The sequence below is a fragment of the Luteimonas wenzhouensis genome, assembly GCF_007859305.1.
Classification (GTDB): domain Bacteria; phylum Pseudomonadota; class Gammaproteobacteria; order Xanthomonadales; family Xanthomonadaceae; genus Luteimonas; species Luteimonas wenzhouensis.
The window spans coordinates 55641-111112 of the sequence record NZ_VOHE01000009.1 but is presented as its reverse complement, the minus strand read 5'-3'; the positions used below and the strand labels follow the sequence as shown (position 1 = coordinate 111112).

At 70.9% G+C, this 55472-nt stretch carries 54 protein-coding genes, 4 tRNA genes and 2 pseudogenes (2 of these 60 cut by a window edge); 25 read left to right on the top strand and 35 right to left on the bottom strand.

Going from position 1 to position 55472, the window contains the following annotated elements; genetic code table 11:
• On the bottom strand, positions 1-274 hold the beginning of the coding sequence (gene ppsA / locus FQY79_RS14155) for a phosphoenolpyruvate synthase (RefSeq protein ID WP_146313544.1). 2117 nt of this gene lie to the left of the window's left edge; the window shows 274 of its 2391 coding nt (coding positions 1-274); it begins with the start codon at positions 272-274; the stop codon falls past the left edge of the window.
• Positions 275-396: 122 nt separating this feature from the next.
• Here ppsA and ppsR point away from each other — a divergent pair, with 122 nt between their 5' ends.
• Positions 397-1218, top strand: a complete 822-nt coding sequence (ppsR, locus tag FQY79_RS14150; RefSeq protein ID WP_146313525.1) for a posphoenolpyruvate synthetase regulatory kinase/phosphorylase PpsR — start codon at positions 397-399, stop codon at positions 1216-1218.
• Positions 1219-1352: 134 nt separating this feature from the next.
• The gene (locus tag FQY79_RS14145) at positions 1353-1874 is read left to right on the top strand and encodes a DUF1249 domain-containing protein (protein WP_146313524.1); all 522 of its coding nucleotides are present in this window, start codon (positions 1353-1355) and stop codon (positions 1872-1874) included.
• A 59-nt stretch (positions 1875-1933) separates the two neighbouring features.
• On the opposite strand, the gene FQY79_RS14140 is transcribed toward FQY79_RS14145, so the two are convergent.
• The 15 genes and pseudogenes from FQY79_RS14140 to FQY79_RS14070 all read right to left on the bottom strand — a co-directional run bounded on the left by FQY79_RS14140 (position 1934) and on the right by FQY79_RS14070 (position 14268).
• The gene (locus FQY79_RS14140) at positions 1934-2182 is read right to left on the bottom strand and encodes a hypothetical protein (protein WP_146313523.1); all 249 of its coding nucleotides are present in this window, start codon (positions 2180-2182) and stop codon (positions 1934-1936) included.
• A gap of 159 nt (positions 2183-2341) precedes the next feature.
• Positions 2342-2417, bottom strand: a tRNA-Glu gene (locus tag FQY79_RS14135).
• Between the two features lie 57 nt (positions 2418-2474).
• Positions 2475-2550, bottom strand: a tRNA-Ala gene (locus FQY79_RS14130).
• Positions 2551-3345: 795 nt separating this feature from the next.
• Entirely contained in the window at positions 3346-4371 is a 1026-nt protein-coding gene (locus FQY79_RS14125) for a DNA-binding protein (protein ID WP_146313522.1), read from the bottom strand.
• Positions 4292-5406, bottom strand: a pseudogene (locus FQY79_RS14120) (IS3 family transposase). Before FQY79_RS14120 ends, FQY79_RS14125 begins: the two are co-directional and overlap by 80 nt.
• A 188-nt stretch (positions 5407-5594) precedes the next feature.
• Positions 5595-7277 (bottom strand): thiol reductant ABC exporter subunit CydC, encoded by a 1683-nt coding sequence (gene cydC / locus FQY79_RS14115; RefSeq protein ID WP_146313521.1) that lies wholly within the window; start codon positions 7275-7277, stop codon positions 5595-5597.
• On the bottom strand, positions 7274-8935 hold the full coding sequence (cydD, locus tag FQY79_RS14110; protein WP_222434295.1) for a thiol reductant ABC exporter subunit CydD: 1662 nt from the start codon (positions 8933-8935) through the stop codon (positions 7274-7276). The genes cydC and cydD overlap by 4 nt, the downstream gene beginning before the upstream one ends.
• A 62-nt stretch (positions 8936-8997) precedes the next feature.
• Entirely contained in the window at positions 8998-9105 is a 108-nt protein-coding gene (cydX, locus tag FQY79_RS14105; RefSeq protein WP_146313519.1) for a cytochrome bd-I oxidase subunit CydX, read from the bottom strand.
• Positions 9106-9143: 38 nt separating this feature from the next.
• Positions 9144-10301 (bottom strand): cytochrome d ubiquinol oxidase subunit II, encoded by a 1158-nt coding sequence (gene cydB, locus FQY79_RS14100; RefSeq protein WP_146313518.1) that lies wholly within the window; start codon positions 10299-10301, stop codon positions 9144-9146.
• A 12-nt stretch (positions 10302-10313) separates the two neighbouring features.
• Positions 10314-11909: a cytochrome ubiquinol oxidase subunit I gene (locus FQY79_RS14095; RefSeq protein WP_425463211.1), complete on the bottom strand. Its 1596-nt coding sequence runs from the start codon at positions 11907-11909 to the stop codon at positions 10314-10316.
• Positions 11910-12110: 201 nt separating this feature from the next.
• Positions 12111-12467: a carboxymuconolactone decarboxylase family protein gene (locus FQY79_RS14090; RefSeq protein WP_146313517.1), complete on the bottom strand. Its 357-nt coding sequence runs from the start codon at positions 12465-12467 to the stop codon at positions 12111-12113.
• Positions 12468-12756: 289 nt separating this feature from the next.
• Positions 12757-13008, bottom strand: a pseudogene (locus FQY79_RS15715) (class I SAM-dependent methyltransferase); the annotation flags it as partial.
• A 122-nt stretch (positions 13009-13130) separates the two neighbouring features.
• Positions 13131-13505: a rhodanese-like domain-containing protein gene (locus tag FQY79_RS14080; protein ID WP_222434294.1), complete on the bottom strand. Its 375-nt coding sequence runs from the start codon at positions 13503-13505 to the stop codon at positions 13131-13133.
• The gene (locus tag FQY79_RS14075) at positions 13502-13876 is read right to left on the bottom strand and encodes an ArsR/SmtB family transcription factor (protein WP_246123139.1); all 375 of its coding nucleotides are present in this window, start codon (positions 13874-13876) and stop codon (positions 13502-13504) included. The genes FQY79_RS14080 and FQY79_RS14075 overlap by 4 nt, the downstream gene beginning before the upstream one ends.
• 2 nt (positions 13877-13878) lie before the next feature.
• Complete coding sequence (locus FQY79_RS14070; protein WP_146313516.1) at positions 13879-14268, bottom strand: rhodanese-like domain-containing protein; 390 nt, start codon at positions 14266-14268, stop codon at positions 13879-13881.
• A gap of 109 nt (positions 14269-14377) precedes the next feature.
• On the opposite strand from FQY79_RS14070, the gene FQY79_RS14065 reads away from it, so the two are divergent.
• The 9 genes from FQY79_RS14065 to FQY79_RS14025 are packed head-to-tail and all read left to right on the top strand — an operon-like array spanning position 14378 to position 23992.
• The gene (locus FQY79_RS14065; protein ID WP_342779033.1) at positions 14378-15655 is read left to right on the top strand and encodes an NAD(P)/FAD-dependent oxidoreductase; all 1278 of its coding nucleotides are present in this window, start codon (positions 14378-14380) and stop codon (positions 15653-15655) included.
• A 31-nt stretch (positions 15656-15686) separates the two neighbouring features.
• Positions 15687-15890: a YgaP family membrane protein gene (locus tag FQY79_RS14060; protein ID WP_146313515.1), complete on the top strand. Its 204-nt coding sequence runs from the start codon at positions 15687-15689 to the stop codon at positions 15888-15890.
• Between the two features lie 13 nt (positions 15891-15903).
• Positions 15904-16950, top strand: a complete 1047-nt coding sequence (locus tag FQY79_RS14055) for an efflux RND transporter periplasmic adaptor subunit (protein WP_146313514.1) — start codon at positions 15904-15906, stop codon at positions 16948-16950.
• A gap of 1 nt (position 16951) precedes the next feature.
• Positions 16952-20215 (top strand): efflux RND transporter permease subunit, encoded by a 3264-nt coding sequence (locus tag FQY79_RS14050; protein WP_146313513.1) that lies wholly within the window; start codon positions 16952-16954, stop codon positions 20213-20215.
• The gene (locus tag FQY79_RS14045; RefSeq protein ID WP_146313512.1) at positions 20212-20940 is read left to right on the top strand and encodes a Tll0287-like domain-containing protein; all 729 of its coding nucleotides are present in this window, start codon (positions 20212-20214) and stop codon (positions 20938-20940) included. The genes FQY79_RS14050 and FQY79_RS14045 overlap by 4 nt, the downstream gene beginning before the upstream one ends.
• Entirely contained in the window at positions 20937-21416 is a 480-nt protein-coding gene (locus FQY79_RS14040) for an OsmC family protein (RefSeq protein ID WP_146313511.1), read from the top strand. Before FQY79_RS14045 ends, FQY79_RS14040 begins: the two co-directional genes overlap by 4 nt.
• Complete coding sequence (gene trxC / locus FQY79_RS14035; protein WP_146313510.1) at positions 21413-21859, top strand: thioredoxin TrxC; 447 nt, start codon at positions 21413-21415, stop codon at positions 21857-21859. Before FQY79_RS14040 ends, trxC begins: the two co-directional genes overlap by 4 nt.
• Before the next feature lie 4 nt (positions 21860-21863).
• A complete protein-coding gene (locus FQY79_RS14030) occupies positions 21864-23141 on the top strand; it encodes an NAD(P)/FAD-dependent oxidoreductase (protein WP_222434293.1) in 1278 nt (425 codons plus the stop codon).
• 20 nt (positions 23142-23161) lie between these two features.
• A complete protein-coding gene (locus tag FQY79_RS14025; RefSeq protein WP_246123138.1) occupies positions 23162-23992 on the top strand; it encodes a TlpA disulfide reductase family protein in 831 nt (276 codons plus the stop codon).
• A 101-nt stretch (positions 23993-24093) separates the two neighbouring features.
• Here the strand turns inward: FQY79_RS14025 and FQY79_RS14020 are convergent, their stop codons facing one another.
• Positions 24094-24297 carry an antitoxin Xre/MbcA/ParS toxin-binding domain-containing protein gene (locus FQY79_RS14020; protein ID WP_146313508.1) on the bottom strand — a complete coding sequence of 68 codons (204 nt, stop codon included), beginning with the start codon at positions 24295-24297 and terminating at the stop codon, positions 24094-24096.
• Between the two features lie 159 nt (positions 24298-24456).
• Here FQY79_RS14020 and FQY79_RS14015 point away from each other — a divergent pair, with 159 nt between their 5' ends.
• A complete protein-coding gene (locus FQY79_RS14015; RefSeq protein WP_146313507.1) occupies positions 24457-25425 on the top strand; it encodes an IS5 family transposase in 969 nt (322 codons plus the stop codon).
• 781 nt (positions 25426-26206) lie between these two features.
• On the opposite strand, the gene FQY79_RS14010 is transcribed toward FQY79_RS14015, so the two are convergent.
• A complete protein-coding gene (locus tag FQY79_RS14010; RefSeq protein ID WP_186760090.1) occupies positions 26207-27205 on the bottom strand; it encodes a BON domain-containing protein in 999 nt (332 codons plus the stop codon).
• Positions 27206-27439: 234 nt separating this feature from the next.
• Here FQY79_RS14010 and FQY79_RS14005 point away from each other — a divergent pair, with 234 nt between their 5' ends.
• The 3 genes from FQY79_RS14005 (at position 27440) to FQY79_RS15445 (ending at position 28515) form a co-directional block, all read left to right on the top strand.
• Complete coding sequence (locus FQY79_RS14005; RefSeq protein WP_146313505.1) at positions 27440-27619, top strand: hypothetical protein; 180 nt, start codon at positions 27440-27442, stop codon at positions 27617-27619.
• Complete coding sequence (locus FQY79_RS14000; protein ID WP_146313504.1) at positions 27616-28194, top strand: cysteine hydrolase family protein; 579 nt, start codon at positions 27616-27618, stop codon at positions 28192-28194. The genes FQY79_RS14005 and FQY79_RS14000 overlap by 4 nt, the downstream gene beginning before the upstream one ends.
• Positions 28195-28338: 144 nt before the next feature.
• On the top strand, positions 28339-28515 hold the full coding sequence (locus FQY79_RS15445; RefSeq protein ID WP_186760089.1) for a hypothetical protein: 177 nt from the start codon (positions 28339-28341) through the stop codon (positions 28513-28515).
• A 28-nt stretch (positions 28516-28543) separates the two neighbouring features.
• Here the strand turns inward: FQY79_RS15445 and FQY79_RS13995 are convergent, their stop codons facing one another.
• On the bottom strand, positions 28544-29272 hold the full coding sequence (locus FQY79_RS13995; RefSeq protein WP_246123137.1) for a M15 family metallopeptidase: 729 nt from the start codon (positions 29270-29272) through the stop codon (positions 28544-28546).
• 123 nt (positions 29273-29395) lie between these two features.
• Between FQY79_RS13995 and FQY79_RS13990 the strand changes: the two genes are divergently transcribed.
• Positions 29396-30775 carry a C40 family peptidase gene (locus tag FQY79_RS13990; RefSeq protein ID WP_425463212.1) on the top strand — a complete coding sequence of 460 codons (1380 nt, stop codon included), beginning with the start codon at positions 29396-29398 and terminating at the stop codon, positions 30773-30775.
• A 128-nt stretch (positions 30776-30903) separates the two neighbouring features.
• Positions 30904-32190 carry a dicarboxylate/amino acid:cation symporter gene (locus FQY79_RS13985; protein WP_246123136.1) on the top strand — a complete coding sequence of 429 codons (1287 nt, stop codon included), beginning with the start codon at positions 30904-30906 and terminating at the stop codon, positions 32188-32190.
• Between the two features lie 57 nt (positions 32191-32247).
• On the opposite strand, the gene FQY79_RS13980 is transcribed toward FQY79_RS13985, so the two are convergent.
• The 16 genes from FQY79_RS13980 to FQY79_RS13905 form a co-directional block, all read right to left on the bottom strand.
• Positions 32248-32727, bottom strand: coding sequence for an REP-associated tyrosine transposase (locus tag FQY79_RS13980; RefSeq protein ID WP_146313501.1), 480 nt, complete (start codon positions 32725-32727; stop codon positions 32248-32250).
• 97 nt (positions 32728-32824) lie between these two features.
• Complete coding sequence (locus tag FQY79_RS13975; RefSeq protein ID WP_146313500.1) at positions 32825-34453, bottom strand: FMN-binding glutamate synthase family protein; 1629 nt, start codon at positions 34451-34453, stop codon at positions 32825-32827.
• Between the two features lie 558 nt (positions 34454-35011).
• Positions 35012-35085: transfer RNA gene (locus tag FQY79_RS13970), tRNA-Cys, on the bottom strand.
• Positions 35086-35166: 81 nt separating this feature from the next.
• Positions 35167-35242: transfer RNA gene (locus tag FQY79_RS13965), tRNA-Gly, on the bottom strand.
• Positions 35233-35883 (bottom strand): CDP-diacylglycerol--glycerol-3-phosphate 3-phosphatidyltransferase, encoded by a 651-nt coding sequence (pgsA, locus tag FQY79_RS13960; protein ID WP_146313499.1) that lies wholly within the window; start codon positions 35881-35883, stop codon positions 35233-35235. Before pgsA ends, FQY79_RS13965 begins: the two co-directional genes overlap by 10 nt.
• Positions 35880-37838 carry an excinuclease ABC subunit UvrC gene (uvrC, locus tag FQY79_RS13955; RefSeq protein ID WP_146313498.1) on the bottom strand — a complete coding sequence of 653 codons (1959 nt, stop codon included), beginning with the start codon at positions 37836-37838 and terminating at the stop codon, positions 35880-35882. Before uvrC ends, pgsA begins: the two co-directional genes overlap by 4 nt.
• The gene (locus tag FQY79_RS13950; RefSeq protein WP_146313497.1) at positions 37835-39256 is read right to left on the bottom strand and encodes a thioredoxin-like domain-containing protein; all 1422 of its coding nucleotides are present in this window, start codon (positions 39254-39256) and stop codon (positions 37835-37837) included. Before FQY79_RS13950 ends, uvrC begins: the two co-directional genes overlap by 4 nt.
• Positions 39257-39263: 7 nt before the next feature.
• Entirely contained in the window at positions 39264-39746 is a 483-nt protein-coding gene (locus FQY79_RS13945; RefSeq protein ID WP_146313537.1) for a low molecular weight protein-tyrosine-phosphatase, read from the bottom strand.
• A 4-nt stretch (positions 39747-39750) separates the two neighbouring features.
• Positions 39751-40524 carry a 3-deoxy-manno-octulosonate cytidylyltransferase gene (gene kdsB / locus FQY79_RS13940; RefSeq protein ID WP_146313496.1) on the bottom strand — a complete coding sequence of 258 codons (774 nt, stop codon included), beginning with the start codon at positions 40522-40524 and terminating at the stop codon, positions 39751-39753.
• Between the two features lie 218 nt (positions 40525-40742).
• Positions 40743-41756 (bottom strand): tetraacyldisaccharide 4'-kinase, encoded by a 1014-nt coding sequence (lpxK, locus tag FQY79_RS13935; RefSeq protein WP_146313495.1) that lies wholly within the window; start codon positions 41754-41756, stop codon positions 40743-40745.
• Complete coding sequence (gene msbA / locus FQY79_RS13930) at positions 41753-43531, bottom strand: lipid A export permease/ATP-binding protein MsbA (protein WP_146313494.1); 1779 nt, start codon at positions 43529-43531, stop codon at positions 41753-41755. The genes lpxK and msbA overlap by 4 nt, the downstream gene beginning before the upstream one ends.
• Positions 43528-43959 carry an ExbD/TolR family protein gene (locus FQY79_RS13925; RefSeq protein WP_146313493.1) on the bottom strand — a complete coding sequence of 144 codons (432 nt, stop codon included), beginning with the start codon at positions 43957-43959 and terminating at the stop codon, positions 43528-43530. Before FQY79_RS13925 ends, msbA begins: the two co-directional genes overlap by 4 nt.
• 4 nt (positions 43960-43963) lie before the next feature.
• Entirely contained in the window at positions 43964-44629 is a 666-nt protein-coding gene (locus FQY79_RS13920) for a MotA/TolQ/ExbB proton channel family protein (RefSeq protein WP_146313492.1), read from the bottom strand.
• 75 nt (positions 44630-44704) lie between these two features.
• Positions 44705-47041, bottom strand: a complete 2337-nt coding sequence (locus tag FQY79_RS13915) for a DNA internalization-related competence protein ComEC/Rec2 (protein ID WP_246123134.1) — start codon at positions 47039-47041, stop codon at positions 44705-44707.
• Positions 47042-47194: 153 nt separating this feature from the next.
• On the bottom strand, positions 47195-47995 hold the full coding sequence (locus FQY79_RS13910; protein ID WP_146313490.1) for an amidohydrolase: 801 nt from the start codon (positions 47993-47995) through the stop codon (positions 47195-47197).
• Positions 47996-48084: 89 nt separating this feature from the next.
• A complete protein-coding gene (locus FQY79_RS13905; protein WP_146313489.1) occupies positions 48085-49230 on the bottom strand; it encodes a pyridoxal phosphate-dependent aminotransferase in 1146 nt (381 codons plus the stop codon).
• Positions 49231-49414: 184 nt separating this feature from the next.
• Here FQY79_RS13905 and FQY79_RS13900 point away from each other — a divergent pair, with 184 nt between their 5' ends.
• From FQY79_RS13900 to FQY79_RS13865, 8 genes are all read left to right on the top strand, one after another.
• The gene (locus FQY79_RS13900) at positions 49415-49900 is read left to right on the top strand and encodes a DUF3293 domain-containing protein (protein WP_146313488.1); all 486 of its coding nucleotides are present in this window, start codon (positions 49415-49417) and stop codon (positions 49898-49900) included.
• A gap of 34 nt (positions 49901-49934) precedes the next feature.
• A complete protein-coding gene (gene ccmA, locus FQY79_RS13895; protein ID WP_146313487.1) occupies positions 49935-50588 on the top strand; it encodes a heme ABC exporter ATP-binding protein CcmA in 654 nt (217 codons plus the stop codon).
• Positions 50585-51274, top strand: a complete 690-nt coding sequence (gene ccmB / locus FQY79_RS13890) for a heme exporter protein CcmB (RefSeq protein WP_146313486.1) — start codon at positions 50585-50587, stop codon at positions 51272-51274. Before ccmA ends, ccmB begins: the two co-directional genes overlap by 4 nt.
• Positions 51275-51795: 521 nt before the next feature.
• Positions 51796-52548 carry a heme ABC transporter permease gene (locus tag FQY79_RS13885; RefSeq protein WP_146313536.1) on the top strand — a complete coding sequence of 251 codons (753 nt, stop codon included), beginning with the start codon at positions 51796-51798 and terminating at the stop codon, positions 52546-52548.
• Positions 52545-52715, top strand: coding sequence for a heme exporter protein CcmD (ccmD, locus tag FQY79_RS13880; protein WP_146313485.1), 171 nt, complete (start codon positions 52545-52547; stop codon positions 52713-52715). The genes FQY79_RS13885 and ccmD overlap by 4 nt, the downstream gene beginning before the upstream one ends.
• Complete coding sequence (gene ccmE, locus FQY79_RS13875) at positions 52712-53194, top strand: cytochrome c maturation protein CcmE (protein ID WP_146313484.1); 483 nt, start codon at positions 52712-52714, stop codon at positions 53192-53194. Before ccmD ends, ccmE begins: the two co-directional genes overlap by 4 nt.
• Before the next feature lie 54 nt (positions 53195-53248).
• Positions 53249-55204 (top strand): heme lyase CcmF/NrfE family subunit, encoded by a 1956-nt coding sequence (locus tag FQY79_RS13870; protein ID WP_146313483.1) that lies wholly within the window; start codon positions 53249-53251, stop codon positions 55202-55204.
• On the top strand, positions 55204-55472 hold the 5' portion of the coding sequence (locus FQY79_RS13865) for a DsbE family thiol:disulfide interchange protein (protein WP_146313482.1). 289 nt of this gene lie beyond the right edge of the window; only the first 269 of its 558 coding nucleotides appear in the window; the start codon lies at positions 55204-55206; the stop codon falls past the right edge of the window. Before FQY79_RS13870 ends, FQY79_RS13865 begins: the two co-directional genes overlap by 1 nt.

Genomic DNA, 55472 nt, shown 5'->3' with positions numbered 1-55472 from the left:
CGCGGATCTTGCGCCCGGCCGCGGTCAGCGCGCCCACGTCCTCGACGTCCAGCGACGCGAGCCGGTCGAAGATGCGCTGGTGCAGCTGGTTATGGGCGATGAAGGCCCGGAACGCGTCGGCCGTGGTGGCGAAGCCCCCCGGCACGGACACCCCCAGCCCGGACAGCTCGCCGATCATCTCGCCCAGCGACGAGTTCTTGCCACCAACCTGGGCCAGGTCGGCCAGTCGCAGGTCGTGCAGCCACAGGATGTTGGCCGGCGTGTCCGACGGCAGGGGTGCAGGCTGGTTCAAGGGTCCTCTCCAAAGGTCATGACAAAGCCGGTATGTGTCGGCTGAAAAACGTTATTTTAGCGCCCCCAGGGCCAGCCTTCGCGAACGAGGGCACGGAGACAGCGTTGTCAGCGACCCGACCCGTTTTCTATGTGTCCGACGGCACCGGTATCACCGCCGAGACCGTGGGCCACAGCCTGCTCACCCAGTTCGGCAACACCCGCTTCCACACCAGCCGGATCCCGTTCGTGGACAGCGTGGAGCGCGCGCGCGAGGCGGCGGCGCGGATCCGCGCCGCTGGCGAGCAGCACGGGGTGCGGCCGATCGTCGTCAACTCCTCGGTGAACCCGGACATCGCCGCCGAGATCGCCCGCAGCGGAGCGCTGATCCTGGACGTGTTCGAGCCGTTCCTGGCGCCGCTGGAGGCCGAGCTCGGCGAGAAGCGCCAGGCCAAGGTGGGCCAGGCGCACGGCATGGTCGACTTCGAGACCTACCACCGCCGCATCAACGCGATGAACTTCGCGCTCGCCCACGACGACGGCATGTCGACCAACTACGACGAGGCCCAGGTGATCCTGGTCGCGGTGTCGCGCGCGGGCAAGACGCCCACCTGCATCTACCTGGCGCTGCACCACGGCGTGAGCGCGGCCAACTATCCGCTCACCGACGAGGACCTCGAGCACGACCGGCTGCCGCCGCGGCTGCGTGCGCACCGCTCCAAGCTGTTCGGCCTGACCATCGACCCGGTGCGCCTGCACCAGATCCGCCAGGAACGCCGGCCCGACTCGCGCTACGCGAGCCTGGAGACCTGCAAGCGCGAGGTGGCGGCGGCCGAGAAGCTGTTCCGCGCCGAGCGCATCCCGGTGCTCAGCACCACCCACGTGTCGATCGAGGAGATCTCGAGCAAGGTCATGTCCACCCTGGGCATCCAGGGCGTCATGTTCTGAGACGGGGGAGGGCGGTGGTCCGCGGGCCGCATGCGGCGGGTCTGCACGCGCATCGCGCAGCACTCTTAACGTAGGCGTCAGCCTGCGTTCCGTCAATGCTCCCCGTGCGCGACCCCAGCGTGTAGCATCGAGCCATGCAGGAAGTCGCCGTCCCCCGTCAGGCAAGCATTCCCAGGCTGGGCCGTTTCGCCTGGCTGATGGGGTTGTACGCCGAGAACTTCCGGCGCATGACGCGGCTGTTCGAACCGGTCGACCTGGCGCCGGGCCGTTACGTGTCCTCCACCGGCAACGGCCTGGACGTGCAGCTGGACGTGCTCTACCAGCACGCCTACACCACCGAGCTGCGCCTGACCTACACCATGCGCGACCCGGTGACCGGCGAGCCGGATCCGTCGGCCTACCTGCGCCTGTACCGCGACGCCCGCCAGGCCGAGGCCACCCACTGCTACGTCGGCCGGCGCTGGCAGGACGTGATCGGCATGTACCCGCCGGCGGCCGAAGTGGTCGACCACCGCATGCGCATGAACACCTTCCTCGGCAAGTGGCTCGAATACCTGGCCGAAGGCGGCCACGGCGTCGCCACCCTGCGCCTGGTGGAGGGGGCAGGGCATCCCGTGGCGCCGCCGGCCTTCGTCGGGACAGCGCGGAAGGGCTAGGGGAGGCGCGCGCCGCCGGGACACGCCTGCGGCGAACCCGTGACCACCCGCGGCGGGTTTCAGCCGCAGGCGCCCACCAGCACCCTGTCGCCACAGCGCATCTGCAGCCCGACGCCGGTTGGCACGCCGAACGAGGCGTGGCAGCTGCGCGCCATCTGCTTGGCCTGCTCGAGCGCGGCCGCGCGCGTTGCGTGCCGCGCCACCGGGCACTGGTGGATGCAGACCTGCCAATGGTGCTGCCCGTCCGGCTCCACGGCGATCAAGGTCCGCTCCAGGAACAGGCCTTTCGCGGCGTGCGTCATGTCCATGCAGGGAGGATGGTCCCGCTCAGGCCATGGCGCAGTCGGCGCCCGTCGGCCGCCGCTGTAGGAAAAGACCGATGGTTTGACCGTCGCAGCCCTGCGGAGCGGCCGCTTGCGCGGGGACGGAAACGACCACGCCCGCTTGCGCGGGCGTGGTCTGGAAGGTGGCGTCCCCACGGGGATTCGAACCCCGGTCGCAACCGTGAAAGGGTTGTGTCCTAGGCCTCTAGACGATGGGGACGCGGAAACCGGATTCACGCAGTTTCCGCAGGCCGAGCGGAAACTGGAAGGAAGAAGGTGGTGGAGCCAGGCGGGATCGAACCGCCGACCTCCTGCATGCCATGCAGGCGCTCTCCCAGCTGAGCTATGGCCCCACGGCTGGAAGCGCGAAATTGTAAAGGGGTGGTTCGCGAAGCGTCAACACTTCCGTGCGTCGGGTTCAGTCGTTGCTTGCGCACCGCTTCGCAAGCGGGCTGCCGTGTCCTGTCGCGGCGTTGGTCCGGCAAGCGTTCGGGCGCGGTTCGATCCTCGTCCGGCGACACCAGTCTACCGGACGCGGAAATGCCGTCCGGATAACGCTGTCCGGTGCTGTCCGGTCCAGTGCGCCGGCCAGTCGGACACGGAGACACTGGCGAGGGCGGTGCCCGGGCTCCTGCGTCGTCCGCGGACTGGCGGTCGGTACCGGGCGTCAAGGACGCAGGACGAGTTCGCATCAGGAAACACCGTGTGCACGACTTGCAGGCCTTGGGGCTGCGAAGCCATGCCTCGGCCGCCAGCGCCTTCAGTCGCATCCTTGCCGCCCGGATAGGCCCATTCCCGTTCTTGAGGCCGCTGGTCGGGAAGTGGTGTCCGCCGTGCCGCGTGCCGCGAGAGGCGATGGGACACGGACGGCAGGCCAACCTGGCCCATGCCCGGTCGGGCCCCACCAGGCATCACTTAACATAAGAGACATTATGCGAAATAGCGGGTTCGGGCCATGAATGCCACTGGAGTTCAAGTGTGTGCCCTATCCCATTGAACTTCATGGCTACAAGGACGCTCCGGTGGGCACCGCACTCTTATAGGCGTCGCCACCGCAGTCTTGGGGCACTTTACGTGCATGGTCGAGTGCACGTCGGTGACGGGCCGCACACACGGATGCGCCCACGTGGCGGGCCACTTCACGCAGGTCACCGCTCTGCGGGCACATTGGGGACCTTGGGAGGCTTGCCGGACCCTCGAATCGGTCGTTTGCCCCGCGCAGTCTTCGCCTTTGACGGCCCCTCATTCCGGCGCAAAGCCGCTTCCAGTGCAACGGGTAGATCACGGAGCTTACCCAGTTGGTCGTCCAGAGCATCCGCCCGCGCACGCTGGATGCCGGCTTCACGCTCCGCCGCCATCGCTTTCGAAGTGGCTGCCTCAGCCCGCTGGCCCAGCGACTTCTCGGCTTCCGCATGCGCCTTTTTGACGGCCGCCAGCTGATTCTTGAGCTCCTTGCCTTCTTGGCGGGCGCGATCGACCTCGGCGTGGGCGCGATCCTCCACCGTCCGCACGTGGTTCGCCAGGGATTCCCGCTCGGCCTGAGCGGCCTCCTGATGTTCCTGAAGGCGCTGCTCAACCGCCTGGCGGACTGCCTCGGCCTCCACTGCCCGTGCGAGCGCCGCCTCTCGCTGCTGTGACAGTTCCCCGATCTGCCCTTCGAGCCGACTGACCAGCCGTTGCAGTTCGGCCGCCTGGGTCGACGCCACGCGTTCGGCGTGCGCAGCCGTTTCCGCCTGCTCACGCAGAACCGCAGCCTCGCTGCCGAAAGCCTCGCGGTCCCGGTGGAGGCCGTCGCGCTCGTCTTGAAGGGCCGCACGGTCGGCCGCGAGGTCCTCGTCGGCACTGATTCGGGCGCTCTCCAGGGCTAGTGCCCACCACTCCGCCGCAAGGGCGGCGACCGCGTCCGGCGCGGCCGGGACCGCGAGTCTGGCCTGCTGCGCGTGCAATCGTTGGCCCAGCCCTTGCCACCACGTCTCGAGCCACCGAGTGACGGTGTTTGGCGAGCCGGTGCCTAGGTGCGCGCGGATGCGCTCGACGGTCGGTCGCTCGCCAGCGCCAACGATTTCGTCGGCGGCGGTGTCGTAAGCTCCCCCGTCAAGTAGACACGGTAAAAGTAGAGTTTCCGGCGGCTTGTTGACGGTACTCGGCCGGTGTGAGGTCGCCGAGCGAGTCATGGGGTCTTTCCTCGTTGTACTGGATCATCCATCGCCACGTGGCTTCGCGGACGTCGTCGAGCGTGGCGAACAGATGCTGGTCCAGGACCTCTTCGCGCAAGGTCCGGTTGAAGCGTTCGATGTAGGCGTTCTGGTTGGGCTTGCCCGGCTGGATGTACTGGATCGCCATGCCGTTGGCCTTGGCCCACTGGACGAAAGCTTCGCCCAGGAACTCCGGGCCATTGTCCGTTCGGAGCACCTGCGGTAGCCCGTGATTCTGCTTGAGCTGCTCGAACACCCGCACCAGGCGCAGCGACGAGATCGAGGTGTCGATCTCGATGTGCAGGGCTTCGCGGTTGAAGTCATCGACCACGTTGAACGTGCGGAAGCGCCGGCTGCAGGCCAACGCATCGGCCATGAAGTCGGCCGACCACACGGTTTCGGGCAGCTGGGGCACGTACAGCGGCACGCGCTCCCGCTTGGGCAGGCGGCGCTTGGCCTTGCGACGCAGGTGCAGGTTCATCGCCTTGTACACGCGGTAGATCCTCTTGTGGTTCCACTCCGACCGGCGCCGGCGTAGGAATTTGCATCACTTCCAGAAGCCCCAGCCCGGATGGTCTTCGACCAGCCCGGCCAGTGCGGCAATCAGCTCGGCATCGCGCACCGTCCAGTCCAGAGGCGGCCGGTACCACGCCGCCCGCGACAGTCCCACGCACTCACAGGACCGGCGCAGCGGCCGCGCGTGCACCTCGACCAGGTACCGCACCGCCTCGCGCTTCTGCACCGGCCCTACAGTTTTTTTGCGATCAGATCCTTCATCGCCGCGTTGTCGAGCGCCATCTCTGCGTACATCCGCTTGAGCCTGGCGTTCTCGGCTTCCAGCTCCTTGACCCGCTTCAGGTCCGACGCCTCCATGCCGCCGTACTTCGCCTTCCACTTGTAGTATGTAGGCGCGCTGATGCCGGCTTGCCGGCAGATGTCCTTGACCGGCACACCGGCGTCGGCCTGCTTGAGCACGGCGATGATCTGGGTCTCGGTGAATCGGGACTTCTTCATGGAACCTCCTGGCTGGGAAATGTGCCAGAAAGCTCTACTTCTGTGGTGTCTACCTACTGGGGGAGCTTACGCACCAGGTGGAGGTGCGTATCGGTGTCTCAGCTGCGTCTTCCCGTACGGCAGCACGCATGCATGCGCATCATCATGTTGCCTTGGCTGTGTCCAACGAGCGTCCCCACGGTTCATGCTTACGGGGTGTCACGCACCGGCTTTTTCTTCAGCTTTCCATCCACCAGTTCCCAGGTCGCGTCGGCTATCCCGGACGGCACCAAGGCGTGCGTGACCAGCAGCAGGCTGCGACCGTGCAGGATGCGCGGCAGGTCGCGGAAGAAGGCCTGTTCGGCATCGGGGTCGAGCCCTTCGGTCGGCTCGTCGAGCGCGACCAGTGGCGCGCCGGTCAGCAGCACCCGCGCCAGGCACAGGCGCCGCGCCTGCCCGGCTGACAGCGTGCGCCCGCCCTCGCCCAGCCACTGGTCGAGCCCACCGGGCAAGGCGCGGATTTCCTCGTCCAGTCCGGCCTGGCGAAGCGCCTCCCACAGCCCGGCATCGTCCGCATCGGGGTCGCCGATGCGCAGGTTGTCGCGCACGGTTCCCAGGAAGACCGGCGCGTCCTGCGGCAGCAGCGCCACGCGGCGGTGCAGTTCCGGCAGCGACGCCTCGCGTAGATCTACGCCTTCCCAGCAGATGCCACCGGCCTGCGGATCGCGCAGCCGCAGCAGTAAGGCCAGCAGGGTCGACTTGCCGCTGCCGCTGGCCCCGGTCACCACCACCCGTTCGCCCGGCGCGATCCGCAGATCCACGCCCTCCAGCAGCGGCAGCGACGGGTGGTGGCGGAAGTACACCTGCCTGAACTCCACCGCGCCACGCATGGGCAGCGCCTTCGGCCGCGGCGGATCGAGGATCTCCGGGCCGGCCCGCTCGATCTCGCGCACGCGCTCTGCGGCAGCGGAAGCCGCACCGAGCCGTACCGCGCCCCGCAGCACCGGCGCCACCACCTCGAACAATCCGGCCACCGCGAGCACGCAGCCGACCAGCACCGCACCCCCGACCCGTCCCTCGCGCAGCGCCGCGGCGCCCGCCGTCGCCACCGCCAGCATCGCCAGTCCCGCACAGGCCAGCGCCAGCGCCTGGCCCGAGGCGAATGCCCGCGATTCGGACAGCGCCGCCGCGCGCAGGCGGTCGCTGCTGTCGGCCAGCGCGGCTTCGGCGCGTCCGGCCGCACCCAGTGCGAGCAGATCGGCATGGCCTTCGACGGCCTGCAGCACGTGTTGCCGCAGGGCCGCCGCGTGCGCCTGGCGTTCGGCCCCGCTGCGGCGCACGCGGCGCGCCAGCCAGGCCGGCGCGAGCAGCAGGACGCACAGCCACAGCAATCCGACGGCCGCCGCGGCCGGCGGCACGTAGACCGCCAGCACCGCAATCACCACCGCACCGGCGATCCCGCCGACCAGCAGCGGCAGCAGCGAGAGCAGGAAGGTCGAGTCCAGCGCGTCGATGTCGCCGGTCAGGCGCGCGACCAGGTCGCCGTCGCGCCAGCGCGCCAGCTGCCCGGCATCGAGCCGGAGCAGGTTCGCGAACACCCGCGTGCGCAGGTCGGTCAACAGAAGCAGCGTCGCGGCATGCCCGCTGACGCGCTCGCCGTAGCGCGAGAGGATGCGGACGAACGCCAGCCCGCGCACCATCGCCGAGGGCACGAACAGGTTGAACGTCGCCAGCGCGCCGGACACCAGCGCGGTCGCGGTCAGGAACCATCCCGAGACGCCCAGCAATCCCACCGCCGCAGCCGCCGTCACCAGCGCCAGCGCGCAAGCGGGCAGCAGCGTGCGCCAGCGCTGCCGGAACATCGGCCACATCCAGGCCAGCAGCCGCCTCATGGATGCACCTGTCCGCCGGCATCGATCGTCCACCGCCGACCGGCGATCGCGGCCACGACGGGATCGTGCGTCGCCACGACCAGGGTGCGCCCGCGGGCGAACGCAGTGATTTCGGCGAGCACGCGATCGCGGCTGGCGTCGTCGAGATGCGCGGTCGGCTCGTCGAGCAGCAGCACCGGCGCATCGGACAGGAACATCCGCGCCAGCGCGATGCGCTGCGCTTGCCCGCCGGAGACGCCCTGCCCGCGCTGGGCCAGTGGCGTGTCCAGCCCGCGCGGCAGGCCGGCGATCATCGGCGCGAGCCCGGCGGCAGCGATCGCCCGCGCCAGCGCCGCATCGTCCGCGCCGGCGCGCGCCAGGCGCAGGTTGTCGGCGATGCTGCCCGGCGCCAGCCACGGCCGCTGCGGGATCAGCAGAATGTGCCGACGCAGCGCTGCGGCGGGCCACTCCCGCAGCGGCCGACCGTCGAAACGCAGCTCGCCCTCGTAGGCACGCAGGCCGGCCAGCGTCTCCAGCAGCGTGGATTTGCCGCTGCCGCTGGCGCCGGTCAGCGCGATCCAATCGCCCGGCGCGATGTCCGCATGAGTCGGCAGACCGATCGCGCCGCGTCCGGGCACCGGCATCCGCAACGCGCCGACGGAAAACGCCGTCGACGCCGGCGCGGAAGCAGGCGCCGCCTCTTCCACGGGTGCATCCGTGATCTCCGGCAGACCGTCGAACAGTCCCGCGATCTCCGCGACCGCCGCGCGCGCGTTCGCGCGGTCGTGGTAGTGCGCGGCCAGTTGCCGCATCGGCAGGTAAACCTCCGGCGCCATCAGCAGGCAGAACAGCGCCGCCTCCAGGGTCAGCACGCTGGCACGCAATTCCAGCATGCCCAGGAAGGTCAGCCCGAAGTACACTGCCAGCCCGGCCACGCCCAGCGCGGCGAAGAACTCCAGCACCGCCGAGGACAGGAACGCGATCTTCAGCACCGACATCGTGCGCTCGCGCACTTCGTCGCTGGCGCGCGCCACGCGTTCGGCCTCCGCCTGCGAACGCCCGTGGAGCTTCAGCGTGGTCAGGCCGCGCACACGGTCGGCGAACAGGCCCGACAGCCGCGCCAGCGCGGTGGCGTGGCGGCGGCCGGCCGCCTCCGCGCCCCACCCTATCAGCGCCATGAACAGCGGGATGGCGGGCACCGTCAACGCCAACACCAGCGCGGCGATCCAGTCGAACCCGAGCAGCACGATGCAGAACACCGGCGGCAGCACCGCCGCCGACGCCATTGCCGGCAGGTAGCGCGCGAAGTAGCCGTCGAGCGTCTCGACGCGCGCGCTCAGCGCGTCGGCCAGTTCGCCCGAGGCGCGCGCCCGGCTCCACAGCACGCCGGCCGACAGCAGGCGCCGGAACAACGCGATACGCACCGAACGCTTCACAGATTCGGCCGCATGCTGGCCGGCGTGCTCGGCTACCCAGACCAGCGCCGCCCGCACCAGCAGCAGCGTGCCGGCCAGCCCGATCGACGGCAACGCGGCGGACAGCGGCAGCCGGTCCACCACGATCATCTGCAACGCCCGGGCCAGCGCCCAAGCCTGCGGCAGCAGCAGCAGGCCCGACAGCAGCGGCAGCGCTACCGCGAATGCGAGCGGACGCCGCGCCCGGTCGGCCAGCGTCCGCATCCATGCCGCTTGCTTGGGAGGCAATCGCGCGTCGGCGACGGCCTCCCCGCTGGCCGCAAGCGTCATGTTTTATCGATGCGGTCGTGCTCGCGCAGTTCGAACCACATCGCGTTGAGGATGGCGAAGGCGCAGGCCAGGCCCAGCCCCAGGATCCACGAGAAGTACCACATGCCGCTATCTCCCGATCTGTTGCCGATGCGCGCCGCCGTCAGTACGCATTGGGATTTTCCGAAACCGACTCCGGCGTGACCGTGCCGCGCATCACCCGGTACACGTAACCCGTGTAGGACAGCACGATCGGCAGGAACACCACCGTCGCCAGCAGCATCACCCACAGGGTGAAGTGGCTGGACGACGCGTCCCAGACCGTCAGCCCCATGCCCGGCTGCAGCGACGAGGGCATCAGGAAGGGGAACAGCGCGAAGCCCACGGTCAGGATGATCCCCGTGATCGCGGTCGAGGTGGCCAGGAACGCTAGCACCTTCGCACCACGCCACAGCAGCGGCGCCGCCAGCAGCGATGCGGCCACGCCCAGCGCCGGCGCCGCCCACATCCATGGCCATTGCGCAAAGTTGCGCATCCACGCGCCGTCGACCAGATCGACCGTCTTCAGCGCCGGGTTGCTTGCCGCGGCGGGATCGACGGCGCCGGTCAGCACGTGCCCGTCCAGCCCCAACGCGACCCACACACCGCCCAGCGCGAACAGCACGCCGGTCGCCAGGGCCAGCCAGCCACCGACCTGGCGCGCCCGCATCGCGACGTTGCCGTCCGTGCGCCAGGCCAGCAGCGCAGCGCCGTGCGCAGCCAGCATGGTCACGCTCAGCACGCCGGCCAGCAAGGCGAACGGCATGAACAACTGGAACAGGTTGCCCTCATAGACCGGCCTGAGCGTGCTCGGCTCCACGCCGAACGGCAGCCCGAGCAGCAGGTTGCCCATCGCCACGCCGAACACCAGGCTGGCGACCACGCCGGAGCCGCACAGCAACCAGTCCCAGGTGCTGCGCCAGCGGGGATCGGGCAGCTTGCTGCGGTACTTGAAGCCGACCGGGCGCAGGATCAGCGCCACCAGCAGGAGCAGCATCGCCAGGTAGAGGCCGGAGAACGAAGCCGCATACAGCAGCGGCCACGCCGCGAAGATCGCGCCGCCGCCGGTGATCAGCCAGACCTGGTTGCCTTCCCAGACCGGGCCGACAAGGTTGAGCATCACCCTGCGCTCTTCGTCGCTATGCGCCACCACGGGCAGCAGCGCCGCGACGCCGAGGTCGAAGCCGTCCATGACCGCGAAACCGATCAGCAGCACGCCCAGCAGCAGCCACCAGATCAGCCGCAGCGTGCCGTAGTCAAGGGGAATCCACGAAACGTCCATGACCGCCTCCTGTCAGTGCGCCGCGAGCGCGGCATGGCCGGCATGCGCTTCCGGCGCGTCGGGCGCGACCTGCACGCCGGACGCGTCCGGCTCCTCCGGCCCCTTGCGGATCGCCTTCAGCAGCAGCCGGAAGCCGACGATCGCCAGCGCCGTGTAGAGCACGAAGAACACCAGCAGGCTGATCACCAGGTCGAGCACCGACAGTCCGGACACGGCGTAGAAGGTCGGCAGCACGCCCTCGATCACCCATGGCTGGCGCCCGAACTCGGCCACGAACCAGCCGCACTGGATCGCGACCCAGGGCAGCGCCGCGCTCCAAAGCGCGACTTTAAGAAAGCGGCGGCTGTGCTCGAGCCTGCCGGTCGACACCAGCCAGAACGCGAACGCAAAGAAGCCGATGAAGTAGAAGCCCAGCGCCACCATCGCCCGGAATGTCCAGAACAGCGGCATCACCTGCGGCACGGTGTCGAACGCCGCGGCCTCGATCTCCGCCTGCGTGGCGTTCTGCACGTCATCGCGGTAGCGCTTGAGCAGCAGCCCGTAGCCAAGGTCGGGCCAGGCCTGCGCGAACAGTTCGCGCGCCTCGCGGTCGCCCGCGTCCGCGCGCACCCGCTCCAGCGCGGCATAGGCGCGCATGCCGTTGGCGATCCTGCGCTCGGCCGAGTCCACCAGTGCATTGATGCCCGGCATCTCCTTGGAGATCGAACGCGTGCCGATCAGGCCCATCGCCCACGGCACGTGCACCGCGAATTCGTTGCGGCGCTCGGACTGGTTGGGCCAGGCCACGATGTTGAAGCTGGCCGGCGCCGGCTCGGTCTCCCACATCGACTCCATCGCCGCCAGCTTCATCTTCTGGTGCTCGGTGCTGAGGTAGCCGCTCTCGTCGCCCAGCACCACCACGCTCAACGAAGCCGCGAGGCCGAAGCTGGCCGCCACCGCCATGGAGCGCTTGGCGATGTCGAGGTGGCGCCCGCGCAGCAGGTACCAGGCGCTGATCGCGGCCACGAACATCGCCGCGCTGACGTAGCCGGCCGCCACCGTGTGCACGAACTTGGCCTGCGCCACCGGGTTGAGCACCACCGCGACGAAGTCGGTCATCTCCATGCGCATGGTGTCGGGATTGAACACCGCGCCGACCGGGTTCTGCATCCAGCCGTTGGCCACCAGGATCCATACCGCCGACAGGTTGGTGCCCAGCGCCACCAGCCAGGTCACCATCAGGTGCTTGACCTTGCTCATCCGGTTCCAGCCGAAGAAGAACAGGCCGATGAAGGTCGCTTCGAGGAAGAACGCCATCAGTCCCTCGATGGCGAGCGGAGCGCCGAAGATGTCGCCGACGTAATGGCTGTAGTACGACCAGTTCATGCCGAACTGGAACTCCATGACGATGCCGGTGCCCACCCCGAGCGCGAAGTTGATCCCGAACAGCACGCCCCAGAACATCGTCATCCGCCGCCAGATCTCGCGGCCGGTCATGACGTAGACGCTCTCCATGATCGCCAGCAGGAACGACAGCCCCAGCGTCAGCGGCACGAAGATGAAGTGGTACATCGCGGTCAACGCGAACTGCAGCCGCGACAGGATCACGACATCGAGTTCACCCAGCATGGCACTCTCCGATCATCAGGTGGAACAGCCATCCATCGCGGCGCGTGGAACCGGCCGGACTCCATGTCCGCGAGCGGCCGCCCGATCGCCACGACGCTGCCGGAGAGGCGCGGCGGTCATCCGATTCAACCCCACGGCGTTTCATTATCCTGCGCAACTCCGTCACGAATAAGAGGACAAAACGACGCACCCGCGACGGGCTCAGGCCGCCTGCGCGGAGAACTCCTCGAACGCCGCCAGCGCGTTGGCCGCGTACATCAGCGACGGCCCGCCGCCCATGTAGACGGCGACGCCGAGCATCTCGCGGAACTCCTCCGGCGAGGCGCCCAGGCGCACCAGCGCCTTGGCGTGGAAGCCAAGGCAGGCGTCGCAACGCGCCGCCACGCCGATCGCCATCGCGATCAGTTCCTTGGTCTTCTCGTCCAGCGCGCCCGGCGCCAGCGCCGCCTTGCTGAGCGCGCCGAAGCCCTGCATGACCTCGGCGTTGTGCGTGCGCAGCGGCGTCAGGTTCTTCGAAACGCTGCGCGTCAGATCGGTGTAGGAATCGATGGCGGACATGGCTGTCATCCTTCAGTGGGTGGGAGTGCGGAAGGCGACCCGCGCTTGCGCACGACCAGGTCGACCAACGCCGACATGCCTGCATGGACCAGTGCCCTCGGCCAGCACGCTGTCGTGTTCTTTCAAATGGAGCAGTTGCATGCAGGCGAAGGCATCGCGCAGCAGGCTGGCGGTGTAGAGCTTGTCCGCGTCCGGCGGGCCGCCGGTGCCGTACTCGAGCTGCTCGGGGGCGATAGCCTTGCAGCAACAGCAGTCCGCCGGGCTTCAGTGTGCGCTGCATGCCGTCGAACATGGCCTCGCGCAGCGCCGGATCGGCGAACTGGACGAAGATCGCCACGACCGCGTCGAAACGTTCCGCGCCCCAGTCCCACTCGCCCAAGTCGACCCGTTCGGTGGCGATGCGCACGCCGCGCGCGGCGGCCAGCTTCCTGGCCTTCTCCAGACCCGTTTCGGAAGCGTCCACGGACAACACGTTCATGCCCTGCGCTGCCAGCCAGACGCCGTTGCGGCCCTCGCCGTCGGCCACCGCCAGCACGGACATGCCGGGCATCAGCCGGTGGGCCTGCGAGGCGAGGAAGGCATTGGGCTCTGTCCCGAACACGTAGTCGTCGGTGCCGTAGCGCGCGTCCCAGCGGGCGATGTCGGCCCTGCCGGTTTCCACGTTCATTTCGCGCTTCCGCCGCGAACGACCGGCAGGCCGCTGGCCGCCCACGCGGCCATGCCGCCGTCGACATTGACGTAACGGCGGCGCGCATCCTTGGCCAGCGACGACTGCGCGATGCGCGAGCGCATCCCGCTCTGGCAGACCAGCAGGACTTCAGCGCCTTCCGGCACCGAGCACGCGTCGAGTGCGCCCGCGCCCTGCACGCGGATGCGGCCGAGCGGCAGGTGGACGGCATCGGCGGCGTGGCCGGCGGCGAATTCGCCGGGCTCGCGGACATCGACCAGCACCGCGCCGCAGTTGATGCGCTGCACCGCCTCGCGCGGGCCGACCTGTTCGCCGCCCATCCCCAGCAGCACCTTGAGCAGTCCGATCATGCCACCCTCTTCTTCTTCGCCCGCGCCGGAGCGGTGCTGCAGTAGATGCCGTGCAGGGTCTGCATCACCTGCGCCGCCGGCCCGGGCATGAGCGAGTAGTAAATGACCTGCGCCTCGCGGCGGGTCTGCACCAGGCTTTCCTCGCGCAGCACCGCCAGGTGCTGCGACAGCGCGGACTGGCTGAGGTCGAGCATCGCGTTGATCTCGCCGACCGAACGCTCGCCCTCCGCCAGCAGGCACAGCACCTGCAGGCGCTTCTCGTTGGCCAGCGCCTTCAACAGCCGCGCCGCGTCGCCGGCATGCGCCCGCATCGCCTCCATGTCGAAGGCGATGTTCGCTGCCTTCGCCGTCTTGGTCTTCTTTGGTGCCATCGTCATTCCATGCTCACGGACAGGTCTGCATTGCGCCACGCCTCGAAGCCGCCGGCAAGCGAACACACGTCGGTGAAGCCCAGCTGCCGCAGGCTTTCGGCGGCCAGCGCGGATCGCCCGCCCGTCCGGCAGTACAGCACCATGCGGCGGGAAGGGTCCGCCAGAGCCGCGTCCGCGACGCAGGCCATCGCCGGATGCGCATGGATCTGGAACTCCAGCACGCCCCGCGGCAGGTTGACCGCGCCCGGCAGGTGGCCCTGCGCGTACTCGTCCGGTTCGCGGACGTCGACCAGCACGAGGTCGCCCGCGAGCGTGTCCACCAGATCCTCCAGGGAGATCTCGCGGATTATCGAACGGGCCTCGGCCACGAGGTCTTCGACGGTGCGGGGCATTGCAGCGTTCCGGCAACACGAGTTGACTACAATATAAGGTATTGCTAATGTAGATGCAACTGGATCGAGGCGGCCCGGCTCCCGGGCCGGATCCGGCGCCTGGGAGGGCATGACAATGACGCACATCGTGGTACTGGGCGCGGGCATCGGCGGCATGAGCGCCGCCTACGAACTGCGCGGCACGCTGGGCCCCGACCCGCGGATCACCGTGATCGGCGAAGGCGACCTGTTCTCGTTCACCCCGTCGAATCCGTGGGTGGCGGTGGGCTGGCGCAAGCCGGAGGACGTGCAGATCGCGGTGCCGGGCCATCTCGCGAAGAAGAAGATCGCGTTCGAGGGCGCCGGCGCGGAACTGGTCGAGCCGGCGCACAACCGCGTGCGCCTGCGCGACGGCCGCCACGTGGCCTACGACCACCTGGTCATCGCCACCGGCCCCCGGCTGGCGTTCGACGAGATTCCGGGGCTCGGCCCCGACACGGGATTCACCCAGTCGGTCTGCACCACCGTGCACGCGACCGCCGCATGGGAGGCCTACCAGGCGTTCCTGGAGAACCCCGGCCCGATCGTGGTCGGCGCCGCGCCGGGCGCGAGCTGCTTCGGCCCGGCCTACGAGTTCGCGATGATCCTCGACCGTGACCTGCGCAAACGCAAGCTGCGCGACAAGGTGCCGATGACCTACGTGACGCCGGAGCCGTACATCGGGCACATGGGCCTGGGCGGCGTCGGGGATTCCAAGGGCCTGATGGAAGCCGAGTTCCGCCAGCGCCACATCGGCTGGATCGTCAACGCGAAGATCGCCGAGGTGCGCGAGGGCGAGATGGACGTCGTCGAGGTGGACGAGGACGGCCAGCCGAAGAAGACGCGCACGTTGCCGTTCAAGTATTCGATGGTGCTGCCGGCGTTCACCGGCGTGGATGCGGTGAGGCGGGTCGAAGGGCTGTGCAACCCGCGCGGCTTCGTCCTGATCGACAGGCACCAGCGCAATCCGGCCAACCCGAACATCCATTCGCTGGGCGTGTGCGTGGCGATCCCGCCGGTGGAGGCGACGCCGGTGCCGACCGGCGCGCCGAAGACCGGCTTCATGATCGAGTCGATGGTCACCGCAGTGGCGCAGAACATCCGGGCCGACCTGAAGGAAGAGCCTGCGACCGCCGAGGCGACGTGGAACGCGATCTGCCTGGCCGACATGGGCGACACCGGCGCGGCCTTCGTGGCGCTGCCGCAGTTCCCGCCGCGCAACGTGACCTGGGCCAGGGTCGGCAAGTGGGTGCACCTGTCCAAGGTGGCCTTCGAGAAGTACTTCCTGATGAAGATGAAGTCCGGCAACACCGAACCGGTCTACGAGAAGTACGTGCTCAAGCTGCTCGGCATCCTGCGTACCCGCTGAAACACATCCCCATTCCGAAGGAGAACATGCCATGAACCTCGACCGTGCCGTCCTCGCCTTCGCGGGCCTGATGATCCTGATCAGCCTGGCGCTGGCGCACTTCGTCTCGCCGCTGTGGCTGTGGTTCACCGCCTTCATCGGCGTGAACATGCTGCAGGCCAGCGTCACCGGCTTCTGTCCCGCCGCCATCGTGTTTCGCAAGCTGGGCGTGGCCAGCGGCTGCGCGTTCAAGTGAGGAACCCCCGGTGATGCGCAACACGGCCACGCCCTTCCGCCTTGTCCCGACCCGCGCCGGACTCGCCCTGCTGCTGGCGGGCGCACTGGCCGCCTGCGGCAGCGACGAGCGCCTCCGCGAACCGGCCCCGATCCAGGGGCTCGACACGCTGACCGTGGGCGCCGCCGACGCGGGCCGGGGCCGCGCCTGGGACGGCGTGGTCGAGGCGGTGCGCCAGGCCACGCTGACCGCGCAGACCAGCGGCCGCGTCGCCGAGGTCCTGCGCGACGTCAACGATCGCGTCGCCGCGGGCGAGGTGCTGGTGCGGCTGAGCGCGGTGGAGCAGCAGGCCGGCGTGGACGCCGCCCGTGCGCAGCTGCAGCTGGCCGAAGCCACCTACCGGCGCATGGCCGGCCTCGCCGAAGGGCAGTACGTGTCGAAGATGCAGCTCGACCAGGCGCGCGCGGAACGCGACGCCGCCCGCGCGCAGCTGGCCAACTTCAGCCAGCAGACCGCCTATACCACGATCCGCGCGCCGTACGCCGGCATCGTCGCCTCGCGCGACGTGGAGCCCGGCGAGAGCGTCGGCATCGGCCAGCCGCTGATGACGGTGTTCTCGCCCGGGGCGCTGCGCATCGAAGTCAGCATCCCGCAATCGGACGCGGAACGCGTGCGCGCGAACCCGGTGGCGACGGTGACCTTCGACGACGGTCGCAGCGTGGAGACATCCGGAGTCACCGTGTTCCCCGCCGCCGATCCATCCACCCACGCGGTGAAGGTGCGCCTGGAGTTGCCCGCGCTCGACCCCGCGCCGCAGCCGGGCGCCACCGCCAAGGTGGCGTTCCCGGCAGTGGCTGGCGCGGCGCATCCGCGCATTCCGGGGTCGGCACTCGTGCGCCGGGGCGAGGTGAACGCGGTGTACGTGCTGGCCGACGGCCGCCTGTCGCTACGCCAGCTGCGGCTGGGCGAGCGCGCCGGCGACGACATCGACGTGATCGCCGGCCTCGCGCCGGGCGAGACCATCGCCGCCGATCCGGTGGCCGCGGTGCAGGCGCTGGTTGCCGCGCGCCAGGGCGATTGACGTGACGGCGCGCGACACCACGCCCCGGCTCGGCATCTCCGGGCGCATCGCCGCGACCTTCCAGGCCAACCCGCTGACGCCGATCCTGGCGCTGCTCGGCCTGCTGCTCGGCGTGGTCGCGGTGATGATCACGCCGCGCGAGGAGGAGCCGCAGATCGACGTGACCATGGCCAACGTCGTCGTGCCCTTCCCCGGCGCCGACGCGCGCCAGGTCGAGCAGATGGTCACCTATCCGCTCGAACAGAAGCTGTCGGAGATCGAGCAGGTCAAGCACGTCTATTCGATCAGCCGCCCGGGCATGGCGGTGCTGACGGTGGAGTTCGAGGTCGGGGTGAAGCGCCAGCCGGCGCTGGTACGGCTGTACGACAAGGTGTTCAGCAACCAGGACTGGATGCCGCCCAACCTTGGCGTCGGCCAGCCGATCGTCAAGCCCAAGGGCATCGACGACGTGCCGGTGATGGCGCTGACGCTGTGGACGGACGATCCGGAGCGCGGCGCGCAGGATCTGGCCGAAGTCGCGCATACGCTGGAGACAGAGCTCAAGCGCATTTCCGGCACCCGCGACGTGTTCGCCATCGGCGCGCCGGAGCGCGCGGTGATGGTGGAACTCGACGCCGCGCGCCTGGCCAGCCACGGCCTGACCGTGCACGACCTGGCCGGCGCGCTGCAGGCGGCCAACCTCGCCCGCCAGGCCGGCGAGCGCGTCGGCGGCGATGGCGTGGCGCAGGTGACCTCGGGACAGTTCCTCGCCGACCGCGACGACGTGGCGAACCTGGTGCTCGGCGTGGCGGGCGGGCAGCCGGTGCGGCTGGAGGACGTGGCGATGGTGCGCGACGCCGCCGACACGCCGTCGAGCTACGTCTGGCACGGCGCGCCGGCCGGCCGCGACGGCCCCGCCAGCGGCGTGGCACCCGCGGTCACGCTGGCGATCGCCAAGAAGCCCGGCAGCAACGCCTCCGACATCACCCGCGCCGCGCTGCAGCGCATCGATGCGTTGCGCGGACAGGTGATTCCCGAGGGCGTCCACGTCGAAGTGACGCGCGACTACGGCCTGACCGCCAGCGACAAGGCGAAGACGCTGATCCAGAAGCTGTTCTTCGCAACGGGGTCTGTCGTATTGCTGGTGCTGTTCGCGCTGGGCAGGCGCGAGGCGGTGGTGATCGGCAGCGCGGTGGTGCTGACGCTTGCGGTCACGCTGTTCGCATCCTGGGCGATGGGCTTCACCCTCAACCGCGTGTCGCTGTTCGCGCTGATCTTCGCCATCGGCATCCTCGTCGACGACGCCATCGTGGTGGTGGAGAACATCCACCGGCACATGGCGCGGGGCGGGAAGTCGCTGCGCGAGGCGATCCCGCCCGCCGTCGATGAAGTCGGCGGCCCGACCATCCTGGCCACCTTCACCGTGATCGCGGCGCTGATGCCGATGGCCTTCGTCACCGGCCTGATGGGGCCGTACATGCGGCCGATCCCGATCAACGCCTCGGTCGGCATGCTGCTGTCGCTGCTGATCGCGCTGATCGTCACCCCGTGGCTGTCGCTGAAGCTGCTCAAGCGGCACGCGGGCGGCCATGCCGCGCACGATGACGGAACCGGTGACAGCGGCCACGTCGAAGGCACCATGGCCGCACGCCTGCATCGCGTGTTCGAGCGGGTCATGACGCCCTTCCTCCATCCCGAACGGGGCGCCCGCCGCCGCTACGCGCTGTTCGCATCGATGGCCGGGCTTGTGCTGCTGGCCGCGAGCCTGGCGGTGTTCCAGTTGGTGGTGCTGAAGATGCTGCCGTTCGACAACAAGTCCGAACTGCAGGTCGTGGTCGACCTGCCCGAGGGCCGCACGCTGGAGGACACCAATGCGCTGCTGACCGACCTGGCCGCGGTGCTCGACCGCACGCCGGAGGTGCGCGACTACCAGGGCTACGCCGGCACCGCCGCGCCGATCAACTTCAACGGCCTGGTGCGCCAGTACGACCTGCGCGCCGGCGCCAACGTCGGCGACCTGCAGGTGAACCTGGTCGACCGCCGCGAGCGCAGCCGCAAGAGCCACGACATAGCCGTGGCGCTGCGTCCGCAGATGGCCGACGTCGGCCGCCGCCACGACGCTTCGGTGAAGGTGGTCGAAGTGCCGCCCGGCCCACCGGTGCTCTCGCCCATCGTCGCCGAGATCTACGGGCCGGACTACGAACGCCAGCGCCGGATCGGTCTGGCGCTGGAGCAGCGCTTCCTTGCCACCGAAGGCATCGTCGACGTCGATACCACCGTCGAGGCCGACGCCACGCGGGAGGTACTGGCCATCGACCGCGTGCGCGCCGCGCGGCTCGGCGTGGCCCAGTCGGCCGTCGCCGAGACCATCGCCGCCGGACTGTCGGGCATGGATGCGACCTGGGTGATTGACGGCAGCTCGAAGTACCCGCGCCCGATCCGCCTGCGCCTGCCCGCCGCGGAGCAAGCCACGCTCGACGGACTGCTCGGCCTGCGCGTGCGCGGTGGCGATGGCCAGCTGGTGCCGCTGTCGGAGCTGGTGCAGGCGCAACCGGCGCGCTGGGACGGCGCGATCCACCACAAGGACCTGCTGCCGGTGGTCTACGTCATGGGCGACGAGAGCGGCACGGTGGACAGCCCGCTCTACGGCATGTTCGACCTCGTCGGGCAGGTCGCCGACAACGCCATCGACGGACAGCGCCTGTCGCAGTTCTTCATCCGGCAACCGCCGGACACCGCCGGCTTCGGCATCAAGTGGGACGGCGAATGGCAGATCACCTACGAGACCTTCCGCGACATGGGCATCGCCTACGCCGCGGGCATGGTGCTGATCTACCTGCTGGTGGTCGCCTACTTCCGCAACTACATCGTGCCGCTGGTGATCATGGCGCCGATCCCGCTGACCGTGATCGGGGTGATGCCCGGGCACGCGCTGCTGGGCATGCAGTTCACCGCCACCAGCATGATCGGCATGATCGCGCTGGCCGGGATCATCGTGCGCAACTCGATCCTGCTGGTGGACTTCATCAACCACGAGCTTGCGCGCGGTCGCGCGCCGGCGCAGGCGGTGATCGACGCCTGCGCGGTGCGCGCGCAGCCGATCGCGCTGACCGCGCTGGCGGCGATGGCCGGCGCATTCTTCATCCTCGACGACCCGATCTTCAACGGCCTGGCGATCTCGCTGATCTTCGGCATCCTCGTCTCGACCGTGCTGACCCTGGTCGTCATCCCGCTGCTGTACTACGCGCTGATCGCGCGCCGCCATCCGGAGGAAGCCACACCATGAACCAGCGATACGTCCGCGCCGCCAGCCTGTCCGTCCTCGCCGCCGCGCTGCTCGTCGCTTGCGCGCAGGACGCGCCCCCCGTCGCCGCGCCTGCCGCGCCCGCCGACGAAGCACCGGCGACCGACGCCGACGCTGTCGCGCCTCCGGCCGCCCCGGCTGACGATGCCGACGACGGGGACGGTAGCCCGGCCGCCGCCGATCCCGAGCTCGACCGCGCCCAGGCTGCGGCGGCGGCCTTCGGTAGCCGGCTGCGCGGCCGGCTGCAGGCGGCGATGGCCGAAGGCGGCCCGACCGCGGCGGTCGAGGTCTGCCACGCCGAGGCGCCGCGCATTGCCGAGGCGGTGATGGCCGAACACGGCGTGCGACTGGGTCGTGTCGCGCTGCCCGGCCGCAACCGCAACCCGGCGCAAGCCGCCGACGACTGGCAGCTGTCGACGCTGGAGATCTTCGAACAACGCGTCGCCGGCGGCGAACCCGCCGGCGAGCAGCTCGCGCTCATCCGCGACCACCTGCCTGACGGCGTCGCGCTGCGGATGATGCGCGGCATCGCCACCGAACCGGGCTGCCTGGCCTGCCACGGCAGCGACGTCGCGCCCGACGTTCGCGAAGCGATCCTCGCAAACTACCCGCACGACGGCGCCACCGGCTTCGCGGTCGGGGACCTGCGCGGCGCGCTGTGGGTCGAGGTGCCGGGATCCGATCCGGCCACGGGGGGATCGCCATGAGCATCGACAGCCCGATCCGCATCCGCCTCGAGCAGGATGGCGACTATGCGTTCCGCATCATGTTCGACAACGCCGCGCTTGCGCCGCTGCTGACCGACGAACCCGCACCGCTCGGCCACGACCGGGGGCCGAACCCCTCCCGTCTGCTGCTGGCGGCGGTCGCCAACTGCCTGGCCGCCAGCCTGTTGTTCGCGCTGCGCAAGCATCGCAATGAACCCGGCACGCTGACCGCCGAGATCTGCGCGCTGCCGACGCGAAACGAACACGGCCGCTGGCGGATCGCGTCGGCGAAGGCGACCCTGCATCTGCCCGGCCACAATGCCGACTATCGCAGCCTGGATCGTGTCCTGGCGCAGTTCGAGGACTTCTGCGTGGTCACCCAAAGCGTGCGCCAGGGCATCGAGGTCGACGTGAACGTGGTCGACGGCGACGGCCGGGTGCTGCTGGGTGACAAGAGTTTCGAGGCCGGTTCTTGAGCCCGCCGCTGCAAATCGCCTGCCCGCAATGCCACGCCCTCAACCGCGTGCCGGGGGAACGCCTGGGCGACGCGCCCAACTGCGGGCGGTGCGGCAAGGCGCTGTTCGCCGGGCAACCGGTGAGGCTGGACAGCGGCAGCTTCGACCTGCACGCGGCACGCTCGGACCTGCCGCTGCTGGTCGATTTCTGGGCGCCGTGGTGCGGCCCGTGCCGGGTCATGGCACCGCATTTCGAGGCCGCCGCCACACAACTGGAACCGGCGATGCGGCTGGGCAAGATCGACACCCAGGCCAGTCCCGAACTCGGCGCGCGTTTCAACATTCGCGGCATCCCGACCCTGGTGCTGTACGAGGGCGGACGCGAGGCGGCGCGGATGTCCGGCGCGATGCCGTCGGCCGAGATCGTGCGCTGGGCGCGGGCGCAACTCGGACGGGAGCATTGATGCAATGGCGGTGTCCCGCCGGCGTGCTTTGCTCTGGCTGGCCGCCAGCCTGGGCGTCATCGGCTTGGCCGCCACCCGCTTGCGCGGCCGACCTTCGTCATCGTCTCCATCACCGGCGCGCCCGGCTTCCATCACGGCAGGACAGGTCAACGCCATGACACGCATCGTCATCCTCGGCAGTGGTTTTGCCGCACTCACCGCCATCCGCAAGCTGCGCGAGCAGCACGTGGACGCAGAGATCACCGTGGTCTCGCCGCGCAACGAACTGGTCTACCTGCCCAGCCTGATCTGGCTGCCGTCGGGCGAGAAGACCGGCAACGACCTGCGCATCCCGCTGGCCGGATTCTTCGAGCGCATGCGCGTGCGCTGGCAACAGGGCAGCGTGCGGCAGGTGCTCGACGGCGGGCGCCGCGTAGTCACTGACAATGGCGAACTTGCCAACGACGTACTGATCGCCGCCACCGGAGGGCGCTACCTGCGCAAGCTGCCGGGCATCGAGCACGCGATCATCCCGTGTGAAGGCATCGCCTCGGCCGAGGCCATCCGCGATCGCCTGGCGGCGATGGACGGCGGCACCATCGCCATCGGTTTCGCATCCAATCCGAACGAGCCCGGCGCAGTGCGCGGCGGGCCGATGTTCGAGTTCCTGTTCGGCATCGACACCCTGCTGCGCCGCCAGGGTCGGCGCGACAGGTTCAGGCTGGTGTTTTTCAATCCGTCGAAGGAGCCGGGTCAGCGTCTTGGTCCGTCAGCGGTGCGGAAGATGCTGGAACGGATGCGCACGCTCGGCATCGAGACGCATCTGGGCCACAAGCCGTTGCGCTTCGAGGCCGACAAGGTGGTGACGGAAGGCGGCGAATTCACCACCAACCTGATCCTGTTCATGCCCGGCCTCACCGGCCCCGCATGGCTGGACGCCAGCGAGCTGCCACGCTCGGAAGGCGGCTTCGTCGCCGCCGACGACCACTGCCGCGCGCGCGGCCTGGAACACGTGTATGTGGCAGGCGACATCGGCAGCTATCCAGGCCCCGACTGGATGGCCAAACAGGCCCACCAGGCCGACCTGCAGGCCGAAGCGGTGGCGAAGAACATTGCCGCCGGGCTGCTGGGCAAACCCGCGAACCACGGCTTCAAGACCGAACTGACCTGCATCGTCGATACGCTCGACAGCGGCCTGCTGATCTACCGCAGCGAGTCGCGGACCTTCACCTCGCCGCATTCGCGCATGTTCCACTGGCTCAAGCGCAAGTTCGAAGAACGTTACCTCAAGGTCTATCGTTGAACTCCCTCGGTCCGCTTCCGATGCGCGTGGTGCTGGTGGCCGTCGCCGCATTGCTGGCTTGGTGGCTGGTGCGCATGCTTGCGCGGCGCATGGGCAGCCACACCGACGCATCCGTCCCGAAGCTGGCCGGCGCCCTGTTCACCGACGCGTTCTTCGTCGGCCTGCTGGCGGCGCGCCTGGGCTACGTGGTGCGCTGGTGGCCCGAATACGCGGCTGAACCCTGGTCCATCCTCGCCATCGGCGACGGCGGCTTCCTGTGGTGGATCGGACTGCCTGCCGCCATCGCCTTCACTTGGTGGCGCAGTGCAGGACAGCGGTGGTTGCGCAAGCCGCTGTTCGCCGGCATCGCAGCCGGTCTGCTGGCGTGGTTTGCGCTCAACGGCACGCTGGCCCTGCTGCAGCGTTCCGCGCCATCGCTGCCCGACATTGCCGCACGCACGCTCGACGGCACTCCCACGACGCTCGACGCCAGCGCCAGCAGGCCCATCGTGCTCAACCTCTGGGCGACGTGGTGCCCGCCGTGCCGTCGCGAAATGCCGGTGTTCGAGGATGCGGCGCAACGCTACCCCGGCATCGACTTCGTGCTGCTCAACCAGGGCGAGGACGCAGCCACCATCCGCGAATTCCTCGATCGCCAGGGATTGCAGTTACACCAAGACATCCTGCTCGACCCGCATTCTCAGGCAATGCCCGCCACCAATACCCGCGGCCTGCCGAGCACGCTGTTCTTCGATGCGAACGGTCGCCTCGTCGACAGCCATATGGGCGAACTGACCCGCGCCAGCCTCACCGACACCCTGCGCAAGCGCTTCGGCGCGCAGGCCGTCACACCCGCCCGCGCAAAGGAATGACCATGCCTGTTGCCAACCACCGCCGCCAGCAGGGATGCCATCGGGGCGACGCAGCCGCGTCGCCGGAACCGGACTGTCGGGAGAATCCCTCCATGATCGGCTCAGCTCCGCCGGTCCTGCCAGCGAGCCGTCCCCGGCGCAACCTGCATCTCCTCCCGGAGCACATCAAGAAGGAAATCCAGCACTGCGGGACTATGTCCGCTCCGAAGCAGTTCTAGCGCGATTCTGCCGCCCAGCCCGGCAATGGGTTCGGAGCGATACCACTGCCGCGCCTCGGCTTCCCCGGCGACGATGCGTGCAGCCATGGTCAGTATGCATCTTTCAATCGCGTACCGGTCATCGCGCGTCCTGCGTTGGCGTGTCGGGAATCGCCACCACGAATCGGGAACCTCCGCTCTAGGGAAGGTCTGAACAACTCGACCAGTTCGGGCGACAATAGCGCAACGCAACGAGGGTGATGATCGATGCAGCTGACGTTCGGTGATGCAGAGGCCATGGGCAAGCGCAAGCGGACCCGCAAGGAGATCTTTCTGGCCGAGATGGACAAGGTGGTGCCGTGGGCGGCGCTGCTGGCGCTGATCGCACCGCACTATCCGAAGATGGGCCGACCCGGCCGGCAGCCGTATCCGCTGGCAACGATGCTGCGGATTCACTTCCTTCAACAGTGGTATGCGCTCAGCGACCCGGGCATGGAGGAGGCGCTGTACGAGATGCCGGTGATGCGCCGCTTCGCCCGTCTGGGCGGATTGGACAACATCCCAGACGAAACCACGATCCACAACTTCCGGCGCTTGCTGGAGACGCACGACCTGGCGCCGAAGATCCTGGAGCGTGTGAACGCGCACCTGGCACGCAAGGGCCAGAGCCTGCGCGCGGGCACGATCGTGGATGCCACGATCATTGCAGCGCCGAGCTCGACCAGGAACAAGGATGGCAAGCGCGATCCGGAGATGCACCAGACGAAGAAGGGCAACCAGTGGCACTTCGGGATGAAGGCGCACATTGGCGTGGACGAGGAGTCGGGCCTGGTGCACCACGTGGAGTGCACGGCGGCGAACGTGGCCGACGTGACCCAGGTACACAAGCTGCTGCATGGCAAGGAAGACACGATCTACGGAGACAGCGGCTACACCGGTGCCGACAAACGGGAAGAGCTTCAGCACGTTGCCGTTGGCTTCCTGATCGTGGAGAAGCCGTCGAAGCTTCGTGCGATGAAGAACAAGCGCGAGCGCAGGTACGCCGAGCGTTGGGAGCACTACAAAGCCAGCGTGCGCGCCAAGGTGGAACATCCGTTCCGGGTGGTGAAGCGCCAGTTCGGCTACGCCAAGGTGCGTTACCGCGGCTTGGCAAAGAACACCGCGCAGGTGCTGACACTGTTCGCGCTGTCGAACCTGTGGATGGTTCGACGGCAGTTGTTTCCTGCTGCAGGATAGGTGCGCCTGGATGGCGGGCAAACCCGTCAAAACAGGTCGAAAACGGCCAAAATCCAGCTTTAAATCGATGAAACTCGCCATCTGAAGCAAGGTCAGTGCTCGAATGGCAGCAAAACCAGCCTCAGGGCGCGTTATTCAGATGATCCCTAGCTTCGACCTCCTGTTGCGCGTGTGCGGCCAGCTTCTTGCGCGAGGTTGCGCTGAGGGGCTGCGGTCGACCCTCGCGGCCTACCTACCCGAACTCTACGAGATACCGCGGCTGGTGCCCCGCCTTCATCAGCCATGGGGCTTGGTTCGCCAGTCAGGTGGGGAGGCAACAAGCGTCCGAGTAGCTTGGGAGCCGTTGTCCTGCGCGGAACGAGGCGAATCCGCCGTTCTGGCCGCGGCGGACGATGCCAATAGGCGACGGCAGCGTGCTCAAGGACGCGCTCGGGAAGCCACACGCGTGAGATGAGGGCTGCTGACTGTGCGGAACCCTGAAAACTATACTGATCACCCTGCAGATCGCACAGAATGGCCCGCCTAACACTGCGCTACCACGACAGGTAGCCACTGAAGAGTGCGGTGGGACCTGCAGAAAGGCGTGTGCCAAAGCTCACGCCAGAACCATTAAATCAAGAACTTACAGGCGACAGAAAACTGTGCGCTGCCCATCCGGCGGGCTATGGCCGACGTCTGTCCGCTGATGCAGCAAAACACTGGGGTCAGATCACCGCCGGGCCGACCCGGGATTCCGCACGGCTTCTTTCCGGGTCACCCGGCGCTTGTCTGCAGCCATCGCCTAATGCGCCTGATGCGGCGGCGACGGCGAATCCGGTTCGTCCCGATCAGTCGCGGTCCCGGACCGGGATCCCGATCCGCGCGCACCGGTTCCCGTGGCCGCGGCCTGCGGCGTCGAACTCCTGTCTTCCTGGCCGGTACGGCCCGCGTCCGCGGCGTCTTGCTGGCCGCCCGTGGCGCGGCGCGTGTCAAAGTCGCCCTGGGCCACCGGCTCCTCGGCCGCGACCCGGATCCGGTTGTCGACGTCCTTCACCCCGCGCACCGAATCGGCGATGTCCTCGGCGCGATGCTTCATCCAGCGCGTGGGCACGCGCCCGGACAGGACGACGTGGCCCTGTGCGCAGTGGACCTCGATGTCGCTGGCATCGACGATCGCGTCCTCGCACAGCTGCTCGTTGACGTCCTCGAGGATCCGCTCGTCCGTGCGCACGTAGCCGCGCGGGCCGCGACCGCGGTAGCTGGTGCGGCCCTGGGCGTGGTACGCGCGTTCCCAGCGGTCGGCGGTCGCCCGGACCGGGTCCGGCTGCTCGCCGGGCTGGTGCCGGCCTTCGCCGCCGAAGCCGTAACTGCCCGGCACGAACGCATCGTCCCAGGCGCCGTGGCGATGGCGTGGCCGGGCCTGGCCGGCGTACCGGGGAACCCACCCCCTGCCCGGGCGCGCATGGCGATGGAGGGGGTCGTCCAGATCCGCCTCGAAGCCATGCGCGCCCGGGCCCTCGTCCGGCCGTCCGCCACGTGCGTCGAAGACGCCGCCGGTTTCGGAGAACGAATACTCGTCCGGGGCGTAGGGGCCATCGTTGTGTCGTTGGGCACCCGGCCAGTCCCGGCGGTAGGCGCCCTCTTCCTCGGCCTGGCGGCGGGTGGCCGCATGCAGCCACTCGCGTCCCTGGTCAAGGACGCGGGCGCCGGTTTCCAGCAGCCGCTCGGCCACGGCGCGCAGCTCGCCGACGCCCACCGGGGGGTCGGCGTTGTATCTGTCGGATCGGGAACGGTTTCGCACGATGGCCTCCGGGAGCCTGGCGGGCGCGGGCCGGCGACCGCCGGCGCTGCGTGATTGCGACGGCGCGTCCCTGCGGCCTCCGGGGGACTGTGGCACCCAAGGCGTGCATTCCATGTCGCGACGGCCTTAGCGAAGCGTGAGCCCGCGCCGCCCTCGCCCGTCGCCGGCGCCGGAGTCACGCCGGCTCAACGCCCGTTGCGCTATCAGACAAGTCCGCCCCTTCGAGTGACGCCCATGAGCCGCGACCGAAAGGATCCTCCGTCTCCGGAGGAAGATCACGAGAGGCCTGAATCGCCGGGAGAGCGCCGCGAGCGCAAGGAACGCGAGAACGAGAACCAGGACGAGGCGCTGGAGGAAACCTTCCCCGCCAGCGACCCGGTGTCGCCGTTCATCCCGGCCAAGAAGCCCGAATGAGCGCCGATGCGCCGGCGCCGGCCGCGCTGCTGGTGATCGACATGATCAACCGGCTCGACTTCGACGGCGCCGAACGCATGGCGCCCGGCGCACTGGCCGCCGCGCGGCGGATCGGAGCGCTGCGTGTCCGCTTCCACGAACGTGCCTGGCCGGTGATCTACGCCAACGACAATTTCGCCCACTGGCGCGCGGACTTCCGCGAACTGGTGGCGATGACCGCGCGCACCGAGGGCGCGCCGGCCGAGATCGTCCGCCATCTCGCCCCCGACGCGCGCGACTACTTCGTGCTCAAGCCCAAACACTCGGCCTTCCTCGCCACGCCGCTGGCGGTGCTGCTGGCCAAGCTGGGCGTGCGCCGGCTGCTGCTCACGGGCATGGCGCTGGAGAGCTGCGTGCTCGCCACCGCCGCCGATGCCAATGCCCGCGAGTACGAACTGGCGGTGGTGCGCGACGCGGTGGCGGGCCAGCCCGCCTATCGTCAGGCAGCGCTGCGCACCCTGGCCGGTCCGGGCACGGCGCGGGTCGTCGCCAGCCGCTCGGCGATCGCGTGGGCGGGCCGTCCCGGGGGTGGGTGACGGTCTCACGAATCGCGTGGACTGGCCGCATTTTGCCGGGAATTTCTGCGATCTGGCGCCGGATTTGTCGAAATCCTGCCAATTGACGTTTTTTTACAGTGGCCACGCTATGCTGCCACGCGGTTCCACCCCAAGTGACATGTGATGGCCCCACCGAGAAAGAGCAACAACAGCACCGTCCTTCGCAGGTCCGGACGTTCCAGCAAGCAGAACGCCACCCTCACCCGCGAGCAGCTCGAAGAGGACCTGGCCGCGTTCCGCAAGTCGGGCGGCAAGATCGAGAAGCTCGGCAACACCAACACCTTCAAGAAGATCGGCTGACCGCCCGCGCCCGCACGGGCGGGTCCGTTCAGCGGATCGGGACATCGTGGTGGACCGCCGGTTCCGGCTCCAGCCGGAACGTGTAGTGCCACCACTCCATCGGGTAATTCGCGAAGCCATGGCGCTCCATGGCTTCGCGCAACCGTGCGCGATTGACGCGTTGCGCGGGCGCCAGGCCCGGGTGGTCGGTATTGGCGCGCGGATCGAAAAAGTCGAAGGGCGTGCCCATGTCCAGCGGCGTGCAGTGGCCTGCGGCCCCCGCGCACTGCAGCAGGGTGAGGTCGACCGTCGCGCCCTTGCTGTGACCGGAGCGGTCGGCGATGTACTCCGGCACCAGGCGCGACTTTTCCAGCATCGGATAGTACGCCGCGCGCGTGCGCTGGTCGGAAGGGTCGTTGGCCCATTCCACGAAGCGGCGCACCGCACGCGCGGGCCGGTAGCAGTCGAAGATGCGCAGCCGCAGGCCCTGGGGACGCAGCTCGCGTTCGAGGGCCGCGAGCGCCTCGGCCGCCGGCCGCAGCAGGTAGCACTTCGGGGCCTCGTAGCCTTCCACCGGCGCTCCGGTGAAGTTGTCCGGACCCGCGTAGCGGATGTCGGTGTCGATGTCCGGCACCAGGTCGCGGATGTCGACCATGCCAAGCGATGCCGGGGTCGCCGCGCTCCCCTGCTCCGCGCCGGCGCGATCGGCGCGCGTCCCGCAGCCCGCGGTGGCCAGCAGGATGGCCAGTCCGAGGACGGCCACGCCTGCCCGGTGCACGGGCCTCGATGGGGGTTGGGTGCGGCTGTGTAACATGGCCGCAGCATGCGACAGCCGCCCTTCCCTGCCAAGCCGCCGGCGCGCCACGCCGCCGCCGTGGCCACCCGCGCCTGCCGTGCGGCAATGCGCGTCGCCCTGGCCTGCGTGCTGGCGATGGCGTCGACCCTGGGCCACGCCAGGTCGCCGTTCGATCCGCAGGTCGAGGTGCTGCCCGGCGTCACCCGCGCGCACCTCGATCCCGGGTTCTGGACCAGCCGTCTGCGCGACCCCGATCGCCTGATCCTCGACGCGGGCGCGGTCGCGGCGCAGAACGCGCGCATGCGGCAGCTCGACCCGTCGCTGCACGACATCGAGGACCTGCCGTACACGGTCGAGGCCGAACAGGTCCGCGCCTGGATCGAGGCCGCCTCGCCGCGCCCCACGGCCGCGCTGTACGACGAAGCCGGCAAGGAAGGCAGCGCGCGCGCGATCGACCGCCTGGTCGCCGCGCTCGACCTGGACGACATCCCGCAGACCCAGGTGACGCGTTTCGGCCTGGTCGTGCGACGCGCCGACCTGCGCACCTTCCCCACCCACCTGCGCGTGTTCAGTACGCCCGACGACCGCGACCTCGACCGCTTCCAGGAAACCGCGCTGTTCCCCGGCACGCCGGTGGCGGTCGTGCACCGCAGCCGCGACCGGCACTGGCTGTTCGTGCTCAGCGAGACCTATGCCGGCTGGATCGAGGCCGGCGCCGTCGCGTTCGGGGAACGGGCCGAGGTCTTCGCCTACCGCCGGCGCGCGCCGTTCGTGGTGGTGACCGGCGCCCAGGTGCGCACGGTGCATACGCGCGAGCGCCCGGAGGTGTCCGAACTGCCGCTGGACATGGGCGTGCGCCTGCCATTGGCCGAGTGGCCGCCGCACGCGCCGGTCAACGGCCAGCATCCGGGCTTCGGCTACGTGGTCGACCTGCCGGTGCGCGAGGCGGACGGCACGCTCGCGTTCGTCCCCGCGCTGCTGCCGCGCTCGGCCGACGTGGCCGAGGGCTACCTGCCGCTGACGAAGGCCAACCTGGTCCGGCAGGCGTTCAAGTTCCTTGGCGAGCGCTATGGCTGGGGACACCGCTACAACGGCCGCGACTGCAGCGGCTTCGTCTCCGAGGTGCTGCGCAGCTTCGGCCTGGTGATTCCGCGCAACACCGGCGCCCAGGCGTCGAGCCCGGCGCTCGGCGGTACCGTCGTCGAGCCTGGCATGGGCCACGAGGAGCGGCTGCGCCTGCTGGCGCAGGCCGGGGTCGGCGACCTGCTTTACGTGCCGGGGCACGTGATGATGGTGATCGGGCGCGTGGACGGCGCCACCTGGGTGATCCACGACGCGGCCAGCGTGTCGATGGTCGCCGACGACGGCCAGTTCGTGCGCTACCCGGTCAATGGCGTGGTGGTGACCCCGCTGCTGCCGCTGATGGCCGATCCGGTCACCGCCATGGTCGATCGCGTCACCGCGATCCGCAGGCTGCAGCCGTGAGCCGCGGTGACTGAAGCCGGCCGCATGGGCACTGCCCTTCCCTGCCCTGCCCGAATGCGCGCAGGGTGCCGCCGCGGCGCCGTTCGTGCTATCCAGTGCGCGGCCCACGACCCCCAGCCAGGTACCCGATGACCCAGGCCCCGAACGGCGAACGCCGCCGCCTGTCCACGCCCGCGCGGGTGATGATCGGCCTGCTGCTCGGCGCCGCGACGGGCCTGGTGCTGGCGGCGATCGATCCGGCGCGGGCGACGCAGGTCGCGGACGTCGTGTATCCGGTCGGCAGGCTGTGGCTGAACGCGCTGCAGATGACGGTTGTGCCGCTGGTCGCGGCGCTGGTGGTGGTCGGGATCAACTCGGCCGCGGACGCCGCCGCGTCCGGCCGCACCGCGCGCACCGCGATGTTCGTGTTCGTGGTGCTGCTGGCGCTGTCGGGCGCGTTCGCCGCCGTGGCCGCACCGGCCGTGCTCTCCGCCCTTCCCCGCGACGAGGCGGTGGTGGCGGCGTTCCGCGCCGCGATCCAGGCGCCCGAGGCGCTGCCGCAGGGCACCGACCCCGGTGCATGGCTGTCGGGCATCATCCCCAGCAACGCGATCGCGGCCGCGGCCAACAGCGCGATGCTGCCGCTGGTGGTGTTCTCGATGTTCTTCGGCTTCGCCCTGACCCGCATCGATGCCGAGCGCCGCGCGCGCCTGCTCGAACTGGTGCGCACCCTGGGCGACACCATGATCGTGATCGTGCGCTGGGTACTGTGGGCCGCGCCGCTGGGCGTGTTCGCCCTGGTGCTGGCGGTGTGCGCGCGGGTGGGCCTGCACATGCTCAGCGCGCTCGCCTACTACATCCTCACCCAGTGCACGCTGTACATCGCCATCACCGGGCTGCTGTACCTGGTGGCGACGGTGGCGGCGAACGAACGGCCGGCGCGGCTGGCGCGGGCATTGCTGCCGGTGCAGGCGATCGCGGCCAGCACCCAGTCCTCGCTGGCCTCGCTGCCGGTGATGATCGAGAGCGCGCGCACGCGGCTGGGCTATCCGCTGGCGGTGACCTCGCTGGTGCTGCCGATGGCGGTGTCGCTGTTCCGCATCGCCAGCCCGCCGCAGTACATCGTGGTCGCCTCCTTCATCGCCTGGCTGTACGGCATCGACCTGGGCGCAGGCCAGCTGGCGATCGCGGTGGCGCTGGCGATCGTGGTCAGCATGGGGTCGGTGGGCCTGCCGGGCCAGGTCAGCTTCATGACCACCAACATGCCGGTGACCCAGGCCATGGGCCTGCCGGTCGAACCGCTGGGCGTGCTGCTGGCGGTGGACACCATCCCCGACGTGTTCGCCACCGTGGCCAACACCTCGGCCGACGTCACCGCGACCGCGATCGTGGCCAGGCGGACCGGGGCGATCCAGGAGCCGGACGTCGCGGGCTAGCGCCTGCGGTCGCGGCTGAAGCCGCTCCTGCAGGCCCTCCCCGCCGTAGGAGCGGCTTCAGCCGCGACCACCAAGCCAGACAGCATCCCAGAACGGATAATCCGCCACCCGGCGCACGAGCCCGGCACGCACAGGATTCGCCACGATGTAGCGCGCCACTGCCTGCAGATCATCTTCCCGGCGCAGCGCCCGATCGTGGTACCCCCGCGCCCACAATCCGCCGGACCGTCGGCACTCGCGATTCACGGCATGCGCACTGCGACCCTTCAGGATCCGCGAGGCGGTGCCGAGCGACCCGTCATTTCCGAGCTGCAGCAGGCAATGCGCGTGGTCGGGCATCAGGACCCAGGCAAGCAAGGAGAATCCCTGGACCGGGAGGGCAAAGGTGCGCGCCGCCGCGCAGGCCGCGACGAAGTCAGCGAACACGGATTCCCTGTCCCGTGTCGCGAATGTCACGTGGTACACGTGGCGTGGCAGGGACACACGCCCCTTGCGAAGCGCTGCGTGCCCACGCCGACCGCATGCGTCCCTGTCCATTCGGGAAGCGTGGCCGAAGGCGGTATCCGGTGGCATCGGGGATCGACCCGAGCCGATGTCGGACTGTGGGTCGCGGCTTCAGCCGCGACGCGGGGCGCTACAGCAGCTTGCTGCGCCGCATCTCCAGGGTGCGCTCGGGCGGCATGAACGAATCGGGCCGGGCCGAGGCCCAGAAGGCCCGGAACACGGCGTGCTCGGGGACGCCGTCGAGCAGTTCGCCCGGCGCGAGGAAGCGGTACAGCGCGGCCAGCGAACGCACCTCGGTGGGCGCGACGCGGCGCAGGATGTGCTCGGGCCCGAGCTGGGACGGATGCTCCAGGCCCGCCGCGCCGAGCATGTCGCGCAGCGCCCGCAGGGTGTTCTGGTGGAAGTTGAACACGCGCGTGGCCTTGTCCTCGACGTCGAGCGCGCGCCAGCGCGCCGGGTCCTGGGTGGCGACGCCGGTCGGGCAGTGGTCGGTGTGGCAGCTGCGCGACTGGATGCAGCCCAGCGCAAACATGAAGCCGCGTCCGGCATTGCACCAGTCCGCGCCCATGGCCACGGTGCGGGCGATGTCGAACGCGCTGGCGATGCGGCCGGCGGCGGCGATCCGGATCCGGTCGCGCAGGCCGATCCCGACCAGGGTGTTGTGCACCAGCATCAGGCCTTCGTGCATCGGCACGCCGACGTGGTTGATGAACTCCAGCGGCGCGGCGCCGGTGCCGCCTTCGGCGCCGTCGACGACGATGAAGTCGGGCAGGATCCCGCTCTCGAGCATCGCCTTGGCCACGCCGAACCATTCCCAGGGATGGCCGATGGCGAGCTTGAAGCCGGTCGGCTTGCCGCCCGACAGTTCGCGCAGCCGGGCAATGAACGCCAGCAGTTCCAGCGGCGTGGAGAACTCCGGATGCGACGCCGGCGAGACGCAATCCACCCCCACCGGCACGCCGCGCGCGGCCGCGATCTCGGCGGTGACCTTCGCTCCGGGCAGCATGCCGCCGTGCCCGGGCTTGGCGCCCTGCGAGAGCTTGAGCTCGATCATCTTCACCTGCGGGTCGCGCGCGTTCTCCGCGAAGCGCACGGCATCGAACCGCCCTTCCCCGTCGCGGCAGCCGAAGTAGCCCGAGCCGATCTCCCACACCAGGTCGCCGCCGCGTTCGCGGTGGTAGGACGAGATCGAACCCTCGCCGGTGTCGTGGTAGAAGCGGCCGCGCCGGGCGCCCTCGTTGAGCGCGCGGATCGCATTGGCCGAGAGCGCGCCGAAGCTCATCGCCGAGATGTTGAACACGCTGGCGTCGTAGGGCACCGACTGCGCGCCGCCGACCAGTACCCGGAAGTCGTGCGACTCGGCGTGGGCCGGCACCAGCGAATGGTTGATCCACTCGTAGGCCAGGCTGTAGGGATCGTGCTCGCTGCCGAACGGCACCGTGTCGCGCTCGCTCTTGGCGCGCTGGTACACCAGCGCCCGCTTCTCGCGCGAGAACGGTACCTCGACCAGGTTGTCCTCGATGAAGTACTGGCGGATCTCGGTGCGGATCGACTCCAGCCCGTAGCGCACGTGCGCGCTCACCGGGTACAGCCGGCGCAGGGTCGAGCGCGCCTGCAGCACGTCGGCCAGGCCCAGCACGGACAGCACCAGCGCGGGGACCGCCAGCCACCACCAGGCCGGCGTCCATCGCAGCGCGAGCAGCGTGGTGGCGATGGCGATCGCGATGCAGGCGAACCAGGTCGAGCGGCGGTGGAACATGGATCCCCGTTGCGACGCGCCGGCGTTGGCGCGCCCCCATGATCACACAGTCCCCCACGGACCCTGTAGCAGCGGCTTCAGCCGCGACCCGCTCCCGCACCGGCACGATCGGTGCCCGCGCGGCCGGTACGCGCCGACGACCATGGTGGGATCGTGAGGGCCCAGACGGCGACGCGGGGTCGCGGCTGAAGCCGCTCCTGCAGGATGCTGGAGGTGGTGCCCGAGGCCGGACTCGAACCGGCATGACCGCGAGGTCGAGGGATTTTCGTACCACTTCGGCTTTCGCCGCCGGCCGCGGCCGTTCGTGGTCTGGAGCACGCCTTCACCATGGCGCCGATGCGCGACAGGTGCCCGCCGTCTGCTCTCTACACCTTCCCCGCTGGACTGGGGCTTGGCTCGGCGTTGGCGCGGGCGGTCGGCCCAGGGCGTTCGCCGAATTTGACGGGTGCCACCCCCGGCGTTTCCCCCGGGGGGCTCAAACGTTCTTCAAGTCCCTTGTGTCTACCGATTCCACCACTCGGGCGTGGCCGGCGACGCGCCTCCCCAGCGGGGAGGGATTGGAGGCCTGGGTCGGAATCGAACCGGCGTACGCGGATTTGCAGTCCGCTGCATGACCACTCTGCCACCAGGCCGGTGACGCTCGCCACGGACAACAATACACGCCCGCGGGGCTGACAAACAAAGCCCCGGCGGTGCCGGGGCCTTGTCGAAACTGGAGCGGGAAACGAGGCTCGAACTCGCGACCTCAACCTTGGCAAGGTTGCGCTCTACCAACTGAGCTATTCCCGCGTTGAGCCGTGCATTTTACCGCCCGTCCGCGCGCTGTCAACAGCATTGCGCTCGCCGTCGCGCAGGACCGGCCAGGCCGCGCGCAGGTACGCCCACCCCGACCACAGGGTGAGCAGCGCGGCGCCGCCCAGCAGCCAGTCACCGACGTGGAACAGCGGCACGCCCATCCAGATGTCCGTGCCTGGCTGCAGCGGGTACCGGGGGTTGATCGAGTACAGCAGGCACGACAGCGCCACCATCTGGGCGGTGGTCTTGATCTTGCCGATGGTGGCGACCTTGACCGTGGCCCGCTGGCCCAGTTCGGCCATCCATTCGCGCAGCGCCGAGACCGCGATCTCGCGGCCCACGATCACCGCCGCCCAGAACGCCATCCAGGGCGTCGGGTGGCCCTGCACGATCAGGAACAGGGCCACGGCCACCATCAGCTTGTCGGCCACCGGGTCGAGGAAGGCGCCGAACGCCGAGTACTGGTGGAAGCGGCGCGCGATCCAGCCGTCCAGCCAGTCGGTGACCGCAGCCAGGATGAACACGAACGCGGACGCGAAATTGGTCCACTGCGAGGGCATGTAGAACACGGCCACCAGCACCGGGATCAGCACGATCCGCAGCAGGGTCAGCCAGGTGGGGATGGTCAGCTTCATGTCGGGCGTGGGGGGGCTTGGACGGGAGCATCGGCCTCGTGCAGGCCATGCAGGGTCGCATAGATTCGCTTGGCCAGCGCCTCGTTCACGCCCTCGACCTGGGCGATTTCCTCGACCCCCGCCGCCTTCAGGCCCGGCAGGCCGCCGAAATGTCGCAGCAGGTTGGCGCGCCGGCGCGGGCCGATCCCGGGGATGTCCTCGAGCCGGCTGCTAGTGCGCGCTTTCTGCCGCCGGCCGCGGTGGCCGGTGATGGCGAAGCGATGCGCTTCGTCGCGGACCTGCTGGATCAGCTGCAGGCCCTGGGAGGCGGGGCCGGGGCGCAGCTCGCGGCCGTCGGGCAGCAGCAGGCGCTCGTGGCCCGGACGGCGTTCCTCGCCCTTGGCCACGCCCACCACCAGCACCCCAGGCTGGCCCGGGGCGGCGGCGGCGGGGATGCCGAGCGCATCGAGCACGCTGCGGGCCTGGGCCACCTGCCCTGCCCCGCCGTCGATCAGCAGCAGGTCGGGCAGGACCGCGCCGGGGCCGGGCCGGGGGGCGTGCGGATCCGCGGCCTGCTCCAGCGCCGCGGCGGCGCGGCGGAAGCGCCGCGTCAGCGCCTGCTGCATGGCCGCGTAGTCGTCGCCCGGCTCGATCCCGGCGATGTTGTAGCGGCGGTACTGGCTGCGCACCGCGCCTTCGGCGTCGAACACCACACACGAGGCCACCGTGGCCTCGCCCATGGTGTGGCTGATGTCGAAGCACTCGATCCGCGAGGGCGCCTGCTCCAGCCCCAGCAGTTCGCACAGCGCCGCCATCCGCGCCTGCTGCGCGGCCTGGCTGCCCAGTTCGGTGGCCAGCGCCATCTCGGCATTGCGCCGGGCCAGGTCGAGGTAGCCGGCCCGCTCGCCGCGCACGCCGTGGCGCAGCTGCACCTTGCGCCCGGCCGCGGCGGTGAACGCCTCTTCCAGCAGGGCCTGGTCCTCGATCGTCCGGTCGAGCACGATCTCGCGCGGCGGCGCCTGCTCGCCGTAGTACTGCGAGACGAACGCCGCCAGCACCTCGGCCGGGTTGTCGCTGCCGTTGGTCTTCGGGAAGAACGCCCGCGTGCCGAGGTTGCGGCCGTCGCGGAACGCGAGCAGGACCACGCAGGCCTGGCTGCCCTGCATCGCCACCGCCAGCACGTCGAGGTCGGCCGCGCGGCCGTCCACGTACTGGCGCGCCTGCGTGCTGCGCACGCTGGCCAGCAGGTCGCGCAGGCGCGCGGCTTCCTCGAAGTCGAGCCGCTGGCTGGCCGCCTCCATGGCCTCGCCCAGTTCCCCGGTGAGCTCGTCGCTGCGGCCTTCCAGGAACAGGGTGGCGCGGCGCACCGCCTCGGCGTACTCGCGCGCCGGCGCCAGCCCCACGCAGGGCGCGGAGCAGCGGCCGATCTGGTACTGCAGGCACGGGCGCGAGCGGTTGCGGAACACGCTGTCCTCGCAGCTGCGCAGCTTGAACAGCTTGTGCATCATGTTCAGCGTCTCGCGCACCGCGGTGACGCCGGGATACGGGCCGAAGTAGCGGCCGGGCACGTTGCGTGGCCCGCGGTGCAGCGCCAGCCGCGGCCACGGCTCCTGGGTGACGAGCACGTAGGGATAGCTCTTGTCGTCGCGCAGCAGCACGTTGTAGCGCGGCCGCAGCGACTTGATCAGCTGGTTCTCCAGCAGCAGCGCCTCGCCCTCGGTGCGGGTCACCGTGACTTCCATGCGCGCCACCTGGGCCAGCATCGCCATGGTCCGCGCCGGCTTCGGGGAACCGCTGAAGTAGCTGGCCACGCGCTTGCGCAGCGCGCCGGCCTTGCCGACGTAGAGCACGCTGCCGTCGGCGGCGATCATGCGGTAGACGCCCGGCGCGGTGCTCAGCCCGCGGGCGAAGGCCTTGCCGTCGAAGGGGGGCGCGTCGGGGGCGCGGGGGCCGGGAGCGTTGGCCTCGCCGGTCATTCGCCGATCGGTACGTGGCGCAGGGCCCCGGATCGCGGATCGAAGCGGAGCACGGCATGGGCATCGGTGTCGGCGATCCAGACCGCGCCGCCCGCCACCGCCAGCCCGGCCGATCCGTGCAGGCGCTGGGGCAGTTCCACCGTGCTCAGTTCGCCGCCGCCCAGGCGCAGGCTGCGCAGTGCGTCGTTGCCGGCGTCGGCGATCCAGAGCACGGGCGAATCGGGGTCGAGCGCGATCGCCAGCGGCTGCTGCAGGCGTGCCTCGGTGCGCGCGCCATCGGCGTTGCCGTACTGCCACTGGTCCACGCCCACGAGGGTGGAGACCGCGCCGGTCCGCGCGTTGACGCTGCGGATGGCCGAACCGGCCGCGTCGCAGACGTAGAGCATCTGCTGCACGGCGGCCAGCGCCACCGGTTCGGCGAACGCGGCCCCGATCCCGCCGCCGTCGGTCACCGCCAGGCGCCCGGAGCCGGCCAGCAGCTCCAGCCCCGGCTTGCCCAGGTCGTACTTCCAGACCCGGTTGTCGCCGGCGGTGGCGATGAACAGCCAGGCGCCGCTCAACGCCACCGCGCGCGGCTGGTCGAGCGCCACCGCGCGCGGGTCGTGGATCGGGCCTTCGGCCGGCGTGCCGGCGCGGCCGGCGCCGCAGATGGTGTCGATGTCGCCGCTGCGCAGTTCCACCCGGCGCACCGCGTGGTTGCCGCTGTCGGCCACGTAGAGCGCGTCGCGCCACAGGCACATGCCGTGCGGGCGGTTGAACGCGGCCAGCTCCATCGGGCCGTCGATGAAGCCGGGGCCGCCGCTGCCGAACTGGCGCAGCACGCGCCCGGACTGGTCGCATTCGAGCACCCGGTGATGCTCGCTGTCGGCCACGTACAGGGTGTTGCCGTGAACCACCAGGCCGGTGGGGAAGCGCAGCGGCAGCGGCGGCTCGCCGCCGCGGCGCATCTCGATCGGGTCGGCGTTGGGCACGGTGGGCACCAGCTCGTCGGCCAGCGCGCTGATCCGCGCATCGAGTTCGCGGATCGGGCCGTCGCCGACGATCCGCTCGCGGATCCGGCCCTCGCCGTCGATCAGCACCACCGTCGGCCAGGCCTCGATGCCGTAGTGCTGCCACATGGTCCAGTCGGGGTCATGGCCGATCGGGAAGTCGTGGCGCTGGCGGTTCAGGCGCTTGCCGATGCGGCGCGAGTCGCGCTCGCTGTCGAACCGGGGCACGTGCACCGCCACCACGTTCAGCCGCTCGCCGTGGCGTGCGCGCAGCCGCGCCAGGTCGGCCAGCCGGTGCTGGCACCAGGCCGAGCCGGCGTTGATGAACGCCAGCGCGCAGACCTTGCCCCGCAGTTGCGCCATGCGCAGCGGCGCGAGCAGGTTCAGCCACTCGACGCTCGGCGGGAACTCGGGGGCGACGGCATCCATGCGGGGATTATGCGTCAACCGGCTGCGGGCGGTCGGCCAGCCGCGCGACGATGCGCCGGGCGGCGGCGTCGACCAGGCCGAAGACGTGCTCGAAGGCCTCCGGGCCGCCGGTGTACGGGTCGGGGATCTCGGCGCCCTGCCCCAGGCCCGCCCATTCGAGCAGCAGCGCGCTGCGGGCGGTGGCATCGGCGGGGGCGCGGGCGCGCACGTCGGCCAGGTTGCTCGCGTCGGCGCACAGCAGCCAGTCGAAGTGGTGGTAGTCGGCGGCGCGCAGCTGGCGGGCGCGCAGCCCGCGCAGGTCCAGGCCGTGCCCGAGCGCGTTGCGCACGGTGCGCGGGTCGGGCGGATTGCCGATGTGCCAGCCACTGGTGCCGGCCGAATCGAGCTCCACCCGGTGCCCGAGCCCGGCCTGTTCCAGGTGGTGGCGCAACAGGCCCTCGGCCAGCGGCGAACGGCAGATGTTGCCCAGGCACACGACCAGCAGGCGCAACGGTTCAGACATTCATGCTCTCCAGCAGTGACTGGGCGCGGGCCAGGTCCTCGGCAGTGTCCACGCCCTGGGGGAACGGCTCGGGGGTGGGCGCCACCGCGATCGGCAGGCCGGCCTCGAGCACGCGCAGCTGTTCCAGCGCCTCGATCCGCTCCAGCCGCCCCGGCGGCATGGTCGCGAACCGGCGCAGGAAGCCCGCCCGGTAGGCGTAGATGCCGATGTGGCGCAGCCAGGCGCCGGCGGGCACCAGGCCCGCGTCGCCGCGGGCGAAGGCGTCGCGGTGCCAGGGCACCGGCGCGCGGCTGAAATACAGGGCCTGGCCGTTGTCGGCCACCACCACCTTGACCACGTTGGGGTCGAACAGCGCCTCGCGCGAGGCGATCGGCTCGGCCAGGGTCGCCATCCCGGCGCCGCTGTCCGCCAGCAGTTCCGCCACGCGGCGGATCCCGGAGGCCGGAGCGAAGGGTTCGTCGCCCTGCAGGTTGACCACGATGGTGTCGTCGTCCCAGCCGGACAGGTCGGCGCATTCGGCCAGGCGATCGGTGCCGGACTGGTGGCCGCGGCCGGTCATCACCACCTGTACGCCGCAGCCCTCGAGCGCGTGCGCGATGCGCTCGTCGTCAGCGGCCACCCGCACCTCGCGCGCGCCGGCGGCGAGCGCGCGCCGGGCCACGTGCAGCACCAGCGGCTCGCCACCGAGCAGCCGCAGCGGCTTGCCGGGCAACCGGGTGGCGTCGTGGCGGGCGGGAATGGCGACGACGAAGTCGAGGGGATCCATGGCGAGGATTCTACCGGTTGCCTGGCGATCACATTCGCCGCCAGGATCCTGGTGGCGGTCCCGTCGCCTCGCGGGCCACTGCAGGAGCGGCTTCAGCCGCGACCGGCGGACATGCGGACAGCCATGCGTGGCAGGCGATGTGGCGAGGCTGCGATCGGCAGCTTCTCCCCATCTTCGTGGGTGGTCGCGGCTGAAGCCGCTCCTACAGGGAATGCGGGTCAGGCGGTGGCGGACGACCTGGGGCCAAGACGGTCGAGCAGCGCGATCCAGAAGGCTTCGGGCAGGCGCGCGTCGATGCCCACGCTGAAATAGCGGTCGTTGGCGAAGGCCCGGCACTTCACTGCGTCCTTTTCGGTCAGAAGCACCGGCAGGTCGCTGCCGAAGCGCAGGTCTTCGGCCACGTAGCGGTGGTGGTCGCCGAAGGCATGCGGCACCACCGCGATGCCGTGCCCGCGCAGCATGGCGAAGAAGCGTTCCGGATCGCCGATGCCGGCGACGGCGTGCACGCGCTGGCCGGCGAACGCCGACAGCGGCAGCGGACGGCCGCCGGCCATCGGCCGCGCCGGGCCGGGTTCGAACCACATCGGCCATTCGCCGAAGCCGGCGGCCAGGTCGGTGTCGGTGCCGACGTTGAGGACCCGGAAATCGCAGTCGCCGCCGCGCGCCGGCGGTTCGCGCAGCGGACCGGCCGGCAGCAGGCGGCGGTTGCCGTAGCGTCGGCGGCCGTCGATCACCTCGATTTCCAGGTCGCGCGCCAGCCGGTAATGCTGCAGGCCGTCGTCGCACACCACCACGTCGCAGCCTTCGGCGACCAGCGCCCGGGCCGCGGCCACGCGGTCGCGGTCGACGCGTACGCGCACGCCGGTGCGCGCGGCCAGCAGCACCGGCTCGTCGCCGCCGAGCGCCGGATCGGTGCCGGCGTCCACCCAGCGCGGCGTGCCGGCGTCGGCACGGCCGTAGCCGCGACTGGCGATGCCCGGCGTCCAGCCGGCCGCGCGCAGGCGCTCGACCAGGGCGATGGTGAGCGGGGTCTTGCCGCTGCCGCCGGCGACCAGGTTGCCCACCACGACCACCGGGCGACCGGCGTGGCGCGCGCGCAGCAGCCTGCGCCGGTACAGCCCGCGACGCAGGCCCGCCACGGCGCCGTATACGGCCGACAGGGCCTGGGCGTACAGGGGCACGCGCGCGCCTTCGTACCAGTGCCGGGGCGGCTGGCCGGCGCGACCGCTCATGCCTCGCCCCCGTCGCGGAACTGCATCCGGTGCAGGTGCGCGTACAGGCCGCCGCGGGCCAGCAGCTCGGCGTGGGTGCCCTGCTCCACGAGCCGGCCCTGGTCGAGCACCAGCACCTGGTCGGCGTGCTCGATGGTCGAGAGCCGGTGCGCGATCACCAGGGTGGTGCGATCGGGCATGAGCCGCTCGAGCGCTTCCTGCACCAGGCGTTCGGATTCGGTGTCGAGCGCGGCGGTGGCTTCGTCCAGGATCAGGATCGGCGCGTCGCGCAGGATCGCGCGCGCGATCGCCAGCCGCTGCCGCTGGCCGCCCGAGAGCATCGCCCCGTTTTCGCCGATCGGGGTGTCCATGCCCTGCGGCAGGCGTTCGATGAACTCCCAGGCGTTGGCCGCCTCGGCCGCCGCGCGCAGCGCCTGCGGATCGGCCTCGGCGGCGTAGGCGATGTTGGCCGCGACACTGTCGTCGAACAACATCACCCGCTGGCCGACCAGGGCGACCTGGCGGCGCAGGTCGGCCAGGCGGTACTGGTCGAGCGGGACCCCGTCGAGGGTGATGCGGCCTTCGCTGGGCTCGTAGAACCGCGGCACCAGCCGCACCAGGCTGGTCTTGCCGCTGCCCGAGCGGCCCACGATCGCGGTTACCGTGCCCGGCGCGGCAGTGAAGCTGATCCCGTCCAAGGCCTTGCGGCCGTCGTCGCGGGCGTAGCTCAGCGACACGTTGTCGAACACCAGCAGGCCGCGGGCGCGCGCGAGCGGCACGCTGCCGGAGTCGGCCTCCTCCTCGGCGTCGAGGATCGAGAACAGGCGTTCGGCCGCGGCCACGCCGCGCCCGATCACGCTCTGCACGTTGGTGATCCGGCGCAGCGACGGGATGATGCCCATCATCGCGGTCATCAACTGCACGAACTCGCCGGGGTTGAGCCGCCCCTGCAATGCTTCGCGCACGGCCACCCACACGATCGCCGCCAGCGCCAGGGCGGCCAGGATCTGGACCAGGGCCGAGGAGATCGCGCGCGTGGTCTCGACCTTCATGTTCAGCCGCAGGATGCGGTTGGCGAAGGCCGAGTAGCGGTCGCGCTCGAAGGCCTGCGCGCCGTACACCTTGACGTCCTGCTGCGCGGCCAGCGACTGCTCGGCGCTGGCCGCGAGCGCGCCCATGCCGTCCTGGATGCCGCGGCTGATCCGGCGGTAGCGCCCGCCCACGTACCAGACCAGCACCCCGATCAGCGGCGCGATCAGGATCATCGCCAGGGTCACCTTGACGCTGGTGTAGAGCATCAGGCCGAACAGGAACAGCACCGTCAGCCCGTCGGTGAGGATCGCCTTGAGCGCGTCGGAGCTCGCCTGGGTGACCTGCTCGGTGTCGAAGTTGAGCCGGCTCACCATCGCCGGGACCGCCTCGGTGTCGAAGCGGGTGCTGGGCAGGCGCAGGTACTTGCCCAGGACCAGTTCGCGCAGGTCCCGCACCACGCTGCGGCCGACCCGGGCGATCCCGTAGTCGGTGGCGAACGTGGCCAGGCCACGGACCAGGAACAGCCCGATGATCGCCGCCGGCAGCACCACCGCCATCTCCGGCTTGGGATCGACGAAGCCGTCGTTGGTCAGCGGCTCCATCAGCCAGACGAACGCCGCGCCGGCGGCGGCCTCGACGATCATGGCCGCCATCGCCGCCAGCAGGAACGGCCAGTACAGCCACGCATGCCCCAGCAGGCGCCGGTAGACCGCCCAGGCGCCCTGCCCGGCCCCGGATCCGCTGGCGTGGTCGTCGCTGCTCATTGCGGGCTGGCGGCCGGCGCCTCGGGGGCGGTCGCGTTGGCCACGCGGGTGAAGCCGAGCTGGCCCAGCGCCTCGTAGGCGGTCACCACCGCCTGCCACGGCGTGCGCGCGTCGGCGCGCAGCAGCACGGTGCGGTCGCGGTCGTCTCCGGCGACCTCCACGATCGTGCGCTTGAGCGATTCGACGTCGGTGCGCAGCGCCTCGCGGTCGTCCACGAAGTAGCGGCCGTCGGCGTTGATCAGCAGGCTCAACGGGTCGGACGCGGCGTGGGCCTCGCCGCCGGCCCGCGGCAGTTCGATCTTGAGCACCGAGCGTGCGTCGAAGGTGGTGGTGATCACGAAGAAGATGATCAGCACCAGGATCACGTCGATCAGCGGCACCAGGTTGATCTCCGGGACGTCCTCGGCGCGGCGGTCGCGGATGCGCATCGCGTCAGTCCTGCCCGGCGGCCGCGGCATCGGCGGGGATCGCCGCGACCGCGGCGGCCGCGCGCCGGGCGCGGGGGTCGATCACGTCCATGAGCTGGATCGCCTCGTGCTCCATCTCGACGATGTAGCCATCGATGCGGGCGCGGAACCAGCGATGGAACACCAGCGCCGGCACCGCGACGACCATGCCGGCGGCGGCGCACACCAGCGCCTTGCCGATGCCGCCGGCCAGCTGGTTGACGTCGCCCACGCCGTGGTCCATCACTCCCAGGAACATCTGGATCATGCCGACCACGGTGCCGAACAAGCCCAGCAGCGGGCCGGCTCCCGCGATCGTGCCCAGGGCGCTCAGGAAGCGCTCCATGCGATGGGCGATGTGGCGGCCCACGTCCTCCACCCGCTCGCGGATCTCCTCGCGCGGCCGGTGGCGCACGTCCAGCGCGGCGGCCAGCAGCGCGCCCAGCGGCGAATTGCGGCGCAGCGACTCGATGTGGGCCGGGTCGAGCTTGCCGCGGGCGGCCCAGGCGCGGACTTCCTCGCCCAGCCCGGGCGGCAGCACGGCCTGCCTGCGCAGCGCCCAGAAGCGTTCGACGATGATCGCCAGCCCCACGGCGGACAGCAGCAGTAGCGGAATCATCGGCCAACCGCCGGCCTTCACGAGTTCGAGCACGCACTCCCTCCGGCCCGCCCGGGCCCGTCATCCATGCCCGATAGAATATCCCAGTGCCCGCCGGCACCGCCCCGCTCACGGCGCGCCATCGGCGCGGCGCACCGCGTCCCACAGCCGCGGCCGTCCGGCGCGCTGCGTGTGCACCCGGATTCCCCCGCGCAGCAGGCGCACCCGCACCGCGCCGTCGCGCGCGCTCACCGGCACCTGCGCGCCCGCCAGCGTCCAGCGGCGCACCACGTCGGGCGCCGGGTGGCCGAAGCGGTTGCCGTGGCCGGCCGAGACCAGGGCCAGGCGGGCGCCCGTGGCCTGGATCAGGGCCGGATCCGACGAACCGCCGCTGCCGTGGTGCGCCACCAGGACCACGTCGCTGTCGAGTCGGCCGGGGTGGTCGTGGACCAGCATGCGCTCGACCACCTTGCCCACGTCCCCGACCAGCAGCGCCGAACCATGCGCCGAGCGCACCTGCAGCACGCAGCTCGACTCGTTTCCCATGGCCGGGAAGTACAGGTCCGGATGCAGGAACCGGAACTCCACGCCGTCGGCCTGCCAGGCCGAACCGGCCAGGCAGGGCGCCGCGCCGCCGATCCGCGCATCGCTGGCGGCGAAGACCGGACCGTCGGGGAAGCTGCGCCGCAGCGCCCGGTAGCCGCCGGCGTGGTCGGCATCGCCGTGGCTGACCACGATCCCGTCCAGCCGCCGCACGCCCAGCGCATGCAGCGCAGGCACCACCACCCGCTCGCCGGCGTCGAAGCCCTCGGGCACCGCCGGCCCGGCGTCGTACAGGAACGCGTGGCGCGCGGTGCGCAGCACCACCGCGGTGCCCTGCCCCACGTCCAGCATCACCAGTTCGAACTCGCCGGGACGCGGCAGCGCCCGGTCGGGCCACAGCAGTGGCAGCAACAGCAGCGCCGCCAGCGGTTTCCCCGGCACGCCACGCGGCAGCAGCAGCCAGAACGCGCCCAGCAGCGCGAGCGGAAGCGCGAACCACGCCGCTTCCGGCAGCCACCACAGCGCGACCGGCCCGTCCGCCAGCGATTCGAACAGCGGCCACGAGGCATCGAAACAGGTCGCCGCGAGCCGCCACGCCGGCCCGCCCCAGCCCGGATGCAGCGCCTCGAGCCCGGTGCCGGCGAGCGCCAGCGGCACCACCACCAGGCTCCACCACGGGATCGCCACCAGGTTGGCCAGCGGCCCGGCCAGCGAAGCCTGCCCGAACAGCACCGCGGTCAGCGGAAGCAGGCCGAGGGTGGCCACCCACTGCGCGGCCAGGAAGCCGCCGACCACCGGTTGGCGTCCGCCTGCCGGCAGGCACCAGACCAGCCAGGCGACGCCGGCGAAGCTGAGCCAGAAGCCGGCCGTGAGCACGGCCAGCGGATCGACCAGCAGCAGTGCGATCGCCGCCAGCGCCAGCGAATCGCCCACGCCCATCGGACGCCGCCACAACCGCGCCAGCACCACCATCGCCACCATCAGCACCGTGCGCACCGTGGGCAGCGCGAAGCCGGCCACTGCGGCATACCCGGTCGCGCCCAGCAGCGCGCCCACCGCCGCGGCCTGCGGTCGCGGCACGCACCGGCCCAGCGCGGGCAGCAGCCACCAGCCCGCGGCCACGGCCAGGGCGGCGAACCCGGCCACCAGCCCGACGTGGAAGCCGGAGATCGCGACCAGATGGGTCAGACCGGTGGCACGCAGCGTGTCCCAGTCGACGTCGCCCAGGCCGCGGGTATCGCCCAGCGCCAGGGCGCGGACGAACCGCGCCGCCGGCCGCGGCACCTGCGCGTCGATCGCCGTGGCCATGCGCTGGCGCCAGCCATCGATGCCGGCGCCGCCACGCAGCTGGCGCACCGGTTCGGCCTGGCGCACGTAGCCGGTGGCCGCGACCCGCGCCGCCAGCATCTGCTTCTCGCTGTCGCCCTGGCCCGGATTGCGCAGGCCGCGCGGCGCCCGCAGCCGCACGGTGAACCGCCAGCGGCTGCCGGCCTCGATGGCCAGGCGCTTCCCGCCGGTGGCGTCGGTGCTGGCGCGGTCGTCGTACCAGGACAGGCGCAGCAGGCGACCGCGCAGCGCGACGGGGATCGCCTCGCCGCGGTCCACCCGCAGCAGGAAGCGGGTCCGGCGCGGCTCGTGCACCGGCAGCTGGACCACGGTGCCGGTGACTTCGAAGTCGCCGCGCTCGAGCGCCGGCGGCAGCTGTCGTGACAGGACCCAGGCCGCGTGCAGGCCGAACAGCGCCGCGCCCACCGCGAACGCACCGGCCGGCCGCCACCAGTCGCGCTGGCGCGACCAGGCCCAGGCGCCCGGGAGCAGCAGCGCGGCCAGGCCGGCCACGGGCGGCAGTGCCGGCAGCCGCGACGCGGCCAGCACGCCCAGCACCAGCGCCAACGCCACGCCGGGACCGAAGGGAGGCCGCACGGGGCGACCGGAGGACAGGCCGTCCATGGTCTGCGCTCGCTCGGGAGTCCGGGCGAGTGTCCGCGCCGGGCCAGGCGCAGGGGATCGGGACGGGGATCGCGCCGGTGTAGGGGAATGCCGGCGCCGGATGCAGGGCGCCGCGGCGCCCGGGATTCAGCGCAGTTCGAAGGCGTCGGCGTCGAGCATCGCCGGGAAGTGCTCCCGGTGCTCGGCCAGCGGCGTCCACTGCAGGGTGGTGGTCGACACCACCTCGGCGTCGCTGCACTCGTTCACCGGGTGGCCGAGGAAGTCGTACACCGCGCTGTCGCCGTCGTAGCGCAGGCCGTTGCCGTCCTCGCCTACCCGGTTGAGCCCGGCGACGTAGCACAGGTTCTCGATCGCGCGGGCGCGCAGCAGGGTCTTCCAGGCGTGTGCGCGCGGTCCGGGCCAGTTGGCGACGTAGATCAGCAGGTCGAAGTCGGGCGCGCCGGGGCGCTCGACGTCGTAGCGGTTGCGCGAGAACACCGGGAAGCGCAGGTCGTAGCAGACCAGCGGGCAGATCCGCCAGCCGCGCCATTCCACCGACAGGCGTTCGCGCCCTGGGGCATAGCGCTCGTGCTCGCGGGCGTAGCGGAACAGGTGGCGCTTGTCGTAGTGCTCCAGCCCGCCGCCGGGGGTGGCCCACAGCAGGCGGTTGAAGACCTTGTCGTCCACCCGCAGCTGCACGCTGCCGCAGATCGCCGCCTCGAGCCGGTCGGCCTGTTCGCGCATCCAGGCCACGGTGGGCCCGTCCATGGTCTCGGCCTGGGCGATGGCGTCGTTGGAGAACCCGCTGGTGAAGGTCTCCGGCAGCAGCACCACGTCGGTGGTGCCGCGCAGGGGAGCGATGAGGCCGCCGTAGTATTCGCGGTTGGCGTCCGGGTCGTGCCAGCGGGTGGCGCCCTGGACCAGGGAGATGCGCAAACTGTTGTCCATGGCCATGAGCCTAGCCGAAGGCACCGGGAACGGGTAGCCATGCCGGCCGCCCGTCACCGGGCGCCCCAGGCCCCGGCATGCTGCGCGCGCTAGAGCCGCTGCAGGCGCTCGATCGCGGCGTCCAGGGTGGCCTCGTGCTTGGCGAAGCACAGGCGTGCCAGTCGCTGTCCTGGTGGCGGCGCTTCGTAGAACGGCGACAGCGGGATCGCGGCCACGCCCTTCTCGACCGTCAGCCAGCGGCAGAACGCCGCGTCGTCCAGGTCGCTCACCGCCGAGTAGTCGACCAGCTGGAAATAGCCGCCGGGCACCGGCAGCGGGCGCAGACGCGTGGTCGCGAGCTGCTCGCGGAAGCGGTCGCGCTTGGCCTCGTAGAACGCGCCCAGCTGCTCGTAATGCTCCGGGTGCGCCTGCAGCATCGTGGCGAACGCGTGCTGGCCCGGGGTGAAGGTGCTGAAGACGTTGTACTGGTGCACCTTGCGGAACTCGGCCGACAGCGCCAGCGGCGCGATGCAGTAGCCGATCTTCCAGCCGGTGCAGTGGTAGGTCTTGCCGAAGCTCGACACCACGAACGCGCGCTCGCGCAGCGCCGGGTAGCGCAGCACCGACTCGTGCCGGCGGCCGTCGAACACGATGTGCTCGTAGACCTCGTCCGAGAGCAGGAACACGCCGGTGTCCCGGACGATCGCCTCCAGCTCGCGCATGTCGCCTTCCGAGAACATCGCCCCGGACGGGTTGTGCGGGCTGTTGACCATCAGCATCCGGGTCCGCGGCGTGATCGCCTCGCGCACGCGCTGCCAGTCGGGGGCGAAGGTGGCCGGGTCCAGCGGCACGTGCACCGCGTGCGCGCCGGCCAGGTCGATCGTCGGCTCGTAGCTGTCGTAGCACGGATCGAGCACCACCACTTCCTCGCCCGCGCGCACCACCGCGTGCACGGCGTTGAAGATCGCCTCGGTCGCGCCGCTGGTCACCGTGACCTCCGCGTCGGGGTCGGGACGGTGGCCGTAGACGCGCAGGGTCTTGTCGGCGATCGCCTGGCGCAGCGCCGGCACGCCGGTCATCGGCGCGTACTGGTGGTGGCCGTCGCGCATGGCCTGGTCCAGCGCCGCCACCAGCGCCGCCGGCACCGGGAAATCCGGGAAGCCCTGCCCCAGGTTCACCGCGCCGTGCTCCTGCGCCAGCTGCGACATCACGCTGAAGATGGTGGTGCCGACCTTCGGCAGCTTGGACTGGATCATCTCGACTCGCGGTGACTGTGAGGAACGGGAGTTTACGATCCGGGTCCGATGGGTTACACCTGTCGCGATGTTTCCAACGCGCAGGCATCGCCCGGTGACGGACCGGCCCGCGGACCGGGCCTGCGCCTGCGCGCGCCCCGGCCACCGCGGCCGCCGGCGCTGCGCGAGGCGGCGCTGACCCGGCATGCACGACGCAGGTACACGCCTCGACGCCGCGCGCATGGTCGCGCTGCTGCAGGCCTACCTCGAGGCCGAGTACCAGTGGCAGCACGAGGGGTCATGGCATGACATCGTGGTCGGCCTGCCCACGCCGGGCCTTGAGCTCGCCTACCCCTCGGCCACCTCCTTCGGCCTGCTGTCGGCCTGGAACCCGCATTCGGTCGAGCGCAGCAGGGAGGAGAACCGGCGCGCCGACGACGCCCTGCACGAGGTCCTGGCCGCGAGCGGACACCGGTTCCTGCCGGCGTTCGCCCAGGCCCCCAACCGCACCTGGCGCGAGCCCAGCTGGCTGGTGATGGACATGGATGCGCCAGGGTTCGACGCGCTCTCGCGGCGCTTCGGACAACTCGGGTCCCTGTGGTGGCGCCCCGGGGAACCGGTGCGCCTGCGGATGGACGCGGCGCGGCCGGACGAGCACCCCGACGACGCCCACGTCGACTGGCTACAATGACCGCGATGGCCGACCGCCGGCCGAAGCGCCCGTGATGCCCGACGCCCCTCCCGCCCCCGCGCCGCTGATCGACGTGCGCGGCCTGGGCTTCGCCCGCGACGACGTGCCGCTGTTCGGCCCCCTGGACTTCAGCGTCGAGGCCGGCGAGGCCCTGCTCGTGCAGGGCGGCAACGGCGCCGGCAAGACCACCCTGCTGCGGGCGCTGGCGGGACTGCTCGACGGCGCGACCGGCGAGGTGCGCCTGCACGGCGTGGCCGCCGCCGCGGCGGCCCGCGCCGGCCAGGTGGCCTACCTCGGCCATTTGCCCGGACTGAAGGCGGACCTCGGCGCGGTGGAGAACCTCGAATACCTGTGCGGCCTGCTCGGCAGGCGCGCGGGCGTGGACATCGTGCAGGCGCTGGGCATCGCCGGGCTGGCCGGCTACGAGGACACCCCGGCGCGCAACCTGTCGGCCGGCCAGCGCCGGCGCCTGGCGCTGGCGCGGCTGTGGCTGTCGCCGGCCGAACTGTGGCTGCTGGACGAACCCTACGCCAACCTCGACCTGCCCGGGATCGAACTGGTCAACCGGATGGTCCGCGCCCACCTCGACGCGGGCGGCGCGGCCCTGGTCACCACCCACGGCGCGTACGCGGCGCCGCCGGTGCGGACCCGGCTGCTGGTGCTGGAACGGCGGGAGGATCCGGCATGAGCGACGGCGCGCCCACCCTGGCTTCCGCCGCCCGCGCCCTGGTGGTGCGCGACCTGCGCCTGCTCTGGCGCCGCCGCGGCGACGCGCTGCAGCCGGCGCTGTTCGCGATCCTGGTCGTGGTGCTGTTCGCGCTGGCGCTTGGCAGCGAGCGCGACCTGCTGGCCCGCGCCGCGCCGGGCGTGCTGTGGGTGGCGGTGCTGCTGTCGGGGCTGCTGGCGCTCGACACCCTGTTCCGCGGCGACGCCGAGGACGGCTCGCTTGAGCAGTGGCGGCTGGCGCCGGTGCCGCTGGCCTGGCTGGTGCTGGTGCGGACCCTGATGCACTGGCTCACCACCGCCGTGCCGCTGCTGGTGGCGGTGCCGCTGCTGGCCGAGCTGATGTACCTGCCGCGCGGGCTGTGGCCGGTGCTGCTGGCCGCCCTGGCGCTGGGCACGCCGCTGCTGAGCCTGATCGGCGCGGTGGTTTCAGCGCTCACCGTGGGCATGCGCCGTGCCGGCGTGCTGCTGGCCTTGCTGGCGCTGCCGCTGTACGTGCCGGTGCTGGTATTCGGCGCCGGCTCCGTGGCCCAGGCGGCCCAGGGGCACGACCCGTCGGGCGGCCTGCTGCTGCTGGCGGCCGGGCTGGTGTTGGCGCTGGTGCTGGCGCCGGTCGCGGCGGCCGGCGCGATCCGGATCGCGGCGCAGTAGCGTTCGCCCGGTGTCCGCCCGCCCCTGGGTCCGCTCCTCCCCGGCTCCACTCTTCCCCGGATTCGCCCCCTCCCCCGCTTGCGGGGGAGGGCTGGGGTGGGGGCACCCGGCCGCCGCCGATCCGGCCTCCCGGCCCGCCGTCTGCCCGCCTGCGGCCGTGCCCCCATCCCGACCTTCCCCCGCAAGCGGGGGAAGGAGCAAGGGCGCAGCGCGCGGAGCGCGGGGCGGGACGCCAGCCGGCATGAACCGGCCTGGGCGTGCGCCGTCTGCGCGCCTGCGGCCGTGCCCCATCCCGACCTTTCCCCCAAGCGGGGAAGGCGCCGTGCACGCGGGGGAGGTGTTCCCCAGGGAGTCGTGGAGGGCGCCGCGGCGCGGGATGGGGCATCCTGTCCACCCGGTCAGGCTTGGCCCTGCCGGCCTTGTCTGAAAAAATAGCCACTTGGCCAGGGATGCCGGCGCCCTGACGGGCCTCCGGCGGCCCGGCGGCCCCCTCCCTGCGAGCAGACGCCCTGATGTCCAACATGCACCCGGTGGTGCGCTGGTTCCACCAGCTCGGGTCACCCCCCTACTTCGACCGCTTCGCCGCGCGCTGGGCGCCGTGGGCGTTCGCGGCCGGGCTGGCAACCATGGCGGTGGGGCTGTACGGCGCGCTGTTCGTGGTTCCGCCCGACTACCAGCAGGGCGACAGCTTCCGGATCCTCTACATCCACGTGCCCTCGGCCTGGATGAGCCTGGCGATGTTCGCGCTGATGGCCTTCTACGGCGCGATCGCGCTCATCTGGCGGATCAAGCTGTGCGAGATCCTGGCCATGGCCTGCGCGCCGATCGGCGCCGCCTTCACCGCCATCACCCTGGCCACCGGCAGCATCTGGGGCAAGCCGATGTGGGGTACCTGGTGGGACTGGGACCCGCGCCTGACCTCGCAGCTGGTGCTGCTGTTCCTCTACTTCGGCGTGATCGGGCTGTACGCGGCGATCGAGGACCGCCGCGCCGGCGCGCGCGCGGCTTCGCTGCTGGCAATCGTCGGCGTGGTGATGCTGCCGATCATCCGCTACTCGGTGGTGTGGTGGAACTCGCTCCACCAGGGACAGACCATCCGCGTGTTCGGCGAGTCGTCGATGGACCCGAGCATGATGCCGCCGCTGCTGTGGATGGTGGTCGGCACGAAGTTCTGGGCGATCGGCTCGCTGCTGGCCCGCGCCCGCGCCGACAACCTCGCCCGCGAGGCCGGCAAGGACTGGGTCAGGCGCCTGGCCGGCGGGGGTGCGGCATGACCTACCTCGCCTACGTGGTGGCCGCCTACGCCGTATTCGCGGCCGTGCTGCTGTGGGATTTCGTGGCCCCGCGCATCCGCATCGCCCAGGTGCTGCGCGCGTCGCGGCTGCTGGCGCGGCGCGAGGCCGCGCGCGGCCAGGCCCAGGAACAGGAACTGAAACGATGAACCAGACCCGACGCCGCCGACTGTGGTTCGTGCTGGCCCTGCTGGCCGCCGCGGCGCTCGCGGCGACCCTGGTGGCGTTCGCGCTCCAGCGCAATGTCGCCTACCTGTACACGCCCAACGAGGTGCTTTCGGGCGCCGCCGGCGAGGCGGTGTCCTCGGGCGATGCGCGCTTCCGCCTCGGCGGCATGGTGGAGACCGGGTCGTTCCGGCGCGAGGACGGTTCGCTGGTGGCGCGCTTCCGCGTCACCGACGGCGACGCGCAGCTGGAAGTGGTCTACGACCGGATGCTGCCCGACCTGTTCCGCGAGGGCCAGGCGGTGGTCGCCACCGGGCGCATGCGCGAGGGCGTGTTCGTGGCCGAGGACGTGCTGGCCAAGCACGACGAGACCTACGTACCCAAGGAAGTGGCCGACAAGATGGGCCTGGCCCATGCCAGGCACAACGTCGAGGACGCGCCGCCGGCGGAGGCCGGGCAGTGATGGCCTTGCACGCCGGCGCGCGACCGCCGGCCCCCGTCGCACCGGGCGCGCCCCATGCTGCCTGAACTCGGCCAGGCCGCGCTGCTGCTGGCCCTGGTCGCGGCGCTCCTGCAGGCGCTGCTGCCGCTGGCCGGCGCCGCCGGCGGGCGCGCGTCGTGGATGGCGGTGGCGCGTCCGGCCGCCTACGCCCAGCTGGCGCTGCTGCTGTTCGCCTACGCGGTGCTGACCCTCGCCTTCGTGCAGCAGGACTTCTCGGTCAAGTACGTGGCCGACAACTCCAACAGCCTGCTGCCGATGGTCTACCGCTTCACCGCGGTGTGGGGCGCGCATGAAGGCTCGATGCTGCTGTGGGTGCTGATGCTCGCGGTGTGGAACGCCGCGGTGGCGCTGTGGTCGCGGCGGCTGCCCGAGGTGGTGATGGCGCGCGTGCTGGGCGTGATCGGGCTGGTCGCGATCGGCTTCCTCTCGTTCCTGGCCTTCACCTCCAACCCCTTCCTGCGCCTGCTGCCGGCCCCGCTCGAGGGCCACGACCTCAACCCGCTGCTGCAGGACCCGGGGATGATCGTGCATCCGCCGATGCTCTACGTGGGCTACATCGGCTTCGTGGTGCCGTTCGCGTTCGCGATCGCGGCCCTGCTCGAGGGCCAGGTGGACGCGCGCTGGCTGCGCTGGGCGCGGCCGTGGACCAACGTGGCCTGGGGCTTTCTCACCCTGGGCATCATGCTCGGCTCGTGGTGGGCCTATTACGAGCTGGGCTGGGGCGGCTGGTGGTTCTGGGACCCGGTGGAAAACGCCAGCTTCATGCCGTGGCTGGCGGGCGCGGCGCTGATCCATTCGCAGGCAGCCACCGAGAAGCGCGGAAGCTTCGGCGGCTGGACCCTGCTGCTGGCGATCGCCACCTTCTCGCTGTCGCTGCTGGGCGCGTTCCTGGTTCGCTCGGGGGTGCTGACCAGCGTGCACTCGTTTGCCGCCGACCCGGGCCGCGGCCTGTTCATCCTGGCCTTCCTGGCCGCGGTGATCGGCGGTGCGCTGGCGCTGTACGTGCTGCGCGCGCCAGGGCTGCCGCAGGGGCGTCCGTTCGCCGCGGCCTCGCGCGAGACGCTGTTGCTGGTCAACAACCTGCTGCTCACCGCCGCCTGCGCGATGGTGCTGCTGGGCACGCTCTATCCGCTGCTCGCCGACGCGCTCGCCCTGGGCAAGGTGTCGGTCGGCCCGCCCTACTTCGGCACCCTGTTCATCGTGCTGATGGCGCCGCTGGTGCTGCTGGTGCCGCTGGGCCCGCTGACCCGCTGGCAGCAGGAACAGGCCTCCAGGCCGCTGGCCCTGCTGCTGCCGTGGCTGGGCCTGGCATTGGCGCTCGGGGCGGTGGGCTACTTCATGGCGCCGCAGGGGCCGCTCAAGACCGCGGTTGGCGTGTCCGCCGCGCTGTGGGTGGGGCTGGGCACCGCGCGCTTCGCCTGGAGCCGGCTGCGCGCCAGTGGCCGCGCGTTCACCCCCGAGATGCTGGGCATGGTGCTGGGGCACGCCGGCATCGCGGTGTTCCTGGTCGGGGCCCTGCTGGTGGAGGCGCAGCACGTGCAGCGCGAGGTGGCGATGTCGCCGGGCGACAGCGCGCGCATCGGCCGCTACGAGTTCCGCCTCGAGGGCGTGGAGCGCGTGCAGGGCCCCAACTACGTGGCCGACCGCGGCCTGGTGCAGGTCTTCCGCGACGACCGGCCGCTGGCACTGCTGCATCCGGAAAAGCGCGCCTACGCCAGCGGCGGGCAGATCATGACCGACGCCGGCATCCACGCCGGGGTGTTCGCCGACGCGTTCGCCGCGCTGGGCGAACCGCTGGGCAACGGCGCCTGGGCGGTGCGGCTGCAGGTCAAGCCGTTCGTGCGCTGGATCTGGGCCGGTGCGCTGCTGATGGCACTGGGCGGCTTCGTCACCGCCACCGACCGGCGCTTCCGGCGCGTGTCGGCCAACTCGCCCGCGCCGCGCGCGGGCGCCCGTGGGGGAACCGACTGATGGCCGGCAACCGCCACCTCGCGTCCGCGGTGATCGCCGCGGTGTTCCTGGGCCTGGTGGGCCTGCTGCTGTACGGCGTGCTGGTGTCCGATCGCAGCGACCGCGACGTGTTGCCCTCGCCCCTGATCGGCAAGCCGGCCCCGGAGTTCTCGCTGCCGGTGCTGCACGAGCCCGGGCGCCTGGTCGATTCGCGCGAACTGCTCGGCCAGCCCTACCTGCTCAACGTCTGGGGCAGCTGGTGCCCCGGCTGCCGGGTCGAGCATCCGGT

What these genes read in the sequence shown, in the direction of transcription:
- FQY79_RS14145 (WP_146313524.1), top strand. Translation starts at nt 1,353, where the DNA reads ATGCAGGAAGTCGCCGTCCCCCGTCAGGCAAGCATTCCCAGGCTGGGC.
- FQY79_RS14140 (WP_146313523.1), bottom strand. Translation starts at nt 2,182, where the DNA reads ATGGACATGACGCACGCCGCGAAAGGCCTGTTCCTGGAGCGGACCTTG.
- FQY79_RS14125 (WP_146313522.1), bottom strand. Translation starts at nt 4,371, where the DNA reads ATGACTCGCTCGGCGACCTCACACCGGCCGAGTACCGTCAACAAGCCG.
- cydC (WP_146313521.1), bottom strand. Translation starts at nt 7,277, where the DNA reads ATGAGGCGGCTGCTGGCCTGGATGTGGCCGATGTTCCGGCAGCGCTGG.
- cydD (WP_222434295.1), bottom strand. Translation starts at nt 8,935, where the DNA reads ATGCGGACGCTGGCCGACCGGGCGCGGCGTCCGCTCGCATTCGCGGTA.
- cydX (WP_146313519.1), bottom strand. Translation starts at nt 9,105, where the DNA reads ATGTGGTACTTCTCGTGGATCCTGGGGCTGGGCCTGGCCTGCGCCTTC.
- cydB (WP_146313518.1), bottom strand. Translation starts at nt 10,301, where the DNA reads ATGGACGTTTCGTGGATTCCCCTTGACTACGGCACGCTGCGGCTGATC.
- FQY79_RS14095 (WP_425463211.1), bottom strand. Translation starts at nt 11,909, where the DNA reads ATGCTGGGTGAACTCGATGTCGTGATCCTGTCGCGGCTGCAGTTCGCG.
- FQY79_RS14090 (WP_146313517.1), bottom strand. Translation starts at nt 12,467, where the DNA reads ATGTCCGCCATCGATTCCTACACCGATCTGACGCGCAGCGTTTCGAAG.
- FQY79_RS14080 (WP_222434294.1), bottom strand. Translation starts at nt 13,505, where the DNA reads ATGATCGGACTGCTCAAGGTGCTGCTGGGGATGGGCGGCGAACAGGTC.
- FQY79_RS14075 (WP_246123139.1), bottom strand. Translation starts at nt 13,876, where the DNA reads ATGGCACCAAAGAAGACCAAGACGGCGAAGGCAGCGAACATCGCCTTC.
- FQY79_RS14070 (WP_146313516.1), bottom strand. Translation starts at nt 14,268, where the DNA reads ATGCCCCGCACCGTCGAAGACCTCGTGGCCGAGGCCCGTTCGATAATC.
- FQY79_RS14065 (WP_342779033.1), top strand. Translation starts at nt 14,378, where the DNA reads ATGACAATGACGCACATCGTGGTACTGGGCGCGGGCATCGGCGGCATG.
- FQY79_RS14060 (WP_146313515.1), top strand. Translation starts at nt 15,687, where the DNA reads ATGAACCTCGACCGTGCCGTCCTCGCCTTCGCGGGCCTGATGATCCTG.
- FQY79_RS14055 (WP_146313514.1), top strand. Translation starts at nt 15,904, where the DNA reads ATGCGCAACACGGCCACGCCCTTCCGCCTTGTCCCGACCCGCGCCGGA.
- FQY79_RS14045 (WP_146313512.1), top strand. Translation starts at nt 20,212, where the DNA reads ATGAACCAGCGATACGTCCGCGCCGCCAGCCTGTCCGTCCTCGCCGCC.
- FQY79_RS14040 (WP_146313511.1), top strand. Translation starts at nt 20,937, where the DNA reads ATGAGCATCGACAGCCCGATCCGCATCCGCCTCGAGCAGGATGGCGAC.
- FQY79_RS14030 (WP_222434293.1), top strand. Translation starts at nt 21,864, where the DNA reads ATGGCGGTGTCCCGCCGGCGTGCTTTGCTCTGGCTGGCCGCCAGCCTG.
- FQY79_RS14025 (WP_246123138.1), top strand. Translation starts at nt 23,162, where the DNA reads ATGCGCGTGGTGCTGGTGGCCGTCGCCGCATTGCTGGCTTGGTGGCTG.
- FQY79_RS14020 (WP_146313508.1), bottom strand. Translation starts at nt 24,297, where the DNA reads ATGGCTGCACGCATCGTCGCCGGGGAAGCCGAGGCGCGGCAGTGGTAT.
- FQY79_RS14015 (WP_146313507.1), top strand. Translation starts at nt 24,457, where the DNA reads ATGCAGCTGACGTTCGGTGATGCAGAGGCCATGGGCAAGCGCAAGCGG.
- FQY79_RS14005 (WP_146313505.1), top strand. Translation starts at nt 27,440, where the DNA reads ATGAGCCGCGACCGAAAGGATCCTCCGTCTCCGGAGGAAGATCACGAG.
- FQY79_RS14000 (WP_146313504.1), top strand. Translation starts at nt 27,616, where the DNA reads ATGAGCGCCGATGCGCCGGCGCCGGCCGCGCTGCTGGTGATCGACATG.
- FQY79_RS15445 (WP_186760089.1), top strand. Translation starts at nt 28,339, where the DNA reads ATGGCCCCACCGAGAAAGAGCAACAACAGCACCGTCCTTCGCAGGTCC.
- FQY79_RS13990 (WP_425463212.1), top strand. Translation starts at nt 29,396, where the DNA reads ATGCGCGTCGCCCTGGCCTGCGTGCTGGCGATGGCGTCGACCCTGGGC.
- FQY79_RS13985 (WP_246123136.1), top strand. Translation starts at nt 30,904, where the DNA reads ATGACCCAGGCCCCGAACGGCGAACGCCGCCGCCTGTCCACGCCCGCG.
- FQY79_RS13980 (WP_146313501.1), bottom strand. Translation starts at nt 32,727, where the DNA reads ATGGACAGGGACGCATGCGGTCGGCGTGGGCACGCAGCGCTTCGCAAG.
- FQY79_RS13975 (WP_146313500.1), bottom strand. Translation starts at nt 34,453, where the DNA reads ATGTTCCACCGCCGCTCGACCTGGTTCGCCTGCATCGCGATCGCCATC.
- pgsA (WP_146313499.1), bottom strand. Translation starts at nt 35,883, where the DNA reads ATGAAGCTGACCATCCCCACCTGGCTGACCCTGCTGCGGATCGTGCTG.
- uvrC (WP_146313498.1), bottom strand. Translation starts at nt 37,838, where the DNA reads ATGACCGGCGAGGCCAACGCTCCCGGCCCCCGCGCCCCCGACGCGCCC.
- FQY79_RS13950 (WP_146313497.1), bottom strand. Translation starts at nt 39,256, where the DNA reads ATGGATGCCGTCGCCCCCGAGTTCCCGCCGAGCGTCGAGTGGCTGAAC.
- kdsB (WP_146313496.1), bottom strand. Translation starts at nt 40,524, where the DNA reads ATGGATCCCCTCGACTTCGTCGTCGCCATTCCCGCCCGCCACGACGCC.
- lpxK (WP_146313495.1), bottom strand. Translation starts at nt 41,756, where the DNA reads ATGAGCGGTCGCGCCGGCCAGCCGCCCCGGCACTGGTACGAAGGCGCG.
- msbA (WP_146313494.1), bottom strand. Translation starts at nt 43,531, where the DNA reads ATGAGCAGCGACGACCACGCCAGCGGATCCGGGGCCGGGCAGGGCGCC.
- FQY79_RS13925 (WP_146313493.1), bottom strand. Translation starts at nt 43,959, where the DNA reads ATGCGCATCCGCGACCGCCGCGCCGAGGACGTCCCGGAGATCAACCTG.
- FQY79_RS13910 (WP_146313490.1), bottom strand. Translation starts at nt 47,995, where the DNA reads ATGGACAACAGTTTGCGCATCTCCCTGGTCCAGGGCGCCACCCGCTGG.
- FQY79_RS13905 (WP_146313489.1), bottom strand. Translation starts at nt 49,230, where the DNA reads ATGATCCAGTCCAAGCTGCCGAAGGTCGGCACCACCATCTTCAGCGTG.
- FQY79_RS13900 (WP_146313488.1), top strand. Translation starts at nt 49,415, where the DNA reads ATGCACGACGCAGGTACACGCCTCGACGCCGCGCGCATGGTCGCGCTG.
- ccmA (WP_146313487.1), top strand. Translation starts at nt 49,935, where the DNA reads ATGCCCGACGCCCCTCCCGCCCCCGCGCCGCTGATCGACGTGCGCGGC.
- ccmB (WP_146313486.1), top strand. Translation starts at nt 50,585, where the DNA reads ATGAGCGACGGCGCGCCCACCCTGGCTTCCGCCGCCCGCGCCCTGGTG.
- FQY79_RS13885 (WP_146313536.1), top strand. Translation starts at nt 51,796, where the DNA reads ATGCACCCGGTGGTGCGCTGGTTCCACCAGCTCGGGTCACCCCCCTAC.
- ccmD (WP_146313485.1), top strand. Translation starts at nt 52,545, where the DNA reads ATGACCTACCTCGCCTACGTGGTGGCCGCCTACGCCGTATTCGCGGCC.
- ccmE (WP_146313484.1), top strand. Translation starts at nt 52,712, where the DNA reads ATGAACCAGACCCGACGCCGCCGACTGTGGTTCGTGCTGGCCCTGCTG.
- FQY79_RS13870 (WP_146313483.1), top strand. Translation starts at nt 53,249, where the DNA reads ATGCTGCCTGAACTCGGCCAGGCCGCGCTGCTGCTGGCCCTGGTCGCG.